This window comes from Chitinophaga fulva (assembly GCF_012927205.1).
GTDB classification, from domain to species: domain Bacteria; phylum Bacteroidota; class Bacteroidia; order Chitinophagales; family Chitinophagaceae; genus Chitinophaga; species Chitinophaga fulva.
Map to the genome: position 1 here is coordinate 57,672 of NZ_JABBGC010000003.1, position 57,671 is coordinate 115,342.

Genomic DNA, 57,671 nt, shown 5'->3' on the forward strand with positions numbered 1-57,671 from the left:
GAGTGAAGAGAACCTCCAAAAGATGAAGCTCAGAGAACAGTTGATACTCCTCACACAGCTGATATAAAATGAACACCTCTTTTCATATACCCCTGCAATACCTCCGTGAATACATTCAGGGGAGGCTATCCCTCCATTTTGGCAAGACGGACAGCGTAACCATTAACGCTGACGCCTTTGTGCATGACAGCTCTCCTTTTGCCACCTGGATGGAAGAAGCACAGCCAGACGCACCGGAGTTTGTCGCCCTGCTGCTGGCGCTGGCGCCACATCTGCAGCCTGGGTTCTTTGAAGATATCCTCCGGGAATATATTCCCGAAGGCGGTGATTTTATTCCCTTTGGCGGCATCAAATCCCAGCATCACCGGGGCATGTTGCCCACCGGCGAAACCCTGCTGTTCGTACTGGCAGGCAATGACCCCGACAAACGGACAGACCTGCAAAACAGTCTGCTGCAGCAAAGCCGCTTTTTCCGCCAGGGCACACTGAGCATTGAACCAGTCAATATAGGCGACCCTGTTATGTCAGGACAACTATTGCTCGCAGCCGAAACGCTCGACTACTGGCTCACCGGCCGTGTCAGCCACCCGCGCTTCTCGCCTGAATTCGCCGCAGAATATATCACCACCGACTTGTTGTGGAGCGATCTCGTATTACAGGAAAACACGTTATCGCAAATACGGGAAATTGAACAATGGGTGGCCCATCACCATACCCTGCTGGATGACTGGCAGATGATCAGGAAGGTGAAACGGGGCTACTGCGCCCTGTTCCATGGCCCTCCCGGCACCGGTAAAACCATGGCTGCCACGCTGCTGGGCAAATACACGCAACGCGACGTGTTCCGGATAGACCTGTCTAAAGTAGTATCAAAATATATCGGGGAGACAGAAAAAAACCTGTCCCGCATTTTTGACCGGGCAGAAAGAAAAAACTGGATATTGTTCTTTGATGAAGCCGATGCCCTCTTCGGCAAAAGAACAGAAATTCGTGATGCGCACGATAAATACGCCAACCAGGAGGTGGGTTATCTGCTGCAACGCATCGAATCATACGACGGCCTGATCATTCTCGCCTCCAATTTCAAAGGCAATATGGACGAAGCTTTCCTGCGAAGGATGCAGAACGTGGTGTACTTCCCCGTACCTGCGGCCCCGGAAAGGCATGTCCTCTGGAACCGGGCGTTCCCCGACAGGATCACCCTGTCTTCCAACATTTCACTGGAACAAATCTCCCAACATCATGAGCTGACCGGCTCCAATATTAATAACATCGCCTTCCATTGCTGCCTGAAACTTATCAGCGATCAACGGATGGAACTCACCGGCGCCGATCTGCAAAGTGCCATCCACCGGGAACTGATGAAAGAAGGTAAATCATAATACTTGTCTCTTCCCTCAAAAAAACAGCCCTTTTCTTCGCCGAAGAAAGGGGCTGTCAAATTTTATAAGTGTTTCTTGTAATTGTATAACACTTCCCACCCCTCTATACACCAATTTTGTCATCATAAAAAAACTGATGACATGCAACCGCTTACGTCCACACCCGAAACCATCACCATGGCCGTAAAACAGCTGACAGAAAAGATCTACGGCGGCGATTTTGTATTTCCGGAACATTTCAATCTGCCTCAGCAGGTGTCCCAATCCCTTCAGCTGGATTACGCCACTGTCTGCCAGGCTTTCCTGGCGATTGAAAATATTACACTGGAAAAATATATAGAAAATCTGCGCACGGAGAAAATAAAGGAATGGCTGGTTTATACAGACGATTCCCTTCAACAGATGGCAGCCAAACTGGGATTTCACAGTGCCCGGCAGTTATCCGCTCATTTTAAGGCCGCTACGGGGCTAAATCCGGGCTATTTCAAGGAAATCCGGAAGTCCAGGCAGTCTATACAGGCCATGCCCGGAAAATCATCTTAAAATTATATACAAATCATCCTTAATCATATAACAACACCGCCTCCCACCGTCGGTACCTTTGTTAAAATTATAAAACAGACCACTATGACCACCTTGACACTAAACGATACATCCAGGGCCACTGGCCATCAACATAAAAAAGGACTGATTAAAGAAACCTATCCCGTGCTGGAAATGACCTGCGCCGCCTGCGCGGTGAGCGTAGAATCCACACTGGGCTCCGTTGACGGTGTAAGCGCCGCCGGCGTGAACTTCGCCAACCAGACCGCCTGGGTGGAATACAATCCCGGCGTTACCACTCCCGAACAATTACGCGATGCGGTGAGAAGCATCGGTTATGATATCGTTATCGAAAAGGAAAACCAGGACGAGATCAAGGAAGCCGCTCAACAGAAGCACTATCAGGCAGTGAAACAGCGCACCATCTGGGCTTCTGTGCTGTCACTTCCTATTGTGATCATTGGTATGTTCTTTATGGATATGCCTTACGGCAACTGGATCATGATGGCGCTCTCCACACCAGTAGTGTTTTTCCTGGGCCGCAGCTTCTTTGTCAACGCATGGAAACAGGCCCGTCACGGTAAAGCCAATATGGACACGCTCGTAGCCCTCAGCACCGGTATTGCCTGGGTATTCAGCGCCTTCAACACCATCTACCCTGAATTCTGGCACCAACGCGGCTTACACGCTCACGTATATTTCGAAGCAGCCGCCGTGGTGATCGCCTTTATCTCTTTGGGTAAACTGCTGGAAGAAAGAGCGAAATCCAACACCTCTTCCGCCATCAAAAAACTGATCGGCCTGCAACCTAAGACGGTGCTGCTGGTAGACGCCGCCGGTAATACCCGCGAAGTGCCCATCGCTAGTGTAAAAGTGAATGACATCTTGCTGGTAAAACCAGGCGAAAAAATACCGGTAGACGGTACCGTTACCGCCGGCGATTCTTATGTAGACGAAAGCATGATCACCGGTGAACCCGTGCCTGTCCTGAAAAAAGAAGGTGAAAGCGTTTTCGCCGGCACCATCAACCAGAAAGGCAGCTTCCGTTTCAAAGCCGATAAAGTAGGCGCAGATACCCTGCTGTCCCACATCATCAAAATGGTACAGGAAGCACAAGGCAGTAAAGCGCCGGTACAAAAACTGGTAGACAAAATTGCCGGTATATTCGTTCCCGTAGTCATCGGTATTGCCATCCTTACTTTCATCACCTGGATGGTCTTCGGTGGCGACAACGCCTTCACCCACGCGCTGCTCACTTCCGTGACCGTACTGGTGATCGCCTGCCCTTGTGCCCTCGGCCTCGCTACTCCTACCGCCATCATGGTGGGCGTTGGTAAAGGCGCTGAAAACAATATCCTGATCAAAGATGCCGAAAGCCTGGAGCTGGCCCATAAAGTAAATGCCATCATCCTCGATAAAACCGGTACCATCACAGAAGGTAAACCTGTTGTTACTGATCTCTTATATGTAGATGACCAACAACATGCTGTTGACCAATCTGTTCTCTTTGCACTGGAACAACAGTCAGAACACCCGCTGGCAGCAGCTATTGCACAGCATCTCCAGCAGGCAGGCGTGAATGGCGTGCCCCTCAGCACTTTCGAAAGCGTTACGGGTCAGGGTGTGAAAGGCACCTACAATGGTCAGACCTACCTCGCCGGTAATAAAAAACTGTTGCAGGAAAACGGCGTGGTACTGGACAACAAATCCGTTACCCTTGCCCAGGGCCTGCAGGCAGCCGCCAAAACTGTGATCTACTTCGCCCGTGGTAAAGAGATACTGGCAGTGGTAGCCATTGCCGACCGTATCAAAGAAAGCTCTGCTGCCGCCATCGCAGCACTGCAACGCCAGGGAATTGAAGTGTACATGCTCACCGGTGATAACCAGCAGACAGCCGCCGCGGTAGCGCAACAGGTAGGCATCACCCAATATACTGCCGAAGTAATGCCTTCTTTCAAAGCCACTTTTGTAAAACAATTACAGGAACAGGGCAAAACCGTAGCGATGGTGGGCGATGGCATCAACGACTCCCAGGCACTGGCGCAGGCAGATGTCAGCATCGCGATGGGCAAAGGTTCTGATATAGCCATGGACGTAGCTAAAATGACGCTGATCACTTCCGATCTGAACAGCATCCCGAAAGCACTGAAACTGTCTTCTAAAACAGTGGCCACCATCAAACAGAACCTGTTCTGGGCCTTCATCTACAACATCATCGGTATACCGGTGGCCGCCGGCATCCTGTTCCCGTCTTACGGCTTCCTGCTCGACCCGATGATTGCCGGGGCAGCCATGGCGCTCAGCTCTGTGAGCGTAGTGTCCAACAGCCTCAGACTTAAAACAGCTAAACTCTAAACTTTACATTTCATTATACAAGACAATGCCTTTATCATACACCTGGTATACCCAACAGGTTATCCGGGAAACAACAGACACCGTCACCATTATTTTCGATACCCGCGGAGAAGACTTTCAATATCTGGCCGGCCAGTTCATCAACCTCACTTTGAGGATTGATGGACGGCCGGTCACCCGTTCTTATTCCCTCAGCTCCGCGCCCGGTACAGACAGCGCCCCCGCCATTACCGTTAAAAAAGTAACCGGCGGTGTAATGAGCAGTTACATTACCGAAAATGCAGAAGCCATCCACAGCTGGGACGTTGACGGCCCTTACGGCGCCTTCACACTGGACGATGACACCAGCGGTTATCATCACCTCGTATTACTGGCCGGCGGCAGCGGCATCACCCCGCTGTTCTCCATCGCGCGGACCGTGGCCCGCCAGCAGCCGGACACGCGCATTACGCTGCTGTACGCCAGTCGCTCCGTTCCGGAAACCATCTTCAAAGAAGCGCTGGACAACTGGGAAGCCCAACACAACAATATCCGCATACAATATGTTTTATCAAAACATACCGCTACCGCAGATGATCCGGCCAATATCATGACCGGAAGGCTCAACAGGATCATCATCAAAAAACTGATCAAACAAACGATCAGTGAAAGCACAGCACCCGCACACTTTTTCCTATGCGGGCCCGCCGACCTGATGAAGATGCACCAGGAATCGCTGACAGCACTGGGTATACCGGACACGCATGTACGCCACGAATCATTTGCCGTGGAAACAACCGCACCAACGATCGCCTTACCCGATAACAGCCAGGAAGTACTGCTGCATTACTACGAGCAAAGCAACCTGCTGGAAGTGCTGCCCGGACAAACGATACTGGCTGCAGCACTGGAAGAAAGGATACCCCTTCCACACTCCTGCCAGTCCGGCACCTGTGGCCGCTGCGCCGCCCGCCTTACTCAGGGCGCCGTGCATATGCAACAGAACTACGCCCTCCGGAAAGAGGACATCGATGCGGGCTATGTGCTGCTCTGCCAGAGCTTTCCGCTCAACAATGAGGTAACGGTAACCATTGAGGAATAACTCCTCATAATTATGTAAAACGATTACCCAATTGTATAACAGTTCAGCTCCCCATCCGATGTAATTTTACATCATCAACAATAACAAAAACATTCAACACCTTAAAAGTTAATAAAATGGAAACAGTTCAATTCAAAACCAATATCAAATGTTCAGGTTGCCTGGAAAAAGTAACGCCCGGATTAAACGAAACCGCTGGTGCTGATAACTGGGAAGTGGACCTGCAATCTCCTGATAAAGTACTCACTATTTCCGCTGACAATGTAGATGCAGCCGCCATCCGCAAAGCAGTTGAAACAGCCGGTTATAAAGCCGAAACTATCGCCTAAAAAAACTACAGATATGAAAAAGTTTATTCTTGCCGCATCGATGCTCACCGCTCTCTTTTCCTTCCGTGGTGAAGCCCAGGACAAAGGACAATCTCCCCTCCTGACCAATTACTACAGCATCAAAGATGCACTGGTAAGTGGCAATGCCGATAACGCAGCCAGCGCAGCCGCTTCTTTTGTTCAGGCCGCCAAAACATCAGACGCGTCCGTTAAGGACAAACTGATCGCCGATGCGTCCGGTATCTCCGGTACCAAAGACCTGGCCCGTCAACGGGAAGCTTTCAAAACCCTGTCTGACGACCTCTATCAGCTGGCTAAATCATCCAAACTGTCTGATCAGCCAATATACCAGGACTATTGCCCGATGAAAAAGGCCTCCTGGCTGAGCAGCAGCACCGCTATCAAAAACCCGTACTATGGCAGTCAGATGCTGAGCTGCGGTAAAATAAACGATACCATCAAATAACAGCACTGGCAAGGGAGCCGGGCCCTCTTCCCGCTCCCTTTGCCGCTTTGCTGACCTCCCGCCTTCTGTCGACAAATATCTTTTATGAAACAGCTTTTCGCACTACTCCTACTGCTTTTTACCAGTCACACTGTCCTTGCACAAAAAACCATCCGTTACGATCTTTATGTGGGCGATACCATGGTCCACTATTCCGGAAAAATGAAGCATGCACTGGCCATCAATGGTACCATCCCCGGTCCTACCCTGCACTTCACCGAAGGAGATACTGCCGAGATATATGTTCACAATACCCTGCACGAAGAAACTTCCATCCACTGGCACGGCCTGATACTGCCCAACCAGGAAGATGGTGTGCCCTACCTGACCACACAACCTATTAAAGCCGGACAAACACACAAGTTCCGTTTTCCGATAGTACAACACGGTACCTACTGGTACCATAGCCATACCATGTTCCAGGAACAAAGCGGCATGTACGGCTCCATCGTTTTTCACAAAAGAGATGCCGCCCCGCAGAAGGAAGAAGTGGTGTTACTGAGCGACTGGACCGACATCCATCCGCATCAGGTGAACCGTATGCTGCATAATGCAAGCGACTGGTTTGCCATCAAAAAGGGATCTACCCAGAGTTATGCCGAAGCCATTAAAAAAGGATATTTCGGCACTAAAGTCACCAACGAATGGAAACGCATGAACGCCATGGACGTAAGTGACGTGTACTATGAGCGTTTCCTCACCAACGGCCAGCCACAGGCGGCAGCGCCCACCTACAAAGCCGGCGATAAAGTACGGCTGCGGGTCATTAACGGCAGCTCTTCCACCTATTTCTGGCTCAACTATGGCGGCGGCAAACTCACTGTGGTAGCCAACGACGGGGCCGATGTGGAACCGGTGGAAGTAGACCGTTTGCTGGTAGGCGTTTCCGAAACATACGATGTGATCGTCACCATCCCGGACAACAAAAGTTACGAGTTCCTCGCCACCGCCGAAGACCGTACCAAAAGCACCTCGCTTTGGTTGGGCACCGGTGATAAAGTAGCAGCCCGTCATCTCCCTAAACTCAAATACTTCGAAGGGATGAAAATGATGAACGATATGATGCGCATGGATGGCAACCTCGATACCAGCGGTGGTATGATGATGACCAACCAGACGATGGACATGAACACCGTCATGTATCCTGAGATCACCAACCCGGATTCCACCGCCGGCGATATCGTGACGCTCAACTACGGTATGCTCAAAGCACCGGAAGAAACCACGCTGCCGGCCGGGCCCACCAGGGAGTTTAAATTTGAATTGACCGGCAACATGAACCGTTATGTATGGACCATCAACAATAAAACCGTTTCCGAAACAGATAAAATCCTGATCAAAAAAGGAGAAAATGTCCGCATTGTTCTGTACAACAATACCATGATGCGCCACCCGATGCACCTGCATGGTCATTTCTTCCGGGTACTCAACGGCCAGGGCGAATACTCCCCGCTGAAAACCGTGCTGGACATCATGCCGATGGAAGTAGACACCATCGAGTTTGCAGCCACAGAGAGCGGTGACTGGTTCTTCCATTGCCATATCCTGTACCATATGATGAGCGGTATGGGCCGTGTGTTCAGCTACGAAGACTCCCCTCCCAATCCGCAGGTACCAGACCCGGTGAAGGCTTATCGTATGCTGAAACGCGACGACCGTATGCTGCACTTCATGGGACAGGTAGGACTGGAAAGCAACGGCAGCGACGGTGAAATCATGCTCTCCAATACACGCTACCGCCTCTCCGCTGAATGGCGTTTAGGCCTCAACGATAGACATGGTTACGAAAACGAAACACATTTCGGCCGGTACTTTGGTAAGAATCAATGGCTGCTCGGTTATGTAGGCTGGGACGTACGTTACCGTAAAATGGGAGATGACGACGAAAAGAACCTGTTTGGCCAGCGCAACACCAAAGACTTCCGGCAGGTACTGCACCTCGGTGTACAATACACGCTCCCGATGCTTATCCTGGCAGATGCCTCCCTTGATACCGACGGCAGGCTGCGTATACAGCTGATGCGCGATGATGTGCCCATCACGAGAAGATTACGGTTCAACTTCATGGTCAATACCGACAAGGAGTACATGGCCGGTTTCCGGTACATCTTCACCCGCAACTTCGCCCTTTCCACACACTATGACAGCGACATGGGCTTTGGCGCAGGGATAACGTTGTCTTATTAATCAACAGATAAATAAAAAAATAATCAGGCCCCGGGGTTAAACCCTGGGGCCTGATTATTTGAAACCGATATTAATCAACGTGCCCCCATTCAGGGTCCCAGGGCTGAAGCCCTGGGCTAAGATGTTGTTCAAATCCTTTAAAATTGTGGTTTCTGGCATTTATGAGAAAGCTTCTCCGTTCTTGTGGCTACGATGATGTTCCTCCTGAACGATAACACCTGTCATGGAAAGAAATTGAACAACATCTTAGCCCGGGGCTTCAGCCCTGGGACGCCAAAATCAAATCAAAACCAAATCGAACCAATTCAAACCAATCAAAATCAATTCGAATCAATCAATTTAATTCAAACAATTCGATGCAAACCCAATCGAATCCAATCAAATCGAATAAAATATATATTATATTCGATGCATGAAAATCGCAATCACCGGCGCAACGGGTTATATCGGTTCCGTGTTAACGCCGTTGCTGCTGGCTCAGGGACACCAGTTGAGCATCCACGCCCGCAAAACACAGCCGCCGGTTACCGGCATCACCTATGTATACGGCTCACTGTCAGACCCTGATTTTGTTTCTTCTTTTGTGGCAGGTATGGATGCCGTGATTCACATGGCGGCAGTCATCTCGGTGAGTGATACACCCGATATGGACGCCTTCCACTTTAATACCACTACTACCCGGCTATTGACAGAAGCCGCACAGGGGGCCAGCGTGCGGCGATTTTTGTTTATCAGTTCGATTACCGCCTACGAACAATCCCCTTATGATGTATTAATGAATGAAACCCGCCCTTATACACAGGGTATGCGATACAGTTATGATCATTCCAAAGCAGTAGCACAGGAGGCAGCACTGGCCTGTAATGGTCCGGCGCTGGAAGTGATCGCGCTGGCACCTACAGCGGTGATCGGTCCGTTTGACCAGCGCCCTTCCCTGATCGGCGATGCCGTGATCCGTATCTATCGTGGGAAGATACCTGCGATATTTCCCGGCGGCGTTGACTTTGTGGATGTAAGGCAGGTGGCGCAGGCTATTGCACAGGCGCTGACAGCCGGTACGCCGGGACAAGCGTATATTCTCAGCGGTGAATGGATGACGCTGAAAACATTATCCTCCCACATCGCGCAGATCAAAGGGAAACGTATATTCCTGCCCGTGTTGCCACTGTGGCTGGTCATGGGATTGTTACCGCTGGTACGGGCGTTTTCCCGGCTGACGGGCGGTGCACCGTTTTATACCAAACAATCGGTTTATAACCTCATCCGCAGCAATCGTAAAATCGATAACAGCAAAGCGCGCAGTGAACTGGGTTTTAATCCCGGCAGTCTCACCGCCACTTTGCAGGATACCATCGCATGGTTTAAAGAAAATAAGATGCTCCCATGAATCAATATCTTTCGCTTCAGCAATACTATCTTTTTATCGGCGGCTGGTCTGCCATTGGCATTATCGCAGCCCTCTACCTGCTGCGGCGGGAAGCGCCGTATGGGCGGTATACCTCCGAGAAATGGGGCCCTATGGTCAGCAATAAAGTGGGATGGATATTAATGGAGACCACCGTGCTGGTGTCTTTCTTTGTGTGGCAGCCACCGGCAACGGTCAAGTGGACGTCGCCGGCAGGCGTGATGACGGGCATGTTCCTGTTGCATTACCTGCACCGGAGTTTCGTATACCCGTTTATGATACGTACCCGTGGCAAAAAGATGCCACTGGTGATTATGTTATCGGCCATGCTGTTTAATACCGTCAATGGCTCTTTGCTTGGTTCATGGTTTGCGCATTATGCGCAGTACCCGGATGACTGGTGTAGCAGTTTTCCTTTTATAGCAGGCACCTTGTGCTTTTTTGCCGGCATGCTGATCAACTGGTCTGCCGATTATCACCTGATAGGACTGCGCGGCAAAGGTGAAACCGGTTATAAACTGCCACGGGGCAGGCTCTTTGAGTATGTCACCTCTCCGAACCTCATGGGCGAGATCCTGGAATGGGGCGGTTACGCTTTGCTGACATGGAGTGCGCCGGCGTTGGCGTTCTTTATCTGGACCTGCGCCAACCTTGTGCCCCGGGCTGCTGCCAACCAGCGCTGGTACCAGCAACGGTTCCCCGACTATCCTGCCAAACGGCGTATACTGATACCTTTCCTTTGGTAAAAGTTTAATACGCTTTGATCTGCAGACAGGAAGGCGCCGGCATTGTCAGCGTTGTTCCTGTTTGCATCAACAGGCCTGTTTGCATATTGCGTTCAAACACTACGACGTTGTTACTGATCTGATTGGCCACCAGTAGATATTTGCCGGTAGGATCGATCACAAAGTTACGCGGATGGTCTCCACCGGTGGACTGGTATCCTGTCCTGGTGAGCAGGCCTGTGGCCTGATTAATGGCGTATATCGTGATGATATTTTCCTTCCCCCGGACAGAGGCATATAAAAAACGTCCATCAGGCGACACATGAATATCTGCCCCACTGTAATCAATATCTTTTTTGCGTGTACGATGCGCCGTTATCCGCTGGAGGCTGTCGAGCCGGCCATTGGCATAACGGTAGGCACTTACCATGCCTGACAATTCCTCGATGCAATACGCAAAAGGCTGCTCCGGATGGAAAGTAAAATGCCGTGGGCCGCTACCGGGCACTGTAGCTGTAAAAGGAGGTGCAGCCGGTTGTAGCGGTTGTGCAGCATCGGCATCAAAAGCAAAACAACGGATTTTATCAGCGCCCAGGTCTGGCAGGAAAAGGAAACGATGTGCCGGGTCCAGTACCGCGGAATGGATATGTGCGCTCCGTTGCCGGTCAGTCAGGCTGCTGTCTTTGAACACCACTACCTGTGCGGCTTTGCCGATATGACCATCCTGTACAGGGAACACCGCTGCGCTGCCGCCTGTGTAATGGGCCACTGCCAACCAGCGATGGCTATTATGTTCCGTGATGTACACCGGGTTTTCGCCACCTGCCGGCTGCGTGCTAAGCCAGGTGGCCTGCCCCGTTTCCGGGTTAAAGCCATAGCTGCTGACGCTGCCCGCGCCCGGTGTTTGTGCCTCCGTACAGGCGTAGAGGTATTTACCATCCGCCGAAGGTACCAGGTAAGCCGGATTCAGGACATTGCTCACCGTGCTGACAGGCGCCAGCCCGCCATTACCCGGATTAAAACGATAAATGTAAATGCCCTGTTTGTTTTTATCGCGGTTATAGGAACCGATGAACAAATAGTACTGCTGTGCAGAAAGCAGCTGGCTAATCCCTAATGCCAGCAGGCACAACAACTGGATTTTCTTGATCAAAATGTACCTTCGTTTTAACGTGAAATAGAAAGACTTAGCTGTCAGCACAAAACTATCAAAGCATCTCCGGAAATCATAACAACCGTCTGCCCGAAAAAAAATTTATTATACAACCAAAAGGTTACATATATTTGTACAACCAAAAGGTTGCATATTATGAGACGAGATGTGTTCCAGGCGATCGCCGATCCAACGAGAAGGGAGATAATACAAATGGTTGCCACTACCCCATTGAATGTAAACACGGTGGCGGAGAACTTTGATGTAAGCCGGACGGCAGTTTACAAGCACATTAAAATACTGACGGAATGCGGATTGATTGTGATGCGGCAAAAGGGGCGGGAACGTTATTGTGAGGCGCAGCTGGAGCGGTTACAGGAAGTGGCTGACTGGGCAGAGCTGTACAAAAAAATGTGGAGCGCGCGCTTTGGTTTGCTGGACAATGTGTTGGAAGGCCTCCAGGCAAAAGACAAAAAGCCGGGCAGGAAAAAGTGACCTACTGCGATACTGTTTATCATCCAACATCTATAAATAGCTATCACATGAAAAAGACAACTGTTCTCTACTGGATTTTCACTGGTTTACTGGCCGCAGGCTTCACTATGTCTGCCATACCGGACGCCGTGTCCATGCCGGAAGCCAAAACCGTTTTTCAGCACCTCGGCTATCCGATGTATCTCTTGCCTTTCCTGGGTATCGCCAAACTGCTGGCCGTTATTGCGATTGTAACACCGGGCCATCCGCGGCTGAAAGAATGGGCTTATGCAGGCCTGGTATATGATGTTACCGGCGCCTTCTACTCCAGCATTGCCATCGGTGAGGGAGCTTCCGCCTGGCCTATCATCATCTTCTATGGCGTACTGGCGGGTTCTTATATCTATCATCATAAAAGACTAAAGGAGAGCGGTACCTCTAAATTGTCGGTTGCCTAAAATATAACAGCCCTGTCGATGAGACAGGGCTGCTTTTTTAGCGATTGATAATAAACCGGACATCCCTGCTTTCATTTTCAGTCACCACCCGCAGGATGAAGATGCCGTTATTGACACTTCCCAACGCAATACGGTCGTCTATCTGCAATGCAGGACTATAGGGCCGTTTAACGAGGATACGTCCGTTCAGGTCGAAGACGGTCACCACCACCTGCTGCTTGCGTTTCAGTTTTACCTGGAAACGGAAATTGCCGTCATTCGGATTGGGCGACAGCATCACCGTATCTATCACGGAGACGGGTACACTGAACGACGGTCCGGCGAGCGGGTCATACGCATTGATCTGAATGTCTTTGCGCAGTTGATAGGTACACTCTCCGAAAGTGGCTTTCATGGCCACCCAGTAGGAACCTGCCGTGGTAAACCGGATGAGTGGCGTGCCCCGGTCATAACCCAGCAGAATGGCCTGCGGATCAAATGTCCAGCTGACCAGGTCCGGCGCCGGGAGACTGATTTCCTTGATCACCAGCGTATCGAATGCATTTTTCCGGGAAGCTACCAGGAAGTTCACATCCGGCTTCACATTTCGTTTAGTGATGGCCGTTGTACCGGTAGCGCCACAACCGCGGGCATCCTGTACTTTCAGAGCATACTCCCCTGCTGCAAGACTTGTAAAACTACTATTGGCCATCCATGCACCATTGTTCAGGGCATACTGATAAGGCTGGGTACCGCCTTGTACAGCAGCATCCACGGTGCCATCGTCTACCCCGTCGCATATTTGTGACCCGGTGACGGTCAGTCCCAGTGCTGCCGGCTGCGCTACCTCGTAGCTGTAAGACTGGCCGCAGCCTTTACCGTCAGTCACTTTAACGGTGTAGTTCCCGGCGGTAATGTTCCGCACTTGCGCGCCGCTCACCCCTGCATTGTTCCATTGATAATTGTAATTACCATCACCACCGGCGGGCAGTAACAGGATAGCGCCATTGGCTTCACCATAACAACGTACTGGCGTTACCGTAGCCGTAGCCGTTACCGGCGGGTACATTTCTTTCACCGTGGTGACAAGCGTTGCCGTGCAACCATTCACATCTTTCACTGCCAGGATATAGTTGCCTACCAGCAGGGTGCCAAACGTAGGTGATGCCTGGGGTATTCCGTTATTCATGGTATAGGCATAAGGAGTAGTACCACCGGCCGTTTGCAGTGTAATGCTGCCGGTAGGGATACCGCCGCAGGCCAGATGAGTAATATCTGATACCGTGAGGGATACCGGTGCAGCCGGTTGTTGCAACACAATGTCTTTAGTGATCTCACAACCGCGCCCATCTTTTATTTTCACCGCATAGCTGCCTGCCGGCATACCGGCATATTGAGATGTTCCCGTATAACCGCCGCCGTTAACATTGTACAAATATCCCTGATAGCCGCCATCATTGCCACCGGAGGTAACAATATTGAAAGCGCCGTCAGATAAGCCATAACAGGATATCTGCTTTCCGTGGAAGTCCGTAGTAGTGGCCGTTGCAGCCAAAGGTGCCGCAGGTGCGGTAATGGACACCACATTGCTCACAGAAGAATAACACCCGATCGCATCTTTCACCCGGACGGTATAGTTGCCCGCGCCCAACGGCGTGGTGTTATTAAAAGGCGTATAGGCGCCTCCGTTCAATGCATATTCATTTGTTAGTTGACCGCTGCCACCATGCGCCTGTACCAGTATGGCGCCTGACGTGCCGAAGCAAATAACATCATTCCTTGTAATGTTATCTATGGTAATAGCCGGATTCACAGACAATATCTGCACGGGCAGCGTATTACCGCAGCTATTCGCATCCCGCACGGTGACGGTATAGTTGCCGGCAGTAAGACCGGAGAACACCGGGCTTGCCTGCCAATTGGTGCCATTCAGGCTGTATTGCAGCGCACCGGTGCCACCATTGCCGGCCACCGTGATACTGCCACCCGGAATAGCCGCGCAACGAACATCCTGTTTGCTCACCAGTTGTATGGTCAACGCCTGCGCCGATTCCGTAAAAGTATAGTTTTGTGTCGCCACGCAGCCCCGGCCATCCTTCACTTTGAATACATGCGCACCTGCCTTAATACCCGTGATCATAGAAACAGGCCCGAAAGCACCGTTATCGATAGCATACGTGTAGCCACTATACGTTGCACCATTGCCACCGGCAGCTGTCAACTGCACAGATCCGTTATCGCCACCGGCACAGGAAATATTATATCCATTATAGTCTGACAACACACCGGAGAGTGACAGTGCCGCCGGTGGAGCGGTAATCGTGAGCGGATTGTTGTATTGAAGACTACAACCATGATTATCCGTCACTTTCAGCGCGTACACCCCGGCATTCAGTCCGGCCCCGCTGGCATAACTTTGGGACGTAGCCCAGTTGTCAGTGCTCAGGCGATATTGATAGCTCCCATCTCCGCCGGTGGCGGTCATGGCGATACTGCCTTGCGTACCGAAACATTGTATATCCGTCACCGTTGCAGCCGTAAAGGCCAACGCCGGATAGGTATGCATGATCGTCAGCGTAGTATCTTTTGTACAGCCGTTGGCATCGGTGATGTGCAAGGTGTAATTGCCGGCTGGCAGGTTGGCCGCCGTAGCGCCGGTGATGGTGGCGCCGTTGAGCTGCCACCGGTAAGGCGCAGCGCCACCCATGATATTCGTGGTGATGCTGCCGGTAGACTGACCAAAGCAGGTCACATCCTGTTTTGTGGCGTTGATGCTCATTTGCGGCTGCGTCAATGTCACACTGCCGGAGGTCTCACAACCGCGGGCATCTTTTACACTGATGGTATAAGTACCCGCAGTTAAACCGGCGAATATATTATTCGATTGATAGGTAGCATTATTCAGTTTATACTGATACCCCGTATAGGTGCCGCCGTTACCACCCGCAGCCGTTATGGTGATTTTACCATCTGCCGCACCACTACAGGATACCTGGAATCCATTGTAAGCCGACAACTGGGTAGTGAAACTCAATGCTGCTGCCGGCAAGCTTACATCATAGGCATTGGGCAAGTCAAGGGTACAGCCCTTTCCATCCTTAATACGGAAATGGTAGCTGCCCGCTGTATGTACTTTGCTGCCTGGTATAAAGGTCGTATAGTCGGTACCGTTCAGTGTATAGAAATAAGTATAGGTATTATCCCCCCCACTGGCGGAGATATTAATAGTAGCGCCATCAGCGAGACAAACCGCCGGTGTGATCGTTACGCCACCGGACTGCAAGGCCGGCAGTTCTGTAATCGTTACCACATTGGATAGTACCGAACAGTTGGTGGACTTACTATCTGAAACGGTTACACGATAGGTACCGGCACTCAGGGCATCTATCTTGGTATCGCTGTCAAACCAGAAAGAATTGGTGGTCCAGACGCCGCCTTTCAATTGCTCCCATTTGTAGGTATAGAAGCCCGAACCACCACTGACCATCGCTTTTACGACTCCGTCCTGCGCGCCGTTACAGCTGATATTTGTCGTTTGCAAGCTAACCTGTAACAGTGGCACTTCGGTGATCGTTACTGGTTGAGAAGTGGCGTCATTACAGCCGGCCACATTGTTTTGTACCGTAATGGTGTAGATACCCGCCTGTAATCCGTTAAAAGTACCGGTGGTGTTGCTCGCCGTAGGCATACCGGTACGTTGTAGCAGAAACGTGTAACTACCGGAACCGCCACCAGCGGAGTACTTCAGCGAGCCGTCATTTCCACCGAAGCAGGTGACCATATTGCGGGCATCCTGTGTCAACGTTAGTGCAGGCACAGCATTCAGGCTCGTGGTGCCACTCCATCCTGTACAAACGGGGAAGTCCATGTTCAGTATTTCAACAGTGTAATCACCATTACTCAAACCTGAAAAGGTATAGTTCCGCGAAGTAGTGACAGCACTCTGTTGTAGCAGCGCCACACCTTTATACAATTTATACTGGTAGTTGGTGACACCCGGATCAGCCACAACGCTGATACTGCCATTTCCAGGAGAGATACAGGTAGGGTGTTGTGCAGTCAGCTGTCCCGTTACCTGCGGCGGTTGGGTGAGTTGTACATTTACTGGTATCACCGGGGCACAGGCGCCATCTTTCACTTCTCCCGTATAATTGCCGGCAGGCAGTCCGGTCCAGGTAAAACTATTACCAGATGACTGTTGTTGGGCACGTATCACCGTGCCGTTTTGTTTCAGGGTAAAGAAATAACCGCTGGCGGCATTTCCACCGGAAGCAGTGATCGTAATTTTACCATCTGTGGCGCCAAAGCATGCGGGATTGGCCGACTGGGCCACATCCTGACTGGCCGCAAGCGCAGGCAGGTCTGCTATATCTACAGCAATGGGCGTAAAACAATTTCCGGCTGTTCCGGATGGATTGATCACCCATAGCGTATAACTTCCTTTTCGTACATTGTTCACCGTTACTCCTCCTGATACCGGTAAATTACCATTACTCCAGTCGATGATATCACCACAGGCGGAAGCGCCTCCGGCGAGGTCCGGATCACAGGGCGTAGTCACACCGGCCGGGCGCAGCATCCAGCGCATGGTGGTAAATCCGCTGGTGATGGCGCTACCGGGAATAATGATCTTACCCGTTGCCTCGCCGGCACAAGATGCCTGTTTCTGTATTTTACTGGCATCTACCTGGGGACCAGCAGGCAGAAAAGTATAGTTGTTGGTGATATTGGAATAAGGAGAATAGTAGTCTTTATTGGCATACGCCGCTTTTATGCGGCAACGGAAACGGACATTCACCATGCCACTCTGTGTTTCAGGTATCTGGCTGCCGGTAAAGGCATAGGTATAGGCCATGGTGTATTGTTGGCTGCTGCTTCCCAGCTCTTTCCACACGGTACCATTATCCACCGAATATTCCCAGATAACCGATGTCTGTACGAGGTTGTCAGAGAATATCGGCCAGTTGTTCCGGGAGCTGAGGTAAACCATTTCAGTGGCACAGGTCTGAGAGGAAGCAGTCACCGAAAGCCCGATGTCGTTCGGTGCGATCATGGTATATACCCAGCGTGCTTCCACAGAACCCAATCGTTTGTAGCCACCGTAGAAATAGATATCATCTATAATCCGTCCACCGGAAATGGGATAGATATCGGAAAAACTGAGACCGCTTACATTGGAACCATTCTGAAAAAGCGCGTAAGGTGGGGCATAGTTTACACCTGTTCCCGGCACAACGCCCCCATCAGGCATGGCGCTGAAGGGTGTTGATGACAACGACCAGTTTTGGGTAGAAGTGGAGGTTCCCATACCTAAATTGCCAATCAGCCCTGTTCCTATATAACTCGCAGGAATATTACCAAATACATAGACCGTCTGCGACAGCTGCAGCTGTGCATACAATTGCCTGCCGGCACCGGACAATAACAGTACCAGCGTACACAGGATACGTGGAAAACGAAACATCGTATTGCGTTCAGATTTTAGTATTTCAGGGACACTTCCCTGCTCATTTCAGCTTTGGCATCACCTTTCAGTACTGCCGTAATTTTATACTTATAAATATTGCCTAACATTATTTCATCGTCCACTGACTGACGGGCAGTTCCTTCTACCGCACGGTAAAGGATATACGGTGCATCATTTTTAGCCCGGTAAATACGGTATTGTTTTACATCCGGCTGATCATATTCCCAGGACAACACCACCTGTCTCTTTTCCGTATCCACCACACCTTTCCAGCCTTTCACCGCTGGACGTTTGCCTGTTTCAAACCAGATATCACCACTGATATCTTTGGATTTATTACCACTATCGTCCGATACTACCAGTTCATAGAAGTATGTATTGCCCAGCACCAACGCAGTATCAGTATAGGATTCCCGCAGATGGGCAGTGTCCCAGGCAGCCACTTCACGGCGACTGCTGTCTTTGGTATTGGTACGATAAAGTATGTATTTCACCACGTCTTCGCTGGTACTGTTGTGCCATTGCAACACGGCTGCTTTAAGGCTATCTGAACGCAATGCCCTGGTAAATACCGGCGCGGAGGGCGCAATGGTATCCGGCCGCTTCAGCATCAGTACCGGCGTATAGGCGGATGTGTTATAGTTCTTGTCCAACGCTATCACCTTGTAATATACCTTCGAGGTCAGCGTATGCAGGGTGATGGTATCTGTAAAGGCAGGTGTAGCAAGAATTTCCTGCGTCACCTCTGTAAATTCTTCTTTTGCGCTGTTGCCTCTGAACACGCGGTAGCCCTTCAGGTCTTTCTCTATGTTGTTGTCCCATTTCAGCGTCACCACACCGGTGGAATCCACGGTACCGGCCAATCCTTTCGGCATGTCAGGCGGAATGCTGTCTATCAGCTGTGCGAAATAAGGGAACGAATAAATGGCTTTGCCTCTTTTGGTAATACCTTTGATCTTGTAATAGTTGGAGTTCATGGGCTTGGGATCGATATAGCTGTACACCGGCGCCTTGTCTGTTTTAAAGGTGGCGATGGGCAGGAATGGTCCACTCCCCTTCTCTGAGCGGGTTACCACGATGGACGCCAGGTTTTTGGCCAGATCACCGGGCAATAACCAACGCAATTCAATCTTTTTATTGTCTATGACGATGATGGTGTCCATGATAGGCCTTTCTGCTACTGCCGGAATCCCCATGCCCATTACCACCTGCGAGTACGGGCCGTATTCTCCGAAAGGCGTGATACCTTTCACCCGGTAATAGTATTTAACATCATTGTCCGGCAGAGAATCCTGGTAGTAGGAAAAACCGGCAGCATCTGGTGCTGTAGGCAGTATGGGCAGGTCGCTCACTGGTTGAAATGTTTTCCCGTCTGTACCGCGTTCCACCACATAAGCGGAATACATGCCCCGGGTGAAGTTCGTCAGCCAGCCGAGTGTAGCCGTGCTATCAGCGCAAACAATGGCCAGTTCCGGCGGCCGTACCAGCAGTACGGTTTCATTGAGCGCTGTTACCACAATGGCCGTATCTATGACCAGGTTCTTGGGTTGCTGTGCTACGCTGATACGGTAAGCATACCGCTCTCCGGGCCTGGTGGTGCTGTCTTCCAGGAAAAGGCCGGCAGCCCTGGCGGTGGCCACAGACAGGTCGCAGCTCAGCAGCGCCATGCTCATGCGCCAGTCGTTCTGGCTCTGGTTTTCAAACCAGGAGCCGATGCCCTCTTCCGGCTTCACTTTTTTTCCGCCTTCTCCATAGATCAGTTCCGCGATGGCTGCAATACGCTCATCTTTACGGGCAGCGGCTTCCATTTGTTGCAGCGAATAAGGTTTCAGCGGCTGCGTAGTGAGGACCACCGGTTTAGGGTTAGGTACCAATACCCCATTGACTGACGTTGTAAAACGTTCTACCGTATAGCCGTACTTGTTACCGATCTCCCAGGCGATATATCCGGCGGGCGACCAGCGCAGCTGGATTTTGCCGGGCTTGGGATTTGCTATGCCCACAATACGGTGCTCACTTTGCTGTTGCTGCGCACTCGTGTGCTGGTAACCCATCAGCAACAAACCCATAGATAACAAACCGGTAAAAAATTTACGGTACATCGATATTATAATTTATAGTAAATGCTTCGTGTAATGGTAGATGTTATATTGTTTTTGCCCGGCAGCCGGTATTGCAGCTCTACCGGATAGAACTGATTGCCCTGCAGATCGGGGAACAGCGATGTCATCAGCCTGCTGATAGCCGGTGTGGCCTGTCCTCCACTGATATAATAGCGGTTTGCTTTGTTGAGCAACTCGTGGTAGTCGTCGTTGGCCACAAAGGAAACATAATACATAAAGCGGCAGCGGCCAGACTTGGAAGGTGCGTATCCATCGTTGATATGGCCGTCTTCCAGTTTGTAACCGGCGATATCATTGTTGTACAGTCTGACAGCATCGAGTGGCGGAATGCCTCCGGTTACGTTCAGATCACGGGTGATATTGATAGACGGATGGAACGGATAATTGTTGTACAGCAGCGGCATCAGTTGATTTTGCAACCAGCCGTTATTGGTGCCAGCACGCAGGGTTACCAGCGGTTTGGTGGAGAAAGAGCCGTCGCCTTCCAGTTCAAATTTATCGAAGGTTTCTTCGGCGTCAAAACGCTGCCCGATCACACTGATGTAGTTAGTCGCCACATCGAAGAGGTCACGTGGATCAGTCATGGCGTTCATCTTTTCAGCGAAGGTACCGTAGCGGCTGGTGCGGAAGTTATAGCTGATCACTTCTTTGGACACCGCCGAAGTAGCGTTGCCTTTCAGCATTTTCTGGGAGAACCTGGTGGTGTCTCCGTCTTCGCTGATGGTCGTGGTGTTTTTGGTGACCACGTTATTGGCAGCAGCTTCCCCGTCGAGAGAGGCGCGGTTGATATTGAAACTATAGATGGTTTCGCGGGCCAGGTTGGCCGGAATATCGAAGCCTATTTCTGCCGTGTTTTCCGCATACGATACCGGTATATCCGTTGACTGGCCTTGTGCGGTAGCCATAGCAGCGGAGACTTTCCACTTTTTACCGGAGCCGTCCACCGCTGTAAAGAGATAAGGCTGGCCACGTTTTAATTTAATATAGCCTTTACCGTATTCCCTTGTCAACAGGTTATACTGGCGTTTTACCGGATAGGCATATGCCACGTTTTCCCATGGAATATAGTCAGGTGCTTCGCCGGTGGTGAAAGTAGCCGATTTTGTTTCATAGTCAATGTTGTTGCCGTTTTTCAGCGCGTCCCAGCTGCCACCGTTCTGACGGTCGATATGCACTTTGGCAGAAGCCGTAAGCGTGCTTTTCGGCGGCAGGATATCACGCAGGGTGAGTGAAGCGGAAGAACCATCTGACGCCAATTCCGTAGTACCCCTGATTTCTGTCTGTTCTTTCGTCAGCTTCAGTTCGTCCAGTTGTATACGATAAGTGGCCACTTCATCAAATTCATTCATCATGCTGAATGGTTTGCCCACAGCCATATTGAATGCCACCTGTGGTGTAGCGAATACGCTCACATCGTTGTTCTGGTCACCCGGTTTGATATCACTGATCACGACCACATTCAGTTCTTTCGCGCCGATGAGCTCACATTGTGACCCCAGTTCTATTTTGATGTTGGCCGTACCACTCACCAGGCCACCGAGTACGGAGTATTTAACGCCCACCATACCGCGGAACCAGCTGGGGTTGGGCAGTTTAGCCTGCAGCAACACGGCGGCCGACAGTTTGGCGATAGAGAACCCTCTCTTTTTGCCGAATATTTTTACGCGGATACCCACATCTCCTTTTACAAACACATAAGCCTGACCGGAAGCGTACCAGCCGTTGAAGCCGATCACGCTGTTGCTGCCTTTACACCTGGCTTCGCCGTAGTTGCGCAACAGGATATCTGTTCCCGCACCGAGGGCAAACTCACCATACACGCCAAAGTCGAACGAGAACCCAGCTCTGAAATGTGCCCCGAAGCCGAAGCCGCCACCTTTGCTCATGGTATTTTCCATGGCCATGAAGTTGGTGTTCACATTATCAAACACTTCGCTCACTTCCTGTGGCACCGGTGGCATGTCTTCCACCTTGCTGCCCATCATGAAGTAGGTTTTTATCTCTGCCAGTCCGAGGATATTGAGGCCGAACATCTGCGAAGGACGGCCGATGTAGAACCACCATTCATTAGGCGCCATATGGAAGGCCGCCTCGCCTACCAGCCCGTTTTCGTTGATACCCCGCAGGATACCGGCAATATTGATATAGGTTTTAAAGCTGGCATCGTAGGTGCTGTTCACGTTATCATAACGCATTTTGAACTTCACCCATACCGGGGCAGATACATCTTCCTTCGCGTCTTGTTTGTTTTTAGCTTTCAGCGCCGGATGTACCACATATCCTGCACCATCGAACTGGGCGTACCGGAAACCGCCGTCGGTGCCGAACTGCACTTCCAGCGCCACGTTGGCGTTGACCACCATTTCCTGTACGAAGGCCAGCGATACGCCACCGATGAAGCCGAGGCCGGCATCACGGGTAGGCACATACGGGAATATTTCAGAGACGTCTTTCAGGCCGCCCTTTTGGTCGACCGCATTACGGGACTCATAAGGGTCGAAGTTCGAAGGTCGTTCCATATGGTAAGACATGCCGCCCATGAGGCCCGTGATCTGCAACATACCAATCGGGATGGTTACGCCGATGTAGGCGTCCACATGCCAGTAGCGGTAGTCGTCTTTGGAGCCGAAGTAGGCATTCGCCTTGGCTTTGGGAATAGGCCCCGGAATGGAGAAATCCAGCATGCCACGGAAACCGTTGCCATACACCGGATGGTCGTCGAAGATGGTGAGGATACCGTGCATGGAAAACGCCATCACTTTTACGGTGAGGTCTATATCATTCACAGACACCTTATCCAGTTTCCAGCGGGTCCTTGTTTTTTGTATGACGGAACCGTCAACGGTCACTGACTGTGTTTCCTCCTCCTGCGCTGCTGTTACCACGAAAGAAGTTTTACCGCTGAAGCCCTTGTCACTGGAGTTCATGAAATTGAGCCTCACGGTAGCGCCTATACCGACTTTCCCTTCAGAGATGCCGATATGAATATTTTCAAATCCCAACGGGAAGCCGCCCATTTTGGAGTCGCCCGTATTGGAGATATCGAAGGTGCCGCTATGTACATAAGGTTTCTGAGTAGACAAGGTCAACTCCTGGAAACTGATATTGTTGACATTCAGGAAACGCTGGTTCAGGGTGACTTTACCGTTCAGCACCGCCATCGGCACAAAGTCTTTTTCTGTTTTGGTGATCTGGATACGGCTGTTTTTGTCGAGTGTAATTTCTCCAGCAAAGAACTGGTATTTTTTCTCTGCCGTGGTCCTTAGCGCGAAGGAGTAATAGGTATCGCCGCCGCGCATGCTCACCGAGGCATCATAGCCCAGTGGGTCTTTCCCCAGGAAATCCAGTTGCAACAAACCGGCCAGCTCTCCGCCATTGAGTTTGTTTTTACTGAAAGAGAGACCGATCTTATCGACAGACAAAGGCCAGCCGCCTGCGCTGGCATCTCCCAGCGGGAGGATATTCTCAGCCGTGATGGCGCCACTTACGCCCTGATCATCCAGGATGAAATTGGTGACGGATACTTTGGGGCGGCCTTTTTGTGTAGCCAGCTGTTGCGGTAGTCCTACTTCCAGCTCCTGTAAATAAAAGCCTCTCCATAACAGCGGGTTGCCGGGATCTGTCAGCATATCGCCGGTTACATTCAGTCCGGTGGGATTGGCGATATCGCTCATGTCCACCGTGGCGTTCTTCACTTTAAAGCTGAAATCTTTCAGGCCGTTGATATGAAAAGCAGGGATGTCTACGCTGGCCATAATGTTATTAAGGTCATGCACATTCACCTGCATGGCTGCACGTAGTTTATCGGAGTTCTTATCTTCCGGTTGCAGCCAGCCTTTGTCAAACTCAAAAATACCGCTCAGGTTAGCAGTACGGAAGCCGTTACAGTCCCACTCTACGTAGTTGGTACCGTCGCCGGGGAATATCAGATCGAGGTGATCGTTGATGGGGATGTCTTTCTGTTTGAGCAGCACCAGTTTGGTAGAGCCGGATGCAGCAATACCTCCTGGGGTGAAAGCCACGTTTTTAGCGCCGAATATCAGTTCACTGTTGGTGCCGGGGAAAGTAAACCGGAAATAGGCGTTGAAATAAGCGCCGGAGGGTGTCATGCGGGCGCTATCTATCGCGATCACATAAATCTTTCCGTTGATTTCCCTTACCAGTCCCACTGGCAGGCTGCCCATCTCCTCTGCGCTAAGTGCGTTCACATAGCGGCCTTTATCTTTGATGTTTTTGAAGACGCCCTGTACATAGTCCACCACATCAGCTTTCTGAGCAGTGTCCGCCACGGGTGATAAATAGGAAGAATCGGTGACAGCAGCATAACCGGGTTGAAGGCATAACAATATCAGCGCCAGCAACCATAGCGACAGTGCAGGGACAGGGTTAGGGATGTTCTTGAACATTGGTCAACGGGATAGGCCCTTTAAAATGTTTATTTCACGGTATTGTGTTCAAATATATATTATTTTTTATAATTAAACATTTTTTTAATCCGTGTACTAAAAGAGCGGGTGATGTAAGGCAGGAGCCAACACAGGGTATACAAATGAATGTAACGGGAAGATCCATCCCGGATGATGTTTTGGAATTACAACGTCGTTAACGTATTTTTGACGCAAAGTAATTTTAAAGCAAATGAGTAGTATCCGGTACATACAGGGAGATGCCACAGCACCAATTGGCAGCGGCAACAACATCATTGTCCATATCTGTAATGATATCGGGCGTTGGGGGAAGGGATTTGTACTGGCAGTATCCGCCCGGTGGCCGGAGCCGGAAAAACAATTCCGCGAATGGTATGCTTCCGGAGAGGGTTTTGCCTTGGGCAACGCGCAGTTAGTAGCCGTGGAGCCACATCTCTGGGTAGCGAATGTTATCGGTCAGCATAAAATCACCAACGCAAAGAACGGCCTACCTCCTGTTCGTTACGAAGCTATACAGGAAGGCCTGCGGCAGGTAGCTGCTTTTGCGCTCACACATAAAGCCACGGTACATATGCCCCGCATTGGCTGTGGCCTGGCTGGCGGCACCTGGGACAAAATAGAATCCATCATCCAACAGGAACTGACAGATAAGGGCATTGAAGTAACAGTGTATGATTTCAACTAGGGGTTTCCATTAGTTCCACTTTCCTGCCGTCAGGGTCCTGCACTACGGCCCGGTAACCCCATTCCGTTTTCACCGGCATCATCAGCACTGTTACCTGCTGTTCCTTTAACCGGGAGATCAACTCATCCAGTTGAGCTACTCCGAAACCCAGTCGGGTGGTATTGTCTGGCACAGTAACACCCGCAGGCAACGGGTAAATTTCCATGACCGGCATACCGTTTTTACTGGCGTAGTGAAACGGCCCATTACCATGACGGTGGTATTCAAATTCAATTCCCAGCTGCGTGTAAAAGGCAGCGAGTTGATCAGGCAGGTTGGTTTTGATAACAAGAAGCTGTAAAACAGTCATGATACTTTTCCATTTAATAAAAGCTATATTTTTCCAGCATGGTGCTGTCCACTGCCCGCCAACCTTTCTTATCCTTCAGATACATCACGGTAAAAGTAGCCGTATCTTTTGGCTGTAGGTAAACGGTATCCTCTTGGTCAAACTCCTCCAATTTATAATGCATCCAAAGCGTGTCTCCGTTTATCTGCATATTGCTTTCGATATTCCAGATATTGTCGGTCCCTGTGTTGCCCATAGCGCTCCAATAGCCCGCCACCACATGCCGTAAGCTGTCCTGCGGAACTACATCCTGAAAACAAAAAAGATTGGTAGAGCAATAGCCGCTACCGGTGCCACATATCTTCAGAAAATAATAATCTCCCCATTTTGTAAACCCATCATTCCGTTCCCAGCAGCAGGGGCTGTTCCAGTGAAAATAACGCTCCACTTTTAATACATCATCAAACAGGTTGGCTTCAATCAGCAAATGGATAGGAAACTCCTCGGTGACCGGGTCCAGCATACAGGCAATAAAGGTGCCTTCCCGCTGACGATAGTACTTGCCTAAAGAAACCGTGTCATCGTATAAACGCCAGACACTATGTGCAGTGTCTACCAGATGATGGGCACCTAAAAATTGTAGCATTTCTTTCTTCCGGATAAATCCGGAATCTTGTGTAAACAAGGTAGAAACAGCACGAGGATGGTTGTTACAGGCCATCAGCAAAGGCAACCAACAAAACAAGAGATAGCGCATAGGAGGAAGATATCTTTAATCAGAGTATATTTTTAATACAGTTCATACTCTTTCAACAACGTACTATCAATAGCACTCCATCCATATTCGTCCTTTAGAAAAACAACGGTGAAAGGAATGGTATAGTCAGGATGACTGCGGGTGCTGTCATCCCGGTCAAACTCCTCTAACTTATAATGTATTGTCAGCGTATCCCCGTTTAAATCACTTTGACTACTGATCCGCGAGGAACAATTTGTTCCCATGCGGCCCATTGAATTCCAGTAACCGGTCATGACATAGGATAGGTCATTCTGGGGTGTCACATGCTGAAAGTAGTATGTATTAGAAGAACAATAACCTGTACCCGTTCCGCATGCTTTATAAACAAAGTAGTCCCCTGACTTCATAAATCCGTCAAAACCGTCCCAACAACAGGCGTACATCCAGTGCGTATAAGGTTCCCGCTTAATGATGCTATCGGCGGGAGTGATCTCCAGCAGCAGATGCTCGCTAAGATCACCTTCCCGCATATTTTTCATACACGCGATCACGTTGCCATCCGGCAGCCTGTAGTACTTTCCAACAACGTCTGTGTCATCATAATACGTCCACCGGTGGCCTGCTGTATCTCCCATATGCTTTGAAACAAGGAAATCCAGTACTTCCTTTTTGTTGATGAACCCCGAATCTTGTGTAAATAATCTGGAAACAGGGCGGGAAGGCCGGCCACAGGCGGCGAGTATCAGCAGCCAGCAAAACAAGGCATAGCGCATATTTACATAGGTATATCCTAAAGGTAACAGTTATTATTTACCGCTGATAAGTTTTGCGATCAACATGGTAAAATTTTCTGCATACAGTTCGAAGTCCCATGTTCCCTGACCATGTGCAGCGGTATATACCGGGGCATCGCCATCTTTCGCTGCCGAAAGGTCCAGGCAATACGGATCAGCACCGTCATCACCAATCACCAGCAGATACGGAGGCCAGTCAGCCAGATTTTCTTCGGTAACGGCATTGTAGGCATAACCGCCTTGTCGCTCCGCCAGTTCGCGGGCGCCGTACAGGGAAAGGCCCTCCACAAAGTCTGGTCCGGTGAGGGTTACTTTCAGTGGGGAATAGTATTGCAGGAAAGTAGCATATACTTCCGGCAGCGCCCAACGGCCACGTATATACGTCATGTCCTTTTCATCGGCCACCACGAGCCAGTCAGATGGGTTAGCATGATCTTTATTTTTACGGCGTTTTTTCTCCAGCAGCTTATCCAGTTTAGCCATCAGTTTCTCGAAATCATTGCCCGGATGGAGCAGCGACGGATGCACCTGTGGCGGTGCATATCCAGCGCCATCGGGGTATCCTTGTTCCTGCCAGGCTACCAGTTCAGCCAGCCGCAGTTGCTCCGGCTTCCAGTAGCCAGGGTCTGAAGGAAGTTCTCTGTCAAACGGCTGACGGCTGTACATAGCCAGGCTTTTAACTGCTTTGGCACGCTGCTCTGTCGGGAGATCTTCGTTGGCAGCCAAAGTTATGAGCGTGGGATAAGCCTCGCGGCCGGCGGTTTTCAGTAAGCCATCTATTCCCCAATAAGTGAGGGAAGGTTCTGTCACAGCCCATTCAAAGAAGGGCCGCCATGTATTTTCAGCAGGAGCAACCAACCGAACGATATCTGTCATCAGGAATGTGCGCCAGTGCATCAACCGGCCTTCGCGGGCATAACGTACAAATGCTTCAATCACCGCCTGCCGGTCTTTGCCGGCATAACTGCGGATGAGTTTATCTTTCAGGGTGGCGAACTTGTTGCCATCCGTTTCTGCAAACAAGGTGTCGGTCAGGTTAACTATGGTATTGCTCATGTGCCGCAAGGTACAACATATATCAAATGCCTGCACGGCGCATCGCCTGTTCAATATCCGCTCTCAGGTCGGCCACGTCTTCTATGCCGGCAGACAGCCGCAGCAGGTTATCGGCGATGCCCAGCTCCTGCCGGGCAGCAGCTGACAAGGCGCGGTGCGAGGTGGTGGAAGGCTGGCAAATAAGGCTCTCCACGCCACCGAGGCTCAGCGCCGGCCGGATCAGTTCAAGATGGCCGAGGAAAGCGTTCAGCTTGTCCGGTGTGGTATTCAGCTCAAAAGACAGCATCCCGCCGAAGGCGGTCATCTGGTCGCAGGCCAGCTGATAATCGCGATGAGTGGGCAAACCGGGGTAAAACACCTGCCCTACTTCCGGGCAAACAGACAGGTATTCGGCCAGTGAGAGCGCATTGGCATTGTGCTGTTGTACGCGCAACGCCAGCGTTTTAAGGCTTCTCTCTGCCAGATAACACTCCTGTGGCGCCAATGATCCACCATACATTTTGGCTGTGTCCATGATCCTGTCCCGATGTTCGGCATGTGCCGATACCAGCACGCCGAAAGGCAGGTCATTGTGGCCGCCCAGGTATTTGGTGCCGCTGTGTATCACGATATCGATACCGAGGAGCAACGGCTGTTGATTCAGCGGCGTGGCAAAAGTGTTGTCTACAATGGTAACAATCCCCTTGCTGGCAGCCAGCGACGCGATGGCTTTTAAGGGCACAATGCTCAGCAACGGATTGGCGGGCGTTTCGAGGTAGATAACTTTTGTATGTTTTTCCAGGTGAGCTTCAAATTCGGCGAGCGTATTACCGGCATAACTGCAACGGATACCCCGTTTGGGCAGCTCCTGCTCGGCCAGTTTCCATGTGCCGCCATACAGGTCGCGCGAGAACAGCACATGATCGCCCTGCTGCGCAAATGACAGGATAGCGGTGCTGATAGCTGCCATACCGGAGCTATAGGCCATGCCCCAGCTGCCTTTTTCGAGATTGGCTACTATCTGTCCCAGCCGCAGCTGATTGTAAGTCGAATAAAAACCCGGATACCGCAGGGTATCCGTATCTGTATAGGCATACGCCACAGCGGGCATCACAGCGGCGGTAACCGCCCCATCCAGGGTACCGGAAGGCTCCAGCGGATGCACGCATAAGGTGCCGGTGTTTTTCATGACTATTGCATTTGATTCTTCCTAAAATTACCCAAAAGGGCAAAGGAAAGCAAACAGCCCGGAAATTACTTTTGCTGCAACGCCTGTAGCTGCTGTTCCAGCACACGCTGCTTATCTCTGAGCGCGCTCATTTCTGCTTCCAGCTTTTTACGCTGCTGGTTTTCTTCCAACAGGTATAAAGTCAGCTCTTCTACTTTTTTCAACAACGCCTTATTCATCTCCCCTACGTCCTGGCCTTCTTTTTCCACTATTGCGGCCGCTGGCATTTCAGGAAGATGGCCATTCTTTTGGATATAATTTCCTACTTCCTGCAGGGAAGGCAGTTGGTAGTCTTTGTGGAACACATAATCAGGCCAACCGGTAGCGGTCACTTTTATTCTTTGTGCGGTAATAGTGCCCGCCACTGCCAGTTTGGACTGTGGCGTACGGGTGCCGATACCTACGTCGCCATTTATATTGGCGGCTATTGCTACTTTGGCCGAGGCTGCACTATATGGATTACCGACAAAGAGATTCCATTCGTTAGTCATAGGCATTAACCCTGCAGGAGCAGCAGTATTTCCCTTTGCGCTCAAGGGTATCCAACTATCGGTAAAGTTAACAGAACGCACTTTAATATGCACCGTTATATCTGCCGCAACACCCCAGGTGGCCATGGCCCTCACACGGAAACGTACGTTCCCATATTGGGAATTGACGTCGATGGCAAAACTTTCAACGGTGGATTCAGTATATCCCCCTTTGTTGATACGGCCAGCTTCTCTCCAGACATCCGGGTTAGCATGAGACACGCTCACCAGGAAAGTGGCCGCAGCCGCAATGTTGCCGCGCGTATACGAAATCGATACCTCATAATGCCCGGAAGCACCGGCATTGGAAGGTGTTGTTTTCAGAAACTCAACATAGTCGCCAACCACATAATTACCAGGAAAGGTAACGGAGGTAACATAAACATCGTTGGTCTGCGCACGGGCACCGGAAAAAGCAAACAAAAAGGCTAACAATGTTAACTTACAATACAGGGATATTATTTTCATATCAGGAATAAAGGGTTTGCTACAAAAATAACCTTTTTTTCCCCGCATTATCCAACAGTGTACTATCCACCGGGTTTCCCGGGCAGACGATCTTAACTTTAGGAAGTGCCAGTAGTGGCCTCAGGTCCTTTACCTTGTTATTAGAGATATCCGCTTCCTGTAATGCAGGCATACAGCGGACAAAGCTGATCTCCTCCAATTTATTCCCCTTTAGATAGAGGGTCGTAAGGTGATGGAGAGGTGTTGTGCAGGTGATAGCAGTAAGGTTATTAAATGCCGCCGAGAGGTTTTCAAGTACAGGGAATACTGACAATGAGGGGAGTACTGTTAAAAAATTGTCTCCCACCCTAAAGTTTTTCAACCGGGGCATGGAGGCGGTATTCAGTGCTGTAATCTTGTTATGGGTAAGGTCCAGTTCCTCCAGGTCCGTAAACCCTGACAGGGTGATTGGTCCCTTGATCTTGTTGGTGCTGAGGTCCAGCTGCCGCAGCTTTTTGAGGCCCATTATGATTGTAATATCCGTGATATTACAACCTGGTAACGTTAGTACCTGTAAATCTGTTTTATCTTTCAGGGGCAGGAGATCTTTGATGGGCAACAGCTCTCCGCCATACCCGATCAGCAGCACCCGGAGGTTGCGCAGAGGTTCAATGCCGGCCAGGCTGACCAGTTTATTTTGCCGGGCATCGAGGTATTGGAGTTGTATCAAGCCACGGAGGGATGTCAGGTCTTTTATCTGGTTGTCACTGATATTAAGGTGGGTCAGCTCTTTCAGGTTCATCAGCGGGCGAAGGTTGGTGATATCCCCGCCGTATTTCCGGTTGGAACCATTGATATCGAGGTATTTCAGATGAAGGGTATATTTCAGTTGCGGAAAAATAACATCTTCTTCTACCTGACGAATGTCCAGCGAATCAGTCATCAGCAGTTCAGACAGCGGTGTATGCTGCCCTGCGGCGGTGAAAAAATATATACCGTCTTCCTGTGTCACCTCCCCTGCAGTAATAGCTTTGGACAGGTCTATCCCGGCTTTCAGATATATTTTACGCAGACTGTCCTGAGCTACGCTCAGGTGGCTGAATAACATCAACAAGCAGACTATAGCGTTTTTTTTCATCAATTTTTTTTAGCCGGAGCTACCGCCGGTGCTCCTTCTTTTTTGGCGCCTGGTTTGTCACCAGCTTTAGGCTTGGTTTCTTCGGGCGCCAGTTCATTTTTAAGGTTTTCTCCTTCGGGATCTTTCATCTCCACCATTTTACCAGTGGCCTCATCTTTTTTTGTTCTGCTTTCAGATAACAGCTTCAGGTTTTTGATGACGATATCCTTCTGTGATTTGGTCCCGTTAGCATGTAAGTTACGATAATGGGTAAATACTTTCAGCCCGTCGTCCAGGCGAGCCCTTTTGATGAACTCATTCCTTTCCCCCAGGTGTTTGTAACCACCGTTTACTTTCAGGGTGGTCAATTTAATATCGTCCTGGTCCGCATAGGTGGCGAGTATTTTGGTGGTGACAGCCCAGAACACTACGGCAGACTGTACCGGGTACATCATATTAGCGGTATCAGCCAGCTTATCATAATTACCTTTTAATGAATCCCCGGAATCATTGGTGGTGAAATCGATATAGCCGGTAGTATCATCCGGGAAAGGGTGATCTTTTCGATGATCGGAGAAATTTTTATAGTTTCCTTTACCTGTCAGCTGGATAATTCCCCGGCCGCGGAAACGGTAGCCGTTCTGCAAACTTTCTTTTCCGTTTTCCATTCTGTCGCCATAGGCGCGGGAAGGCCACTTAATCTTGAAAGCGTCATGTTTTTTGACCGATATTTTAAGGGTAGCGTCATCTTTGATCACCACACCATCTTTCTCATCCACCCTGCCATATAACAGTGTTTCATCGAGGGTAAGGTCTTTATATTCGCCATCCAACAGCGTCTGGATGTCTTTCTTATTTTTCTCGTCTTTCTTTTTATACTCCACTATCAGCAGGCTGGAGATCTCCGCTTTGGTGAAACAGTTATAGCGCTGATGTTTAGGATCGAAGTAATCATTGATTTTAAAAGAAGAAGAGAAATATTTGTCGAAGTTGGCCCTTAAGCCTTTGTGCCCATAGTTCAGTCCTTCCTCGAAGGTACTGAACCGTCCGCATTCTGCGGCTGCCTGCGATATGAAATGCGCTTTCCTTAAACACGTGTCCAGGTTATAATCTTTACGATACTTGTTTACATAGGTTAAGATGTCGGTAAGATGTTTTTCATCATCTGCCGACAGCGCGATCACGTTTCCCTTTTTATCTTTTTGTTCGATGATATACTTCACCTGTTCCGTAGTTATCTCTTTTTCACATTCAGGACATTTATATGCTTCTTCCTTCTCATCTTTTTCATGACTGGCCACACCATTGTATTCAGGGTCGCCGGCCTGTTTATTAGTCTGCGGAGTTTCGCCCTGGGGGCCATGAAAAGAGTCATCTATGCCCTCATCAGGGTCTGGTGGCAAAGGACGGTCTTCCGGAACGGGCACATCTGCCGGTGGTGGCGGTTGTGATTTTACTTTTACCATAACGGCTTCATTTGGATTTTTGTAACAGGGAAGCGACCCTTTGGGCCTTCTTAAATGAGGCGCTGCCAGTCGTTCCACGTTCTTTATAAAAGGAAAGGGTCCTGGCGGCAATCTGGCGGGCCGACAGTTTAATTTCCCCGCTGCCTCCGTCAATCATATCATCCTGGATAAAGAACCAGGAAGATGGCGTCACCACAGAAGCACCTTTTTGTAGTTCGGCTGTGACGTTCTTCTCATCGAGCATGAACACGGCATATTGCAGGAGGCTGAACCCGGCTTCTTCTGTTTTGTAGCCATGGCGGACAAGCAGGGACAATGTTTCCGGCGAAACAGTATAGTCCCGGCTGTATTGTTTTCTGATAGCGTCAGTCACTCCATTGAGCGACACTTTATTATCCAGCAGGTAACTGATCACATCGTTGCCGTTATTTCCCCGTAAAGCGGCTGCCATGAGCCCGTCCTGGCTGTATTGACGCAATACGGTGACCGGCGCCGCCTGCCGCAAAAAGGACAGGGGCGATTTCGTCAACAGCCACATCTTCACTACCTCTGCGGTAACCGTGGCACTATGACGGACCAACCAGAGAGAAAGGTCCTGCTGTTTTTGCTGCATAGCCTGGGGAGTGGACGCTCTTTTGGCCAGCTGGCTGCCTATTAGTTTACTATAATCGTACACATAAAAGAGCGATGTATACCGGGTGATATGCAAAGGCAGCTGGCCTATATCCCCGAAGGAAATAGTGGTGTCAGCACCCAGAATGGTATTGGGATCAAAATGCTGCGACAGCAGTTGCGCGAGCTGTGTGGTATCTGCATTCCGCAGCGCGTCCGTCCATTGCCTGAGCGCAGCTGTATCGGAAGACGCCTTGCTGACAGCAGTATCCGCAGTTGCATGGGCCGGTTGCGATCCGTTGGCACAAGACGAAGCAGTAATACTCAGCCATGCTACCATAAACAACCTTCCAAAGAGGGATTTTAATGTTTTCCCGGTATCATTTTCTTTTGCAGGCGCAGGTGTAGCAGGCGTCTGCTGTGCTTTTCTCCATGCTTCCTGTTTTGTTTTCACCGCATCCTGCCATGGCTTATAACAGGTGTCCGGAGATATTTCAGGCAGCGGATCTACCTTTACGTAAAACAACGCTTCTTTCTTTTCATCAAAGGCCACGGCCATTTTACCTTTCCCTTTCGTTGTCCGGTATATATTCTTTAATTCGGGCATGAGGTCTGTCAGTTTATCATTCAGGCTGTTAAAATACTTTACTTTATTAATCCCGGCAATCTGCTGAAAATACCCCCCGGTCCCGTTCCGAATACCCAGACAACCTTCCAGGTCACCCGATACGAAGGGGTCCACAGATATCCCGCCCCGGTATGGAGAAGCCAGGACCGTTTTTAGATTGGTATCTGTTTTATCCAGCACTACCCTGTAGCGGGCTGTTTCGCTGATCACATAGTTCATTGCATAATATTCCGGTTGCCCGTTGAGTCCAGTTGGAGGCACAGGTCCACCGGTTTTATAATACGTGGTATTGTTATCACGGGTATGGCGTGCCAGTTCCATCAGGAGCGCGGCATTGCCATGGGAACCGCTTCCGATGTCCTGATCCAGTTTCTTTTTGGCGTCGCCGGCATTCTCACCTTTGTAGACAAACATTTTGTAGGTAGGGTAAGCGTTGGTGAACACGCCATTCCTCAGATAAACAGGATAAATCGATTCGAGTTTTTCTTTGAAGGATGCCTTTTTATTCCCGTAATCATAAGGAGCACCTACCCCCTTTTTGTAGGTGGTCTGTTTTCCCTTGGCGTCTGTATAGGTGGCCAGTGAAGGGTTGGAGGCATGAGGCACCAGTTCCCCCAATACTTTGCTGCCGGCTTTTTCCTGGATGAAGGTATGTTTGGTTTCATCCACTTTATACCAGCGGTCACTTTCCGGAACGGGATTGTATACTTCGTTGGACACATACCACACTACTTCCTTGTTCTCCACTTCCATGGGAGTAACCAGCGGAAGGTCTGCTGTGGGTATCTTAATGTCTTTGACCGTTGCTTTCTGTTTACCGTCAGTGATGGTGATTTTCCCTCCGCCGGAGGAACACTGGTTAGTAGATTTTTCCAGCAGGAAATAGGTGCCCTCTTCCAGGCTCACATCTTCCGCTACCTCCTGCCATTCCATCAGGGCTGGACTGCAGGGGCTATTGCGCTGAGCGGAACAGGTCCCGAAAGCTGGCGCCACGGTCTTGTCTTTGGAGGTAGCTTTCAGTTCATCCTGGAGAAATACAAACAGGTTGGCAGCAACTTTAAGCTGCCCCGGACTGCTTCCGCAGCTGCACTTCAGGAGCGCCTGGTCGCATACATATTTGCTCCCTTTGGGGGCAGGCTTTTCTTCTTTTTTCTTTTCCTCTTTGGGTTTGCCCGGGGGCTTCTGTTGTTTTCCCATATGTCAGGATTCAAGTAAATCAATCCGGAAAGCAACTTTTCTCACGTAATCCTGTCCTATCGTAAGCCGGTATTTAAGATCCGCTTTGACAGGCACGTGGCTGTTGTGGTGGAGCAGATAGTCGCCCTGGTACTGTTCCAGTAACAGCTCCGCTTCTTCGCTGGCAGGCATTTCCAGTGTTTCAAAAAGATATTGCCCGATGGCGGTGGTATTCAGCTGCGTTTCGTTGAGGCTGCCGGTTACCTGCACCCGCAGTGGGTCTGTGGCCGATCGTCTTTCCAAAATACGCCGGGTTTCAGTAACAGGCAACGGGGCCTGGTTAAAAACGGCATTGTATTGTTTGTGGTACTGCCTTTCTCCGGAGAAAGGATAAGCGGTATTGATCCGGTTGAGGAACAGGCCATGGAGGTTATACTGCAGCAGGTCGTCAAGCAGGGCTTTTTCATTTCCGAAGCGGTTGTCATACCCTTCTGTCAGCTGTTGTATCTCCGTGCCTTTATAGTCAGCCCACAGGCCAGCTTTAGCTTCCATCCATGCTTCGTGTATATCAGGCATATTGGCGATGCCGGTGACCTGTTGCTGGTCATCTACATAAAACGCAACATAGCGGGTAACCGCGCTGATGGCTTTGATAATATATTCAAGATGATAGCAGGAGGAATCCAGCTCCAGTTTCTCCCGGACTACCTGACAAGTGATCAGCTGGCGGCCATTGTCCATATCTTCCCAGGATACCTGCAGATGGCGTTGAGAGGCGTTTTCAACGGCAGTTTCACGAAGACGGGTATATGCAGACGTGCGGACCTGAAACAGCGCTTGCATGCTGCCTTTGATTTGCAGGTCCCGGGGCATGGAAATAAGGTTTTGCATTACCCTTTGCTGATTTTGACTTTCTTGTTGCCCTGCAATACTGTGGTACCGCTTCCGATGATCTTCATATCTCCCAATAACGACAGCAGCTGCATGGTGCCGGACGTTTGTTTGTAGTCTTCCTGTGCAAAGAAAGAAATGCCATCCCCGGCTTCTCCGCTGATATTGGTCGCTTTCAGGGCATATTCTTCGCCGGCTGTGACCCGGATGTTGTCGGCGGCGTCGGCTACCACATTTTTGCCAGCGTCCATGGTGATATTTTCCTTAGCGGTGATATGGATATTTTTAGCGGTAAGGTTCAGGTTTTCCGGGGCTGTGATGTGAATGTGCTTGCCGGTAGTGTCCAGGGTGATGATATTACCGTTTTTGTCTGTGATGGTGATGCTTTCTCCATTGCTGGTATCATCCAGTTTGATGGTATGCCCGCTACGGGTACGTATACACTTGATATTGTTCTGGTCATCCACAAATTCCGTTTTTTCGTCACCGTTATAGGTGGTGCCTAATACATAGGGAGCTTCAGGATTGCCGCTTTCAAAGGCTACCCACACTTCTTCATTTATTTCGGGTATGAAATAAAATCCCTTATTGGGACCACCGTGGGGCGCCACCAGCCGTATCCATGGTGTTGAGCCCTGCTGCTGCCAGCGGAAGCGCACCCGTACCCGGCCCAGCCCTTTGGGATCGGCATTGTCTGTTACGGTAGCGCTCTGCGGTTCGCAGCCGCTCAGTGGGGTAAGGTCTACCCTGGGCATCGCGGTATCCGCCGGAATGGCGGTAAATACGTTGTGATAGTCTCCGTTTTCGGTACAGTGATGTTCGAGACCTGTCACCACAAACTCCCCGTGATGAACATTTACGGCAGCGCTTTCACTGATGGAAACGATGTCACCTATTTTCAGGGAAGTATTGCTGCTTGTACCGCTCAGTACCACCATTTCAGATAGCCGTCCCCGTTGTTGCAAGGCAGTGAGGTCGTCCAGCTGTGCTTTGGCATCTCCGCTAAAACCGTAGTTGGGTTTAAACAGGGAAGGCTTACGGTACAGTTTTTCACTAACGTCTTTCAGATGGGACACATAGCTGTTCATGGAAACAGCAGACTGCGACAAGGTATCATTTTCCACCACTGTGTTCTTCCGGTATTCATAGCCGGTGAACTGTATATTATTGGGTTTCACTTCCAGTGAAACGTCAAAGTCCATCAGGTCCTGTTGATGGGTGAGGGCGACTTTTTGCGGTGTGTATTTGCCAAAAATTATTTTCTGCCCGTCATAGAAATACCACTCTCCGTACCTGGCTGCCAGCCGGGTAATGAATTCTTGAGCGGTTTCCCTGTACTGGACAATATACTTCATGTTTTCCTCATGTTCCGGACTTACCTCAGTTTGCGTATAAGGGCTGGTACCTTTGAGCGCGACCATGACAATGCGCTGTAAAGACTGCTGCTCAAAGGTGGCGATATGAGGGTCATTTTCCAGCAATATGGTAGGACTGCTACCGGATATCACACAGAAACCGTGAGTACCGTCATTTTCCTTTCCTGTATGAATACCCGTTACCAAACCATTGAAGATAACTGCTTTATATGTCCCAAACGTATCCATTGGTTTAATGGTGATACTGATCTCTTTACCCAGGAAATTTCGTGCGGCACTGAACATGCCCTGTCCCAGCTTCTCCAGCCAGTCATACCCGATCAGTATCCGGAAATGATGGTGCCCCCGAATGGTCTGTGACAATTGTAAAGAATGGAATGATGTAAACTGGTGTTCCCCAATGGAAAAGGAGGTTCGGGTATATAAAGACATAGTTGATAATTTAAGGTTATTCGTTTTGGGTAACTAAACCTAACGGCTGAACCGTATTCTAATTTAAGGGAATTCTGCGTTTATTCCAGAATTATTTTTATCGTGATATTTCGAATAAAAAACCTGCCTTTGCCCGTGCTGCGTGGTCATTTGCAGCAATATTACCCGAACACTGAAAGCGGGCTCAAAAGTAAAGGCCGGCCCCACAGCCAGCCTTTGTAATGGAAGATTCGAAAGTGTACAGACAAAGTTAACTTGCTGTAATTCAGTACAGGAAGGTAGTTACGTTATTCACTGCTTGACAGCATTAGCTTTTGCCTTCAAGCCAGTTCTTGAATTCCGCCACCCTCTCACGGCTAATAATAACATCAGTATCAACATAAGGCGCTAATTGAAGAATTAATCTGTTATTGTAATAGGTCGTTATTTTTTTGATGGCATCAATATGGATGATAAACTGCCGGTTGATCCGGAAAAACACGTTGCGGTCCAGCATTTTCTCTATCTGGTCCAGTGAATAATCCAGTGGAAAACGTTGGTTCGTGACCGTAGTGGCCACCGTCATCCCTTTGGCGAAATGCAGGTAAGCGATGTCCTGTGCTTTCACATATACCAGCTGATTGTTGATTTTGCCGATAAAGCGGGTATTGTTACGTTTCATGAACTCTTCGGCAATCTTCTCTATACTGATGGCAGTAGCAGCGGAAGGCCGGAAATGTTCATATTTCTGCAACGCCCGCTTCAGCTCCTCTGTATCTATTGGCTTCATCAGATAGTCGATACTGTTCACCTTAAAAGCCTGCAAGGCAAAGCCATCGTAAGCGGTCGTGAAGATAATGGGCGTGTTTACTTTCACCTGGCTGAACATTTCAAAGCAGTTGCCGTCAGACAGCTGGATGTCCATCATCATCAGGTCTGCGGTGATGCCCTGCTCCAGCCATTTGATACCGTCTGCAACAGACTCTATCACAGCTACGACTTCTATTCGCGGATCGTATTGGCGTAACAGTTGTATCAGGCGTTCGGCGTTATGCATCTCATCTTCAAATATGACTATCTTCATGTGGCAGTTATGTGGCAGTTATAATCGGAATTTTTACAATAAACATATCGTCCGCCTGTAATACTTCAATCCCCTGTTCACTGATCAGCGCATAACGCTTCTGTATGTTCTCCAGTCCGATACCGGACGATATCTCTGTGCTGGCTTTACGGCGGATACGATTGGACACCACCAGGCATCCTTCTTCATGTTTTACGGTGATCACCAGCGGATCAGCGGAAGAAAAGCGGTTATGTTTGATCGCGTTTTCGATCAGCAGCTGCAACGATACCGGGGGTATCATCCCTTTGCTGCGTATTTTTTCATCAATATCTATCCCGAACTGAATGCTCTGCTGATGCCGTATCCGCATCAGGAAGAGATAAGACTCCAGGAAGTCCAGCTCTGTTTGTATGGTGACAAGGTTCTCAAACTTTTTGTCGAGAATATAACGATAGGTTTTAGCCAGCTGTGTGATATAGTCGGCCGACAGGTCCGGGCTTTTGTACACCAGGTTGGTCAGCACGCTCAGCGAATTAAAAAAGAAATGCGGGTCTATCTGGTTACGCAGCGCATCATACCGCGCCTGTATATTCTCCCGCTTCAGCCGCTCCGCCTGCACCTGGTACTCCTTCCAGGCGGTGTAATAATAGATAATCCCGTTGAACGTCAGTATCAGCAGGTAAAACATGAAGATACCGAAGTTGAGGTCGTAACTGAGCCGCTTAAAACTCTGCCATGCCTCATAACGATGAAACAATACAATGTCGGTGACCGCATACAGGAAGCCGAAAGCAACAGCTGCCAGCATACCATACAATACCAATGCGCAACACAGGACCGTCAGCCGGCGGGAAGCGCTGCCGCCCCCTATCCGCTTCTCGAGTATCCGGGCCAGCCATACCGCCCCTTCCCATACGATCAGTCCAAATACCACATATACCACACTGAAGGTCCATCCCCTGACATCCATCACCCGCAAATCATTCACAAACGTGTGATCGAAAGATTTGAAGATGATGCTGAAAGTGAACAATACCAGTATCCTGGACAGATACAGGAACAGTTTGCTGGAGAATAAAGGTTCGTTTTCCTGGAAATTCATAGTATACCGTACTCCTAAAAATAGTTATTTTCCCGGAACCAGTTAAAAGCGCCGCTGACCGCATCTTCAATCGGCGTATACCTCACCTGCAGCTCCCGTTCTGATTTTTTGCCTGAATAATAATTATCGATACACAAGAGATAAGCCGATGTATAATTCAGCTTGCTGTGAAATCGTGTAAAACGTTGCAACAGCGAACCGGCCATCCCTCCCATTTTAAGCACCACCTTCGGGATACGCACCATCAGCTTCTTTTCCCCCGCCACCCGGTTTACCAGGGCAAAGAACTCCCGGTAACTGAGGTTATGCCCGGCCAACAGGTAACAGTCGCCCGTTTTGCCATAAGTGATCGCATTGATGATTCCCCTGCATACATCCTGTATGTGCACAAAATTTTTTCCCCCCGGGGGATAAAAAAGTACTTTCTTTCCCAGACCGTACAACAGTAACTTTCCTGAGCTGGGCTTCACATCGCAGGGGCCGAGCATAAAAGTGGGATTCACCACCACTCCCGGCAGGCGCGATGCCGCCACCTGTTCCAGCACATACTGTTGTGCGAGGTATTTGGTGTTGATATAACCGGAATTGGCGTTGAACAAGGTAAAGCCATTCAACTCACTGCCCGGGTGCAGCCGGCTGCCAGGCCCGATGGTATTGGCGGTGCTCACATAAATGAATCGTTCCACCTTATGCCGGATACAGGCTTCCACGATATAACGCGTACTGGTGTAGTTGATCCGTTCATATTCCTCAAACGGGATGTCCCACTGATCGGTGATACAGGCCGCATGCACCACGATGCTGCAACCGGCCACCGCCGCCATCACATCATCCGGATTATCGATATGTCCGTAATACACTTCACAGGGAATATCGGCGATCCCTTTCAGATCGGCGGTAGGCCTTATTATCGCCTTGATGTCATATCCCTGCCGGTACAGTTCCCGGGTAAGGTTGGAGCCAAGGAAACCATTGGCGCCTGTCACTAGTACTGTCTTCATGTTTTTGATCAGATGGTAAATTGTATTTCCTTTTTCACTTCCCTTGACACCAGTTTTAGTTTGAAAGACAACGGCAACAGCTGCATCAGGGTGTGGTTGATCCGGTTCATCAATCCGGGGATGATCACCCGGCATTTACTGAACGTCCCTTTCAGTGCGATGGCCGCTATCTCCGACGTATTCAGCAGTCCTATTTTACCTTTGAAGCCCTGCCCGATGATCCGGCGGGAGGTATGCGAATTGGTCATGATAGGCCCGGGGTACACTACGCTGACAAACAACCCGGTGCCGGACAGCTCTTCCCTTAATCCCAGGAAAAAGGAAGAGATGAAAGCCTTGGAGGCCGGATATACCGTTTTATAGGCAATGGGCGTGAATGCCGCCATGCTGGCGATATTCATGATGTAACTCTCTTTATGTTGCAACAGGTGCGGTATCAGCATCCGGGTAACGATCACCGTACTGCGGATATTCAGCTGGATAATACTATCGATCCGTTCCAGCGAAGTGTCTGTAATAGCTGATGTACCGCCAATGCCCGCATTATTGACCAGGAAATCCACCTGGTATTGTGACATTACTTCCTCCAGCGTCTGTTGCAATAACGTGGTATTGGTCATGTCGAACTCAAAAAACCGGACATCCACCCCATATTCCAGCTCCAGGCTCTCCGCCAGGGAGAACATATTACCTCCCGGCAGCGCCATCAGGATAAGGTTTCTGCCCATAGCGGCACATTGCCGGGCAAACTCCTTCCCCAATCCTGAACTGGCCCCCGTAATCATCGTGTACTTTGCAGGTTTCATCATATGATTGTTGGCTTTAAGTAATCAAAACAGCCCCTACTGTCTTCGTTCATATTACCGGACACAAAAATGCAGTAGCAAAATGCTACTGCAAATGAATTTCCTTTGAGTTGAGGAAAAAAGACCCTGAGCCGTCAGGCCAGCTTTTCAGCCGGAGTGAGCCTCTGCCCTATCCCACCGTCTACCAGCAGCTCTTCCCCGGTGGTGAAGGTAGCGTCGAAAGCGAGGAAGAGCACGGCTTTAGCCACTTCTTCAGGAGAGCCGTGGCGGCCCATCGGGGTGAGGATATCCCCGGTTTTACGGAAAGCAGCCCTCTCCGCTTCGGTGGCATCCGTAACACCCATGGTAGGCGTGTCTATAAAGCCGGGGCTGACAGCATTCACCCGGATACCTTTAGGCAGCAGTTCGGCGGCAAAGTTTTTGGCGAAAGCCCGCAGCGCGGCTTTGGTACCGGAATACACGCTCATACCGGCGAAACCGGAGTTATCGGCCACGGAAGTGGTGAAAACGATAGACCCGCCCCTGTTGATCAGTGGCACCAGTTGCTGTACCGTGAAAAAGCTGCCCCGGGTGTTGATGGCAAATGCCTGGTCATAAGCTTCAGGCGTCACGGTATCCAGCATGGTCAGCGATGAGATGCCGACGTTAATATACAGCAAGTCGATAGTGCCCAGTTTCTCCCGGACAATGGCGCCCAGCTCTTTGATGTCCGTTATGCTGGCGGCATCGGAGACAATAGCATAGGCCCGGTCGCCCAGCGTCTGGCGGACAGCCTCCACATTGGCGGGGTTACGGCCCGTCAGCAAGACGGTAGCGCCTTCTTCGAGCAACATTTTCACGGTTGCCAGTCCTATACCATGTGTTCCACCGGTGACTACCACTTTCTTTCCTTCGTATTTTCCTTGTTTCATCTTACTTGTTTTTGTGTTGAATGGATTTGCTTTGAATGTGTCTGTTGTTCGTTTTTTGACAACACAAAGTGACGCCGATAAAGCGAAAGAGTCAAGAATGGCAATTATCTTCGGATACGGATAATTTTTTCCGTATCCCCCGTTTGCGGAAATAGGGATAAATTTGTCAGCGTATAAAAACTGAGACGATGTACGAAAAGAAGATTCCCAAAAACTTTAGCTGTGGCATGGCCGTTCTGATGGAAATTATCGGTGGTAAATGGAAATCCTATCTGATCTATCTGATCAACAATGGTGTCAGAAGACCGGCAGACCTGCAACGGGCCATTCCTTCTGCCAGCCGCCGCGTGCTGGACCTCCAGCTGCGGGAACTGGAGTTTCATGCCATCATCAAAAGAGTGATCTATCCGGAGATGCCCCCGAAAGTGGAATATTTCCTGACTCCCTTCGGTGAATCGATGTTACCTGTGGTGGCCTCTATGGAAGCATGGGGCGGAGAATACATGGAAACCTTCCGCCAGCTGATGGAAAGCAAAAAGAAAAGTATGCATACAGAAGGTGAATCTGTGGAAATAAAACAGGAGCCTGTTATCCGTGGCCGCCGCACCCTGGCAAAGGCTGTTTAGATACTATTCCCCTTCTTTGAGGACCGTTATGCCAACCGGCAGGTAAACAGTGAAGCGAGTGCCTTTATCGACGTTGCTTTCCACCGTGATTGTTCCGTTATTCTGTTGGGCAAACTCTTTACAGAGAATCAGTCCGAGGCCTGTTCCCCGCTCCCCGCCTGTACCGTAGCCAGGGCTCTGGTTGTAGGAGAAAAGGTTTAATACCTGCGTAGGGGGCATGCCGGTGCCATGATCTGTAATGCCAATGCCTACCTGCGCGCCCACCGCCTGTGCTTTCAGCTCTATTACACCACCGGCATAACTGAACTTGAGCGCGTTGCTAAGGAAATTACGCAGTATCACCGATACCTGGTCCTTATCGGCATACAGCATCAGGTCATCCGGAATGCTGGTCTCCACCGTAATCCCTTTCTGCTGGATGGTCATCTCAAAAAAATACAATACCTCAGTGGCCAGCGGTCCCAGGTAAAAATTAACGGGCTGCGCCTGAATGCCTTTCATACTGCGGGAACTCCAGCGCAACACATTATCCAGCGAGCCTCCCAGCTGCGATATCTTTTTATGCAGGATGGCCGCCGCTTCTTCCATCTCGTCTTCCGGATATTCCCCCTTCCGGAACATGTCCAGCAGGATTTCCAGCGTAGCGAGCGGACTGCGGATATCATGTGCCACAATAGAAAAAAGCTTCTCTTTGTCTTTGTTCATGGTAGCCAGCGCCTCCCGTTGTTTCTCTATCTCCAGCTGGTAATCCGACTGGATATGTTTGAAAAAACTCAGGGCCACAATGATAAAAACAAGCGATGTGGCTATATTGGCCCATACCCGGCTCCGTGGCACCGGGTCTGCAAGATACCAGTGCTGCGGCATCAGCACGATCACCAGGAAGGCACTGATGATCAGCAGGCCCAAACCAGCATTGAGCCATTTGTTGTCATATACCAGCAGGCAGCTGAGCAGGATATTGAGCAGGAAATATTCCGCGCCGTTGTGAAAGAAAAGGCCGGTAAAAGTGTATATCACCACGCTACAGAGAATGGCCACCAGCCGGGCGCTAAGGTAACGCTGCTTCCAGTGCAGCCATAAAACAAATACATTGATACAGCTGGTCAGCAGGTTAAAGACGGCTAACAGGTAGCGGCCCTGACTACAATTCAGGACAGCGAAAAACAGCATAAAAGGGATGCAGGGAATGGCCAGCAGGTTCAATAGTTTGGTACGCCGGGATTCGATGAAGGGCATCAGCGGACTTACGCCAACATTGACGATGTAATTCCACGTTCGCAGTGTAAGTTGGTATAGATAACCAGGAGGTCCCTTATGCATAGGACTGCAAATATACCGCGAAAATCGGGTTGTCAAGCAGCCCCAGGGCTAAAGCCCCTGCCCTTCTTTTCCGGCCGGCCACAGGGTGATGTCCAGCAACACCGCAGCAGTCAGCAGCAAGACAAGGAGAACGATCCTGAAGGCCAGTACCACGCCACGGACCTCGTTTTCCCGGTATTGACGGTAGGTTTCGACTACCCTCCCGCCGTATTTCACGATCAGCACTGCTTCGATAACGAGGAAAACCAATATTACTGTCCATTCAGAGTAAGGATGCATAGATCTTGAATTATTTGTTTTGGTGTTGAATGACCTCTCCTGGGAAATGCGGGATCTGTTCCCATTCCTTGGCCCCCGGTTTCCCAGGGCTAAAGCCCTGGGCTAAGTTGTCTTTCAGGCTGTTTTGTATGTATACTACGAATGAACCTGAATAACATCTTAGCCCAGGGCTTTAGCCCTGGGAAACCGGGGAAACGTGGGGGAATCCCCGGAAATTTATAACGATTGCCGTTTCAGCTCCTCCACGGCATGGTTGGCCGCCCTGGCGGTAAGCGCCATATAGGTAAGGCTTGGGTTCTGGCAGGCGGAAGAAGTCATACAGGCCCCATCGGTCACAAATACGTTTTTCGCGGCATGTACCTGGTTCCATTCGTTGAGCACCGATGTTTTAGGGTCCCTGCCCATCCGGGCAGTCCCCATTTCATGGATGGCCATTCCGGGATAGGAGTCCCGGTCGAACGGCTGCACATTTTTCAGTCCTGCTGCTTCCAGCATGGCAGCGGCTTCACCGGCCATATCCTTGCGCATCTTCATTTCATTGTCTTTGAATTCGCAGTTGATCTTTAGTACCGGCTGGCCCCATGCGTCTTTTACGGTATGGTCAAGGCTGACCATATTTTCCTTGTAGGGCAGGCATTCGCCGAAGCCCATCAGTCCCATCTGCCATGGGCCGGGTTCTGAGATATAGTCTTTAAATGCGCCGCCTACGCCCAGTTCAGCGATACCTCTCGCCCATCCGTTCCGGCTGCTGTAGCCGGTATAACCAAACCCACGCAGGTAATCCCTTTTGTCTTTCCCCACATTGGCAAAACGCGGGATATAAAAACCGGCAGGGCGCTGGCCATGGTAATATTTATCGGCAAAATCTTCGGACATACCGCTGGCGCCGGCATGGAAGTGATGGTCCATCAGGTAGTGGCCCAATACATCATTATCGTTGCCCAACCCTTGCGGGAAACGGCTGGAGGTGGAATTGAGCAGCACAAAAGTACTGGCCAGTGCAGAAGCATTGAGGAAGATGATACGGGCATGGTACTCAGTCATCTCTTTGGTGTGTTTATCGATGACACGTACGCCGGTGGCTTTGCCTTTACTTTCGTCGTAGATGATACTGTTGACGAGCGAGTCTGTCAACAGCGTGAGATTGCCTGTTTTCACCGCTGCCGGCAAAGTAGATGCCTGTGTGCTGAAATACGCACCGAACGGGCATCCACGGGAGCAACGGTCGCGGTACTGGCACTTGTTGCGGTCCCCAATGGCCTGTGTGAGGTTGGCCGTACGGAAGATGGTCATGCGTCTTTCCGGGAAAGCTGCTTCCAGCTTCCCTTTCACATGTTTTTCAAAGCAGTTCATTTCCATTGGTGGCTGAAACACGCCGTCCGGCAGGTGTGGCAGCCCTTCCGCCTGTCCGCTGATACCGGCAAAGGCCTCTACATGGGAGTACCACGGTGCCAGGTCTTTATACCGTATGGGCCAGTCGATGCCGATGCCTTCTTTGATATTGGCTTCAAAATCCAGGTCGCTGAGGCGCAGGGAACCCCGGCCCCACATGATGGAACGGCCGCCTACAATATCGGCACGCTGCCAGTCGAACCGTTTTTCTTCGGTGTACGGGTTGTCACCGTCTTTCATCCAGTAACTATGGTTGAATTCCGTGTATACTTTCTCCCGGATAAGAAATTGATGGTCTTTTTTCTGCTCGTTGGTGAGCACGCCACGGTGGGGCACTTCCCAGGGAGCGGCGGTAGCGGTTTCGTAATCCTTTACATGTTCCAGCTGACGACCCCTTTCTATCATCAGCACTTTCAGCCCTTTTTCACACAGCTCTTTGGCTGCCCAGCCGCCGGTAATACCGGAGCCTACTACTATAGCATCGTAAGTATTGGCCGCTTCGGCCTTCAGATTCAGATTAATCATTCCACGGAATTTACTGGCAGGCCGAAAAATAATAAAATATTCATACAAACCTAGCAGAAATAGGACGACCGGAAAGCGGCGCGGATGATCACTTCTTTTTTTTCAGGGTTATTACCACACCATATTTTTTGCCCGTAGGATTGTGATTTTGGGTAAAAAGGGATTTATCAATAACACCAATGATATCGAAATTACTCATATTGACTGCAGCCAGTGCTTTTTCAGGATTTTCACCCAATGCGTTGCCGTCCAGGATATACAAAACGTCGCCATCCTCTCCCGGTGCTGGCACCACTTTGCGATAGGCTGCATTCTGGCTGAAGATCAGCCAATAACGGTTACGCACAAACTGTTTCGTTTCCATGAAAATGGTATCTGTATTCCCCCGGCCAATCTGATCTTTTTTCCGCATCCACATGCTAACGATATCATTGGGATTTATCTCTGCCAGATCGGCCTGCGTTACCTGTACACTGTCTACAATATAGACCGGAAGCCGGTCCGGATCAGATGGCCGGCGCACAGGCCGGCCGGACGTCTGCGCGTAAACCTGTATACCACAGGTCACCAGGAGCAGGAATAAGAATAATCGTTTTATCATAAAACAGAGATAAAAGGTTGATGGTATCATTTACCAGCTTTCAGCTTTACCACCACACCGGGCTTATTGCCCTTTATGCCGTATTGCCTTTCCAGCGAGGCTTTATCGAGGATAACAAGACCGGCGAAAGTCTCCGCGGTAACCTCCGCCAGAGACGATTCGGGCATATAGGTCAACGGCTTGCCCTTCAGGATATATACCACGTCTTTGTCAGCACCCGGCGATGGTACCAGTTTACGGTAAGTTTCGTTCTGACTGAAGATATTCCAATAACGGTGACGTACAAACTTTTTTGTTTCGACAAAAATGGCGCCGTTGTTGCCCACCTTGATTTTGTCTGTGGAATGTGTTACCTCCGTCGTACGTGCAATATTACCAGAGGAGGTGGGTACCTTTCTCAGGTCCGTCACCAAAACACTGTCTACATAATAATCCGGAGGCAGTGTCCATCTCTGGCCGGTTTCCACAGGATGGCGATGCTCCTCACAGGAATAAATAAGATCGATGCCGGTGATGGGCCTTTTTCTATAGTAGGCTTCGTCTATGGGATACAACGGCTTCCTGTGGTAATCTTTTTTCACATAAAACCGAATCAACCTGTTTGATAGCGTCAGGTAATCATTCCCATAGGACTTCCACCTCCACCTGTTTACTAATTCAGGATACATCCGGAGCACATCGGCCGCCGTCAGGTGCCGGACATCGATCGTTTGTCCATCCGGCAGTTTGCCTTTGAAATCAGGCGTAAGCCGGATCTTCGCAATATAACGGCTGTTCCTTTCTGTTTGAAAGATCATGCCCGGATATCTGGCGGTAACATATCCCTTACCGTACTCATAACTACTGTCCGGGAGGGGAGCTTTTTCCGCGAACTCCATTTCCGGCACTTTTACCGGTTGCAGGGTATTACCGGCCTTTTCCAGGTCATCAAGCGTAGTAAAACAAAGACAGACACCGGCAACTGTCCGTTCTGGCATATCAAGTGGAAAATTCTGAGCATATAGCGTGCTACCGGCAAGCAGCATAGCGAAGAGCAGGGGCAACCTCGTGGAGGGCATGGGAAAGGTTATTTCACTAAAGGTAAATAAAAGAACCGCGACAATCAGACGACTGTGCGGCTTTTTTTCACTTCAAACCAATTTACTACTATGGCAAGACCGGGAGAATTCCGGGACCGCTCAAACGGATAATGGGGTACAACAAACAATGGGGATTACTGATTAAGACGACATTAATAGTTCGCATGGCGGAAGGAAAGCAGCTCGGCGATGTGCCCTTGTCATACCATGTTAAATGATGGTCAGACAAAAGCTGCCCTCTCTTCGGAGGCAAAATTATCGTGATTACCGACAGGTAAATAGTACAAATACGACATCTTTTACTGGGTCATCATCCGGTGAAGGCGGATCGTGTTCATTAAGGACGTTTCGTCCAGAAAGGAAGGGGTGATGCCCGCAAACTCCTTAAAATCACGGATAAAATGCATCTGGTCGTAGTAGCCGCTCATGTGCGCGATGCGTGTCCAGGTAGCTTCAGGATGCAGTTCCTTCAGGTGATAGGCCTTACAGAAGCGGATCAGTCTTGCATAACGTTTCGGCGACATGCCCGTACGTTCCACCACTTTACGCTCAAACTGCCGGACACTTATACAAGCGTCTGCAGCCAGCTTTTCTATGGTGATATTTCCGGTGTTCGCCACCAGGTTGCCCATCACCAGGTCCACCGGGAGCAATGGCTTCAGGCGGGACAACTTTTTGAGCAGATAGGTTTGTACAATGTGGACCATCAAATCCCAGTCGTGCGTGTTCTCCTGTAACTGTTCATTAATTTCTTTTATTTCATTGCCCAGCAACATACTAGTATCAAAATCCTGTTCATGCATTTCCGTCATCGGGATATTGAGCAGGCGAAACAGTCCACCTGGTTTAAATGCCACGCCCATCCCCAGGTGATGCTGCCCCAGGTCCAGTGTTACCGCACGTTCCAGCGGTCCTACCGTAAGTGATACGGATTTAGTCTGGAAATCATTGCTGTATACCCGCAGTACCTTAATGGGATCCTTGATATAGAACATGATATACCGCTGATAGGTGGGCACAAAACGGTACATATTGGAAATCCCCGGCGATTTGGCGAAATCGGCTTCATAGATGGTGATGCTGGCAACAATGTCCTGCAACGCAGGGTGCGGCGTATAGGCTTTCATCCGTGGTTTCATCTTCGGCGTTTTATGGGTTAAATACGGCGACCGGCACACCAACCTATGCCACGCCATTAAACAAATGTAAACATTCACCCTCATATATACGATACAATGGCAGGCCGTTCAGAAAACACCAGCCGGGGGTAAAATTCGCCCGGAAAATACCGGAAAATTTAAAGATCTTGGCCCTCACATCAATCGTTTGCTTATGTCTTCGAGAAGAAATTTCCTGCTGCAAACCACCCTGGGACTGGCGGCCACCGGCCTCACCCCTTTGTTGTCAGCAGCAGCGCGCCCGGCCGGTCCACAACAGCCGAAAGACCGTTTGTCCATCGGCGTAGCCGGATACACCTTTTACAAATTCAAACTGGACCAGGCCATTGCCATGATGCAGCGGGCCAATATCCGCCATATCTCCCTGAAAGACGTCCACCTTCCGTTGCAAAGCAGCCCGGAGCAGATAGCAGCCGTACTCGCCCAGTTCCGCGATGCCGGCATCAACGTGTATGCGGTAGGCGTGATCTATATGAAAACAAAGCAGTCGGTCGACGAAGCCTTTGCCTACGCCAACAAAGTAGGGGTGCCCATGATCGTAGGAGTGCCTACGCCCGAACTGCTGGACTATACAGAGCAACAGGTAAAACAGTACGATATACGCCTCGCCATCCATAACCACGGCCCGGAAGACGCGTTGTACCCCGGCCCGCGCAACGCATGGGAACATATCAGGGACCGCGACGCGCGCATGGGCCTCTGCATCGACATCGGCCACGCCACCCGCGCCGGCGAAGATCCAGCCAAAGCAGTGCTGGCCTACAAAGACAGGGTATTTGACCTGCATCTGAAAGATGTCACCGTGGCTTCCAAAGACGGCAAACCAACAGAAATAGGCCGGGGTGTCATCAACTTCAGCAGTTTCGTCCGTGCATTGGATAAAATACGCTACAAAGGCATCTGCAGCATCGAGTATGAAAAAGAAATGAATGATCCGTTGCCCGGCATCGCTGAATCAGCCGGTTATTTCAAAGGGGTGGTTAATACCGTTAAATCGTAATTTTTCAAAAACAATCGTTTCCTCGTTTACGTTCCGGGTTTCCCACGTTCCCATATTCCCAGGGCTGAAGCCCTGGGCTAAGATGTTATTCAGGTTCGTTCGTCGCTGGCAAACAGAATTCTCTGGTTCATTCGTTGTTATCATGCGAAACAGCTTGAAAAACAACGTAGCCCAGGGCTTCAGCCCTGGGAACCTGAAATACGGACCGCTAACCGGAACGTGGAAATTCCGGAACGCACGCCCCTGAAACATCGGGAATCAGCAACGCGTTATTCCGGCAATGCCGGTATCGACAGCAGCGGCACAAAGGAATTGTACGCCAATTCCTTAGAGATGCTTTTGTGGAAAATGGAAGAGATAAACGAATGTTTTTTAGGCACGGTCACGATCAGCGAGGCATGGTGTTCCTTTGCAAACTCCAGCACACTGTCGGCCACATGGGCACCAGCGACATAATGGAAGGCCGGGTTATATTTTTCCAGGACGTCATGCAACAGGGAGATCTGTTTCCTGGTATCATCTGAATATTTATCGGTGGCTGCCGGTTCTACGTTCACCACGTGTACTTGCGGGTGGAACAGGTCGAGGAAACGGTACAGCTGTTCGAGCGACGCCTTGGAGATGTTCTCCAGGTCGGTGGAAAAGACCACACTGCTGATACCCTTCCCTACTACTGCCTCCTCCGGCACTACCAGCACCGGATATTCACTGGTCTTCAGCACCTGCGACGTATTGCTGCCCATAAAAAACTGCTGCAGCCCCGTCTTCCCCGCAACGCCCATCACCACGAGGCCTACGTTGCTTTCTTTACAGAGCTTGTTCAGCTGGTCGGGCAGAAATGCATCTTCCGCAAGGAGTTCATATTTCGGGTCAGTATCTGTCATCAGCCGCAGCTGGTCCTGTAGCGAAGCCAGCTTTTCCATATTTTCGAGATGCATGAGCTTCTCCACCTTCGGAGTAGGCACCGGCAACTCAGTGCCTTGGACCATTGTGCGGTAGGCATGGTACAGGATCATCCTTTCCACGCCCAGCAAAGGCGCCAGACTAGTAGCATATTCTGCCGCACGAAAGGCGGCATCGGAAAAATCGGTCAATATAAGTATCGATTTCATGGCATCTCCATTTATTGGTGCGTAAAAAAAGGGATTGAACAACAGGCCAGCCCAATCCCTGTACGCTGGTCAACGTTTTTCATCAAGCCGGAATGACACTTTACAGATTGCTCCGTAAGTGGTGATTTTACCATCTTTCACATGTACCTTAAAATCCTTTACAAATACAGAATCTACGTTGTGAATGGTTTTACCCACTTCTTTCACGGCATTCTGTACAGCGTCTTCGAAACTTTTTTCGGAAGAGGCGATCACCTCAATCACTTTAACGATAGCCATAAGAAAGGTTTTAAATGGTGAAACAATACGGCATTTTACTGGAAACAAACAGTCTACCGGTTTGTTCAATACCGGTACTGTAGCGGATTACAGACAGATGACAAGCGAAGCGGACAGGCAACATTTCCCCCGGAATGGGAACCGGATTGTGCAATGAATGCTACAGTAAAAAGCTATGCCGGCAAAGGTTTGCATTGAAAATCAACTATTTTCTTTCCGTGCACCTTCCGGCATGGTTCTTTGATAATAATCAGTGAAGATGTTTCTGAAAAGGGGTGGTTTGGTAAAACAACACCTGAGATTATACCCTTAAAACCTGAACTGGATAATACCAGCGTAGGAAAGCAGGAAACACCAGGGAGGCACTGGCAAACCCGGCGCCTCTTTTTTTGTGTACTGTATTGTACTATCTTGCCAGTTCATTCTTTTTTAAACCCTGTACTGATGAAAAAATTGTTAGTGGCCTGTGCCCTGTTGTCCCCCGTTGCCCTTCATGCACAAGTAGCCACCCTCGTACAACCCAGCAACATTTCCTACGCCGGCCTGGAGAAAAACATGCTGTTTTATGCCAACAAACGCTTTACCGTCACCCAAACCGGTAGCCATCAGCTGGATGCCAGTAAACTGTTTGACGGAAGATATGACCCCTCCTACACCGGCGCGCCCACTGAAAACGATCCTACCGTGGTACTGATCGACAATATATGGGCGGTCCATACACAAAAAGTCGCCTATGTTGGTTGGACCACCCGTTACTGGCCTCCTACCCGTTTTAAAGTTGAAGGCTACAATATCTCCGGTACTGCAGGCTGGCAAACCATTGCGGATGTAACCGGCTATACAAATACGGAATACATTCAGACACTATTCGGCCAGTTCAGCAAACTCCGTTTTACCTTCTACAACGGCACCGGACCACAAGGACAGCTGGGTATATCTGAATTGTTTTTCCTCCATGGAGAAGCCGTACAGGCTTATGATGGCTTGATGGTGCGATACGACGAAAACGGCGAGGTGAATATTGGCAACAACCAGCGTAACAGTAACCTGAATGTTAACGGTAACATCAAAACCCGCAAGGTGAAAGTGACGCAGCAGGAATGGGCCGATTTTGTTTTTGACCCCACCTATCAGCTGCCAACTTTACCGGCCGTAGCGCAGTTTATCCGCGATAACCGCCACCTGCCCGATATTCCTTCCGCAGCTGAAGTGAGCAAGCAGGGAGTGGATGTAGGTGATATGAGCGCACGCCTGCTACAAAAGATAGAAGAAATGACCCTCTATCTGATTGAGCAGCATAAACAAATTGATACCCTTACACAACAAAACCGGCTCATGGCGGAAAAAATAAAACAGCTGGAACAATCTCACACTAGATAAGTTGTCATTTTGACAGCAAACAACTTATTATCAATCCTTTAATCCTGCACTTTTTTCATTTTCGTGCAGGATTAAGTGTTATATTAGCTGGCAAACACTACGGCAGGCTTTTTGATGTAATCCCAGCTCAGTCATGCATATCAAGAAAAGATGAATGTCCTGTTTGTAAACAACATTTATATTCACACTATGCTACCATAAATAGGCTTAACCCTGATTTGTGCAGTGCCCGTGAGGATTATACACCATAACCAACAGATGAACAACTATCAACATTATTCCTTTGACCTCTGGTTAACCTTGATCAGATCTAATCCTTCCTTTAAGCGGGAACGGACGAAGTTCTTTTTTGATCATTTTAATCAAGGGAAAAAATCACTCGAAGAAGTGGAACGTATTTTCCGCAGGATAGACCTGTTGACCAATGCCATCAACGAAAAAACAGGTGGTAATATTGATACGGACACCCTGCACCTGATGGTGATCAGTGAGATCAACGACCATCAGTATGATTTTGAGACGGTTGACCTGGCGGCACTGTACAACGAAATGGAGGCCCTGGTATTCCAATACCGGCCGGTCGTGTATTGCTCCGCTACGGTGGGCGTGTTGCGTACGCTGCATCAACGGCAGGACTGTACCCTCAGCCTGTTGAGCAACACTGCATTCATCAAAGGACGTACCCTGAGAAAAGTATTGCAGGACCTGGAACTGGGCCAATACCTCCATTTTCAGTTGTATTCAGATGAAACAGGCATGTCAAAACCCAATCCCGATATGTTCCGGCTCATGCTGGACGCCATTGCCACTACCAGAAACGGGGAGGTGATCCAGCCCCAACAGATTATACATATAGGCGATAACGTAAAGGCAGATATTCTAGGCGCCACCGAGGCCGGCATTCATTCGTTACTGGTCAATTCCAACAATCAATGTATCTCAAGCCTGCTTAACTGATGACGACGACATACTCCCTGCATAAAATCACTGACACCAGCCAGTTCGGATTTTGTCCGGATGATTACAGCCGTTTTAAATTCGGTGACGATCTGGTAGCTGAAAAGTTTGGCGCCACGCTGGCCGACGGGTTTATTGAACAGCACCTGAAAGGCCGTACCGTACCGCAACTGGTGGTAGTGTCCAGCCCTTATGCCTTCATACCCACCGCTACGTTCTCCATGAAGAACCATTTTGTGTTCCGGCTCAACCGCTGGCTGGCGGCCAACGGGCACCCCATCGTACAGGAAACGAAAGTACACCGTACCATCACCTATAAGGAAGATTACGGGGAACTGGACGCAGAACAGCGACTGAAGCTGATTGGCAACGATTCGTTTCACATCGACCGGGAATTCCTGGCCGGCAAAACCATCGTGTTCCTGGATGATATCCGCATCACCGGCGGACATGAACGGATGATCCTCAAAATGGTGGACGCCTATGGCCTCACCAATGACATGTACCTCCTTTATTATGCGGAATTGCAGAACAGCAGTATCCATCCCAACATAGAGAATTATCTGAACTATCATTTTGTCAAATCGATCTTCCACCTGGAGAAAATCATCCAGGACGAACGGTTTGCCATCAATACCCGGATCGTAAAATATATTCTGAACTACGATTTCGATTCATTTTGTATTTTCCTGCAAAATCAGTCAGACCAGTTTATTAATATTTTGTATGACATGGCCATCGGCAACGGTTATCACACCATTGAGGTCTATCAACAAAATCTTCAGTATATTAACCACTATATTTTTCATAGAAAACATAAAAGCATACAACATGGCAATTAATTTGCAAAAAGGACAACGGCAGGCGATTAATGCTCCCAAATTTACTATTGGCTTAGGCTGGGATGTGAACTCCTCCTCTACCGGCACCAGCTTCGACCTCGATGCTTCCATCTTTGTGATGGGCGATAACAAAAAATTGTTGTCCGACCAGCACTTTGTGTTTTACAACAACCTCGTTTCCCCTGATGGCAGCGTAGAACATACCGGCGATAACCTCACCGGCGAAGGCGGCGGCGACGACGAACAGATTAAAATCGACCTCTCCAAAGCAGATTCAAAAGTGACCGAAATATGCGTGGTAGTGACCATCCATGATGCTGAAACCAGAAGACAGAACTTCGGCCAGGTGAGAAACTCCTATGTACGTATAGTCGATGCCGCTACCAACGAAGTGATCCTGAAATATGAACTGGAAGAAGACTTCTCCATCGAAACAGCCGTAGAGTTCGGCCGTATCTACAAACGTGGCGACGAATGGAAATTTGAAGCTGTAGGCGTAGGCATGAAAGGCGGTCTGCAGGACTATCTGAACAAATACAACTAATCTATTCCATACCATTTCCATTAAACAACCCAACAAATGGCAATTAATCTCCAAAAAGGCCAACGTATCAGCCTCGAGAAAAGCAACGGTACTAAACTGCAAAATATCTGTGTAGGCATCAACTGGGGCGCCATCGAAAAGAAAGGCCTCTTCGGTATGTCCAAATCCAAAGAAGCGGTAGACCTGGACGGCAGCTGCGCCCTGTTCAACGAACAGAAACAGCTGCAGGAAGTAGTGTATTTCGGTAACCTGCGCTCCCAGGACGGTTCCATCCGCCACAGCGGTGATGACCTGACCGGCGATATGAACGGCAACGATGGCCTGGACAACGAAGTGATCACCGTGGACCTCTCCCGCCTGAACCCGGGCGTGAACTACGTGGCTTTTGTGCTCAACAGCTTCCGTGGCCACGACTTCGGCACTATTCCGTTTGCTTCCATCCGCATATACGAAGGCACCCCTTCCCGTGTGAATGAAGTATTTGCCACCTACGACATTGCCAGCGGTCCCGGTTTTGCCGGTCACGTATCCATGGTAATGGGCGTATTTTACAAGAAAAACGGTGAATGGAAATTCAACGCCATCGGTGAACCCACCCGTGACAGTAAGTTGCAGGAAACCGTGGACACTGTGTCCAGGCAATACCTGTAGTCCTTACCTTTGTAATGCTATCACCATTAATCACGATACCTTATGGAATCTAATCCAAATGTTACTGATCAGGCGCTTCCCGTGGTAAGACTGGACAAGGACGGCAATGCCGACCTTGCCCGCATTACCCCCCAGGAAACGCAGAAATATAATGAGCTCAATAAGTCGCTGGTCACCACCGACGTGAACTCTATCCTGAACTACGGCGCTGACGTACAAAGCTCCATGGAGCGCTACAGCAACGAGTTCCTGACCTCTGTGCGCACCTACAACGCCGGAGAAGTAGGTGGCCTGATCAATGAACTGCTCAGCGAACTGAACTACATCGACGTGGATGAGCTCAACCCGGGCGGCCTGAAGGGCTTTCTCTCCAAAGTACCGTTCCTGAAAAAACTCGTTCTCGACGCGCAGAAACTCTTCCAGAAATATGATACCGTAGTGGCCAACATCGACAAGATCACCAACAAGATCAAAGCGGGCCGCATCAATTCCCTGAAAGACAACAGCTCCCTGCAAACCATGTTCGACAGCAACGTCAACTACATTAAACAGATGGAAGACCTGATCATCTCCGGTCAACTGAAGTTTAATGAACTGACGCAGAAACTGGCCGAAATGGAAGCCAATGCCGGCAACTACAACGACTATGAAATTGCGGACCTTCGCGATTTCGTGGGCCGTCTGGATAAAAGGCTCGCAGACATGAAGATCGTACGTTTCATCATGCTGCAATCACTGGCGCAGATCCGGCTGGTACAGAACAACAACACCTCTATCGCCGAAAAAGCGCAGTCTATCATCTCCACTACCATCCCCGTATGGAAAAACCAGCTTACCATCGCGGTAGCGCTGCAACGCCAGAAGGCCAACGTGGAAATGCAACGCAAAGTTTCCGATACCACCAATACCATCCTGCAGAAAAATGCAGACCTGCTCAAACAGAACAGTATCGAGGTGGCAA

General features: G+C 49.9%; 49 protein-coding genes and 1 riboswitch (2 of these 50 cut by a window edge). Of the genes, 21 read left to right on the forward strand and 28 right to left on the reverse strand.

What is annotated here, in order from left to right:
- The 10 genes from HHL17_RS23445 to HHL17_RS23490 all read left to right on the forward strand — a co-directional run.
- A protein-coding gene (locus tag HHL17_RS23445) for a T6SS immunity protein Tdi1 domain-containing protein (RefSeq protein WP_169227287.1) crosses the window boundary here: on the forward strand, nt 1–67 show its final stretch. Its footprint begins 491 nt before the window's first position; the window shows 67 of its 558 coding nt (coding positions 492–558); its start codon lies beyond the left edge, outside the window; it ends in the stop codon at nt 65–67.
- Between the two features lies 1 nt (nt 68).
- Entirely contained in the window at nt 69–1,382 is a 1,314-nt protein-coding gene (locus tag HHL17_RS23450; RefSeq protein WP_169227288.1) for an ATP-binding protein, read from the forward strand.
- Nucleotides 1,383–1,523: 141 nt separating this feature from the next.
- The gene (locus tag HHL17_RS23455; RefSeq protein WP_169227289.1) at nt 1,524–1,925 is read left to right on the forward strand and encodes a helix-turn-helix domain-containing protein; all 402 of its coding nucleotides are present in this window, start codon (nt 1,524–1,526) and stop codon (nt 1,923–1,925) included.
- 84 nt (nt 1,926–2,009) lie between these two features.
- Nucleotides 2,010–4,280 (forward strand): heavy metal translocating P-type ATPase, encoded by a 2,271-nt coding sequence (locus HHL17_RS23460; RefSeq protein WP_206156158.1) that lies wholly within the window; start codon nt 2,010–2,012, stop codon nt 4,278–4,280.
- 25 nt (nt 4,281–4,305) lie between these two features.
- The gene (locus HHL17_RS23465; RefSeq protein WP_169227290.1) at nt 4,306–5,361 is read left to right on the forward strand and encodes a ferredoxin--NADP reductase; all 1,056 of its coding nucleotides are present in this window, start codon (nt 4,306–4,308) and stop codon (nt 5,359–5,361) included.
- A 116-nt stretch (nt 5,362–5,477) separates the two neighbouring features.
- Nucleotides 5,478–5,690 carry a heavy-metal-associated domain-containing protein gene (locus HHL17_RS23470; protein ID WP_169227291.1) on the forward strand — a complete coding sequence of 71 codons (213 nt, stop codon included), beginning with the start codon at nt 5,478–5,480 and terminating at the stop codon, nt 5,688–5,690.
- A gap of 13 nt (nt 5,691–5,703) precedes the next feature.
- Nucleotides 5,704–6,156, forward strand: a complete 453-nt coding sequence (locus HHL17_RS23475; RefSeq protein WP_169227292.1) for a DUF3347 domain-containing protein — start codon at nt 5,704–5,706, stop codon at nt 6,154–6,156.
- A gap of 84 nt (nt 6,157–6,240) precedes the next feature.
- Complete coding sequence (locus tag HHL17_RS23480) at nt 6,241–8,382, forward strand: multicopper oxidase domain-containing protein (protein ID WP_169227293.1); 2,142 nt, start codon at nt 6,241–6,243, stop codon at nt 8,380–8,382.
- A 412-nt stretch (nt 8,383–8,794) separates the two neighbouring features.
- On the forward strand, nt 8,795–9,769 hold the full coding sequence (locus HHL17_RS23485) for an NAD-dependent epimerase/dehydratase family protein (protein WP_169227294.1): 975 nt from the start codon (nt 8,795–8,797) through the stop codon (nt 9,767–9,769).
- Complete coding sequence (locus tag HHL17_RS23490; protein ID WP_169227295.1) at nt 9,766–10,533, forward strand: phosphatidylethanolamine N-methyltransferase family domain-containing protein; 768 nt, start codon at nt 9,766–9,768, stop codon at nt 10,531–10,533. The genes HHL17_RS23485 and HHL17_RS23490 overlap by 4 nt, the downstream gene beginning before the upstream one ends.
- Before the next feature lie 4 nt (nt 10,534–10,537).
- On the opposite strand, the gene HHL17_RS23495 is transcribed toward HHL17_RS23490, so the two are convergent.
- Nucleotides 10,538–11,665, reverse strand: a complete 1,128-nt coding sequence (locus HHL17_RS23495; protein WP_169227296.1) for a lactonase family protein — start codon at nt 11,663–11,665, stop codon at nt 10,538–10,540.
- 156 nt (nt 11,666–11,821) lie between these two features.
- Between HHL17_RS23495 and HHL17_RS23500 the strand changes: the two genes are divergently transcribed.
- Together HHL17_RS23500 and HHL17_RS23505 are read left to right on the forward strand one after the other, a co-directional pair.
- Nucleotides 11,822–12,160 (forward strand): ArsR/SmtB family transcription factor, encoded by a 339-nt coding sequence (locus HHL17_RS23500; protein ID WP_169227297.1) that lies wholly within the window; start codon nt 11,822–11,824, stop codon nt 12,158–12,160.
- A 47-nt stretch (nt 12,161–12,207) separates the two neighbouring features.
- Nucleotides 12,208–12,597: a DoxX family protein gene (locus tag HHL17_RS23505; protein WP_169227298.1), complete on the forward strand. Its 390-nt coding sequence runs from the start codon at nt 12,208–12,210 to the stop codon at nt 12,595–12,597.
- 37 nt (nt 12,598–12,634) lie between these two features.
- On the opposite strand, the gene HHL17_RS23510 is transcribed toward HHL17_RS23505, so the two are convergent.
- The 3 genes from HHL17_RS23510 to HHL17_RS23520 are packed head-to-tail and all read right to left on the reverse strand — an operon-like array spanning nt 12,635 to nt 24,572.
- A complete protein-coding gene (locus HHL17_RS23510; RefSeq protein WP_169227299.1) occupies nt 12,635–18,040 on the reverse strand; it encodes a T9SS type A sorting domain-containing protein in 5,406 nt (1,801 codons plus the stop codon).
- Between the two features lie 17 nt (nt 18,041–18,057).
- Nucleotides 18,058–20,145, reverse strand: coding sequence for a fibronectin type III domain-containing protein (locus HHL17_RS23515; protein ID WP_169227300.1), 2,088 nt, complete (start codon nt 20,143–20,145; stop codon nt 18,058–18,060).
- A 5-nt stretch (nt 20,146–20,150) separates the two neighbouring features.
- Nucleotides 20,151–24,572, reverse strand: a complete 4,422-nt coding sequence (locus HHL17_RS23520) for a hypothetical protein (protein ID WP_169227301.1) — start codon at nt 24,570–24,572, stop codon at nt 20,151–20,153.
- A gap of 232 nt (nt 24,573–24,804) precedes the next feature.
- Here HHL17_RS23520 and HHL17_RS23525 point away from each other — a divergent pair, with 232 nt between their 5' ends.
- A complete protein-coding gene (locus HHL17_RS23525) occupies nt 24,805–25,278 on the forward strand; it encodes a macro domain-containing protein (protein WP_169227302.1) in 474 nt (157 codons plus the stop codon).
- On the opposite strand, the gene HHL17_RS23530 is transcribed toward HHL17_RS23525, so the two are convergent.
- The 16 genes from HHL17_RS23530 to HHL17_RS23605 form a co-directional block, all read right to left on the reverse strand.
- Entirely contained in the window at nt 25,271–25,627 is a 357-nt protein-coding gene (locus HHL17_RS23530) for a VOC family protein (RefSeq protein WP_169227303.1), read from the reverse strand. The genes HHL17_RS23525 and HHL17_RS23530 overlap by 8 nt on opposite strands.
- Nucleotides 25,628–25,640: 13 nt before the next feature.
- Nucleotides 25,641–26,252 carry a hypothetical protein gene (locus HHL17_RS23535; RefSeq protein WP_206156159.1) on the reverse strand — a complete coding sequence of 204 codons (612 nt, stop codon included), beginning with the start codon at nt 26,250–26,252 and terminating at the stop codon, nt 25,641–25,643.
- Between the two features lie 143 nt (nt 26,253–26,395).
- Nucleotides 26,396–27,118, reverse strand: a complete 723-nt coding sequence (locus tag HHL17_RS23540; protein WP_169227305.1) for a hypothetical protein — start codon at nt 27,116–27,118, stop codon at nt 26,396–26,398.
- Between the two features lie 33 nt (nt 27,119–27,151).
- On the reverse strand, nt 27,152–28,195 hold the full coding sequence (locus tag HHL17_RS23545) for an SMI1/KNR4 family protein (RefSeq protein ID WP_169227306.1): 1,044 nt from the start codon (nt 28,193–28,195) through the stop codon (nt 27,152–27,154).
- A gap of 22 nt (nt 28,196–28,217) precedes the next feature.
- A complete protein-coding gene (locus tag HHL17_RS23550; RefSeq protein WP_169227307.1) occupies nt 28,218–29,363 on the reverse strand; it encodes a trans-sulfuration enzyme family protein in 1,146 nt (381 codons plus the stop codon).
- A 65-nt stretch (nt 29,364–29,428) separates the two neighbouring features.
- Entirely contained in the window at nt 29,429–30,400 is a 972-nt protein-coding gene (locus tag HHL17_RS23555; protein ID WP_169227308.1) for a tail fiber protein, read from the reverse strand.
- 19 nt (nt 30,401–30,419) lie between these two features.
- A complete protein-coding gene (locus HHL17_RS23560) occupies nt 30,420–31,517 on the reverse strand; it encodes a leucine-rich repeat domain-containing protein (protein WP_169227309.1) in 1,098 nt (365 codons plus the stop codon).
- Entirely contained in the window at nt 31,517–32,962 is a 1,446-nt protein-coding gene (locus tag HHL17_RS23565; RefSeq protein WP_169227310.1) for a hypothetical protein, read from the reverse strand. Before HHL17_RS23565 ends, HHL17_RS23560 begins: the two co-directional genes overlap by 1 nt.
- 7 nt (nt 32,963–32,969) lie before the next feature.
- Nucleotides 32,970–35,399: a DUF4280 domain-containing protein gene (locus HHL17_RS23570; RefSeq protein WP_169227311.1), complete on the reverse strand. Its 2,430-nt coding sequence runs from the start codon at nt 35,397–35,399 to the stop codon at nt 32,970–32,972.
- 3 nt (nt 35,400–35,402) lie between these two features.
- The gene (locus HHL17_RS23575) at nt 35,403–36,269 is read right to left on the reverse strand and encodes a hypothetical protein (RefSeq protein WP_169227312.1); all 867 of its coding nucleotides are present in this window, start codon (nt 36,267–36,269) and stop codon (nt 35,403–35,405) included.
- Nucleotides 36,269–38,077: a type VI secretion system Vgr family protein gene (locus HHL17_RS23580; protein WP_169227313.1), complete on the reverse strand. Its 1,809-nt coding sequence runs from the start codon at nt 38,075–38,077 to the stop codon at nt 36,269–36,271. Before HHL17_RS23580 ends, HHL17_RS23575 begins: the two co-directional genes overlap by 1 nt.
- A 307-nt stretch (nt 38,078–38,384) precedes the next feature.
- Nucleotides 38,385–39,140 carry a LytR/AlgR family response regulator transcription factor gene (locus HHL17_RS23585; RefSeq protein WP_169227314.1) on the reverse strand — a complete coding sequence of 252 codons (756 nt, stop codon included), beginning with the start codon at nt 39,138–39,140 and terminating at the stop codon, nt 38,385–38,387.
- Between the two features lie 7 nt (nt 39,141–39,147).
- Nucleotides 39,148–40,224, reverse strand: a complete 1,077-nt coding sequence (locus HHL17_RS23590) for a sensor histidine kinase (protein ID WP_169227315.1) — start codon at nt 40,222–40,224, stop codon at nt 39,148–39,150.
- Between the two features lie 14 nt (nt 40,225–40,238).
- Nucleotides 40,239–41,225, reverse strand: coding sequence for an NAD-dependent epimerase/dehydratase family protein (locus HHL17_RS23595; RefSeq protein ID WP_169227316.1), 987 nt, complete (start codon nt 41,223–41,225; stop codon nt 40,239–40,241).
- 8 nt (nt 41,226–41,233) lie between these two features.
- Nucleotides 41,234–42,034, reverse strand: coding sequence for an SDR family NAD(P)-dependent oxidoreductase (locus tag HHL17_RS23600; protein ID WP_240975958.1), 801 nt, complete (start codon nt 42,032–42,034; stop codon nt 41,234–41,236).
- Between the two features lie 131 nt (nt 42,035–42,165).
- Nucleotides 42,166–42,942, reverse strand: a complete 777-nt coding sequence (locus HHL17_RS23605) for an SDR family oxidoreductase (protein ID WP_169227317.1) — start codon at nt 42,940–42,942, stop codon at nt 42,166–42,168.
- 188 nt (nt 42,943–43,130) lie between these two features.
- Here HHL17_RS23605 and HHL17_RS23610 point away from each other — a divergent pair, with 188 nt between their 5' ends.
- Nucleotides 43,131–43,568, forward strand: coding sequence for a winged helix-turn-helix transcriptional regulator (locus tag HHL17_RS23610; RefSeq protein WP_169227318.1), 438 nt, complete (start codon nt 43,131–43,133; stop codon nt 43,566–43,568).
- Nucleotides 43,569–43,571: 3 nt separating this feature from the next.
- Here the strand turns inward: HHL17_RS23610 and HHL17_RS23615 are convergent, their stop codons facing one another.
- The 6 genes from HHL17_RS23615 to HHL17_RS23640 form a co-directional block, all read right to left on the reverse strand.
- Complete coding sequence (locus HHL17_RS23615) at nt 43,572–44,891, reverse strand: sensor histidine kinase (RefSeq protein WP_169227319.1); 1,320 nt, start codon at nt 44,889–44,891, stop codon at nt 43,572–43,574.
- Nucleotides 44,892–44,939: 48 nt separating this feature from the next.
- A complete protein-coding gene (locus HHL17_RS23620) occupies nt 44,940–45,170 on the reverse strand; it encodes a hypothetical protein (protein WP_169227320.1) in 231 nt (76 codons plus the stop codon).
- 216 nt (nt 45,171–45,386) lie between these two features.
- Nucleotides 45,387–47,087, reverse strand: coding sequence for a GMC oxidoreductase (locus HHL17_RS23625; protein WP_169227321.1), 1,701 nt, complete (start codon nt 47,085–47,087; stop codon nt 45,387–45,389).
- 88 nt (nt 47,088–47,175) lie between these two features.
- Nucleotides 47,176–47,688 (reverse strand): hypothetical protein, encoded by a 513-nt coding sequence (locus HHL17_RS23630; RefSeq protein ID WP_169227322.1) that lies wholly within the window; start codon nt 47,686–47,688, stop codon nt 47,176–47,178.
- A gap of 26 nt (nt 47,689–47,714) precedes the next feature.
- Nucleotides 47,715–48,665, reverse strand: a complete 951-nt coding sequence (locus tag HHL17_RS23635) for a hypothetical protein (RefSeq protein WP_169227323.1) — start codon at nt 48,663–48,665, stop codon at nt 47,715–47,717.
- 401 nt (nt 48,666–49,066) lie between these two features.
- The gene (locus tag HHL17_RS23640; RefSeq protein ID WP_169227324.1) at nt 49,067–49,906 is read right to left on the reverse strand and encodes a helix-turn-helix domain-containing protein; all 840 of its coding nucleotides are present in this window, start codon (nt 49,904–49,906) and stop codon (nt 49,067–49,069) included.
- A gap of 193 nt (nt 49,907–50,099) precedes the next feature.
- Here HHL17_RS23640 and HHL17_RS23645 point away from each other — a divergent pair, with 193 nt between their 5' ends.
- Entirely contained in the window at nt 50,100–50,945 is an 846-nt protein-coding gene (locus tag HHL17_RS23645) for a sugar phosphate isomerase/epimerase family protein (protein ID WP_169227325.1), read from the forward strand.
- 269 nt (nt 50,946–51,214) lie between these two features.
- Here HHL17_RS23645 and HHL17_RS23650 read toward each other — a convergent pair whose 3' ends face one another.
- Nucleotides 51,215–52,057 (reverse strand): universal stress protein, encoded by an 843-nt coding sequence (locus HHL17_RS23650; protein WP_169227326.1) that lies wholly within the window; start codon nt 52,055–52,057, stop codon nt 51,215–51,217.
- Nucleotides 52,058–52,126: 69 nt separating this feature from the next.
- Complete coding sequence (locus HHL17_RS23655) at nt 52,127–52,336, reverse strand: dodecin family protein (protein ID WP_169227327.1); 210 nt, start codon at nt 52,334–52,336, stop codon at nt 52,127–52,129.
- Nucleotides 52,337–52,596: 260 nt separating this feature from the next.
- Nucleotides 52,597–52,696, forward strand: a riboswitch (TPP riboswitch).
- A gap of 84 nt (nt 52,697–52,780) precedes the next feature.
- Between HHL17_RS23655 and HHL17_RS23660 the strand changes: the two genes are divergently transcribed.
- From HHL17_RS23660 to HHL17_RS23685, 6 genes are all read left to right on the forward strand, one after another.
- Nucleotides 52,781–53,716, forward strand: coding sequence for a hypothetical protein (locus HHL17_RS23660; RefSeq protein ID WP_169227328.1), 936 nt, complete (start codon nt 52,781–52,783; stop codon nt 53,714–53,716).
- Nucleotides 53,717–53,974: 258 nt separating this feature from the next.
- On the forward strand, nt 53,975–54,673 hold the full coding sequence (locus HHL17_RS23665) for an HAD family hydrolase (RefSeq protein WP_169227329.1): 699 nt from the start codon (nt 53,975–53,977) through the stop codon (nt 54,671–54,673).
- Entirely contained in the window at nt 54,673–55,515 is an 843-nt protein-coding gene (locus HHL17_RS23670) for a phosphoribosyltransferase family protein (RefSeq protein WP_206156160.1), read from the forward strand. Before HHL17_RS23665 ends, HHL17_RS23670 begins: the two co-directional genes overlap by 1 nt.
- The gene (locus HHL17_RS23675; RefSeq protein WP_169227330.1) at nt 55,505–56,059 is read left to right on the forward strand and encodes a TerD family protein; all 555 of its coding nucleotides are present in this window, start codon (nt 55,505–55,507) and stop codon (nt 56,057–56,059) included. Before HHL17_RS23670 ends, HHL17_RS23675 begins: the two co-directional genes overlap by 11 nt.
- A 36-nt stretch (nt 56,060–56,095) precedes the next feature.
- A complete protein-coding gene (locus HHL17_RS23680; protein WP_169227331.1) occupies nt 56,096–56,710 on the forward strand; it encodes a TerD family protein in 615 nt (204 codons plus the stop codon).
- Nucleotides 56,711–56,752: 42 nt separating this feature from the next.
- Nucleotides 56,753–57,671, forward strand: partial view of a toxic anion resistance protein gene (locus HHL17_RS23685; protein ID WP_169227332.1) — the 5' portion only. The gene runs 182 nt beyond the window's last position; the window shows 919 of its 1,101 coding nt (coding positions 1–919); the start codon lies at nt 56,753–56,755; its stop codon lies off the right edge, out of view.

Excerpts from the sequence above, each read along its gene's own strand:
- HHL17_RS23475 (WP_169227292.1), top strand. The coding sequence starts at position 5,704 with ATGAAAAAGTTTATTCTTGCCGCATCGATGCTCACCGCTCTCTTTTCC.
- HHL17_RS23660 (WP_169227328.1), top strand. The coding sequence starts at position 52,781 with ATGAAAAAATTGTTAGTGGCCTGTGCCCTGTTGTCCCCCGTTGCCCTT.
- HHL17_RS23560 (WP_169227309.1), bottom strand. The coding sequence starts at position 31,517 with ATGAAAAAAAACGCTATAGTCTGCTTGTTGATGTTATTCAGCCACCTG.
- HHL17_RS23580 (WP_169227313.1), bottom strand. The coding sequence starts at position 38,077 with ATGTCTTTATATACCCGAACCTCCTTTTCCATTGGGGAACACCAGTTT.
- HHL17_RS23555 (WP_169227308.1), bottom strand. The coding sequence starts at position 30,400 with ATGAAAATAATATCCCTGTATTGTAAGTTAACATTGTTAGCCTTTTTG.
- HHL17_RS23640 (WP_169227324.1), bottom strand. The coding sequence starts at position 49,906 with ATGAAACCACGGATGAAAGCCTATACGCCGCACCCTGCGTTGCAGGAC.
- HHL17_RS23510 (WP_169227299.1), bottom strand. The coding sequence starts at position 18,040 with ATGTTTCGTTTTCCACGTATCCTGTGTACGCTGGTACTGTTATTGTCC.
- HHL17_RS23470 (WP_169227291.1), top strand. The coding sequence starts at position 5,478 with ATGGAAACAGTTCAATTCAAAACCAATATCAAATGTTCAGGTTGCCTG.
- HHL17_RS23635 (WP_169227323.1), bottom strand. The coding sequence starts at position 48,665 with ATGCCAGAACGGACAGTTGCCGGTGTCTGTCTTTGTTTTACTACGCTT.
- HHL17_RS23460 (WP_206156158.1), top strand. The coding sequence starts at position 2,010 with ATGACCACCTTGACACTAAACGATACATCCAGGGCCACTGGCCATCAA.
- HHL17_RS23565 (WP_169227310.1), bottom strand. The coding sequence starts at position 32,962 with ATGGTAAAAGTAAAATCACAACCGCCACCACCGGCAGATGTGCCCGTT.
- HHL17_RS23545 (WP_169227306.1), bottom strand. The coding sequence starts at position 28,195 with ATGAGCAATACCATAGTTAACCTGACCGACACCTTGTTTGCAGAAACG.
- HHL17_RS23465 (WP_169227290.1), top strand. The coding sequence starts at position 4,306 with ATGCCTTTATCATACACCTGGTATACCCAACAGGTTATCCGGGAAACA.
- HHL17_RS23570 (WP_169227311.1), bottom strand. The coding sequence starts at position 35,399 with ATGGGAAAACAACAGAAGCCCCCGGGCAAACCCAAAGAGGAAAAGAAA.
- HHL17_RS23485 (WP_169227294.1), top strand. The coding sequence starts at position 8,795 with ATGAAAATCGCAATCACCGGCGCAACGGGTTATATCGGTTCCGTGTTA.
- HHL17_RS23455 (WP_169227289.1), top strand. The coding sequence starts at position 1,524 with ATGCAACCGCTTACGTCCACACCCGAAACCATCACCATGGCCGTAAAA.
- HHL17_RS23505 (WP_169227298.1), top strand. The coding sequence starts at position 12,208 with ATGAAAAAGACAACTGTTCTCTACTGGATTTTCACTGGTTTACTGGCC.
- HHL17_RS23575 (WP_169227312.1), bottom strand. The coding sequence starts at position 36,269 with ATGCAAAACCTTATTTCCATGCCCCGGGACCTGCAAATCAAAGGCAGC.
- HHL17_RS23665 (WP_169227329.1), top strand. The coding sequence starts at position 53,975 with ATGAACAACTATCAACATTATTCCTTTGACCTCTGGTTAACCTTGATC.
- HHL17_RS23625 (WP_169227321.1), bottom strand. The coding sequence starts at position 47,087 with ATGATTAATCTGAATCTGAAGGCCGAAGCGGCCAATACTTACGATGCT.
- HHL17_RS23670 (WP_206156160.1), top strand. The coding sequence starts at position 54,673 with ATGACGACGACATACTCCCTGCATAAAATCACTGACACCAGCCAGTTC.
- HHL17_RS23620 (WP_169227320.1), bottom strand. The coding sequence starts at position 45,170 with ATGCATCCTTACTCTGAATGGACAGTAATATTGGTTTTCCTCGTTATC.
- HHL17_RS23610 (WP_169227318.1), top strand. The coding sequence starts at position 43,131 with ATGTACGAAAAGAAGATTCCCAAAAACTTTAGCTGTGGCATGGCCGTT.
- HHL17_RS23675 (WP_169227330.1), top strand. The coding sequence starts at position 55,505 with ATGGCAATTAATTTGCAAAAAGGACAACGGCAGGCGATTAATGCTCCC.
- HHL17_RS23530 (WP_169227303.1), bottom strand. The coding sequence starts at position 25,627 with ATGACTGTTTTACAGCTTCTTGTTATCAAAACCAACCTGCCTGATCAA.
- HHL17_RS23490 (WP_169227295.1), top strand. The coding sequence starts at position 9,766 with ATGAATCAATATCTTTCGCTTCAGCAATACTATCTTTTTATCGGCGGC.
- HHL17_RS23595 (WP_169227316.1), bottom strand. The coding sequence starts at position 41,225 with ATGAAGACAGTACTAGTGACAGGCGCCAATGGTTTCCTTGGCTCCAAC.
- HHL17_RS23480 (WP_169227293.1), top strand. The coding sequence starts at position 6,241 with ATGAAACAGCTTTTCGCACTACTCCTACTGCTTTTTACCAGTCACACT.
- HHL17_RS23605 (WP_169227317.1), bottom strand. The coding sequence starts at position 42,942 with ATGAAACAAGGAAAATACGAAGGAAAGAAAGTGGTAGTCACCGGTGGA.
- HHL17_RS23680 (WP_169227331.1), top strand. The coding sequence starts at position 56,096 with ATGGCAATTAATCTCCAAAAAGGCCAACGTATCAGCCTCGAGAAAAGC.
- HHL17_RS23630 (WP_169227322.1), bottom strand. The coding sequence starts at position 47,688 with ATGATAAAACGATTATTCTTATTCCTGCTCCTGGTGACCTGTGGTATA.
- HHL17_RS23615 (WP_169227319.1), bottom strand. The coding sequence starts at position 44,891 with ATGCATAAGGGACCTCCTGGTTATCTATACCAACTTACACTGCGAACG.
- HHL17_RS23650 (WP_169227326.1), bottom strand. The coding sequence starts at position 52,057 with ATGAAATCGATACTTATATTGACCGATTTTTCCGATGCCGCCTTTCGT.
- HHL17_RS23520 (WP_169227301.1), bottom strand. The coding sequence starts at position 24,572 with ATGTTCAAGAACATCCCTAACCCTGTCCCTGCACTGTCGCTATGGTTG.
- HHL17_RS23515 (WP_169227300.1), bottom strand. The coding sequence starts at position 20,145 with ATGTACCGTAAATTTTTTACCGGTTTGTTATCTATGGGTTTGTTGCTG.
- HHL17_RS23600 (WP_240975958.1), bottom strand. The coding sequence starts at position 42,034 with ATGATGAAACCTGCAAAGTACACGATGATTACGGGGGCCAGTTCAGGA.
- HHL17_RS23590 (WP_169227315.1), bottom strand. The coding sequence starts at position 40,224 with ATGAATTTCCAGGAAAACGAACCTTTATTCTCCAGCAAACTGTTCCTG.
- HHL17_RS23645 (WP_169227325.1), top strand. The coding sequence starts at position 50,100 with ATGTCTTCGAGAAGAAATTTCCTGCTGCAAACCACCCTGGGACTGGCG.
- HHL17_RS23540 (WP_169227305.1), bottom strand. The coding sequence starts at position 27,118 with ATGCGCTATGCCTTGTTTTGCTGGCTGCTGATACTCGCCGCCTGTGGC.
- HHL17_RS23525 (WP_169227302.1), top strand. The coding sequence starts at position 24,805 with ATGAGTAGTATCCGGTACATACAGGGAGATGCCACAGCACCAATTGGC.
- HHL17_RS23450 (WP_169227288.1), top strand. The coding sequence starts at position 69 with ATGAACACCTCTTTTCATATACCCCTGCAATACCTCCGTGAATACATT.
- HHL17_RS23655 (WP_169227327.1), bottom strand. The coding sequence starts at position 52,336 with ATGGCTATCGTTAAAGTGATTGAGGTGATCGCCTCTTCCGAAAAAAGT.
- HHL17_RS23535 (WP_206156159.1), bottom strand. The coding sequence starts at position 26,252 with ATGCTACAATTTTTAGGTGCCCATCATCTGGTAGACACTGCACATAGT.
- HHL17_RS23585 (WP_169227314.1), bottom strand. The coding sequence starts at position 39,140 with ATGAAGATAGTCATATTTGAAGATGAGATGCATAACGCCGAACGCCTG.
- HHL17_RS23500 (WP_169227297.1), top strand. The coding sequence starts at position 11,822 with ATGAGACGAGATGTGTTCCAGGCGATCGCCGATCCAACGAGAAGGGAG.
- HHL17_RS23550 (WP_169227307.1), bottom strand. The coding sequence starts at position 29,363 with ATGAAAAACACCGGCACCTTATGCGTGCATCCGCTGGAGCCTTCCGGT.